Genomic DNA, 57,671 nt, shown 5'->3' with positions numbered 1-57,671 from the left:
GACCTCGTCGTCACCCCCGAGAAGCGGCACGCAACGGTCCAGACAAGCCAATCCGCTTGCCGCCAGACCGCGTTCGTCGGCCTGGGCCAACAGCTCCACCAGGCTCATCACGCCTCCCCTGTATCCCGCTCGACCCCACCCCGGTCATACGGAGCTCGCACTTCCCCTTACTGCGTGCGACGGCCCGGGAGTGTCACAGAGGGACGACCCCGAGCCGGTCGAGCAACCGGAACAGAATGTTTTCAGCCAAGGGGTCCGCCGGTCCAGGCTCTGAGGTCAACACATCGGCCAGCACCCGCGCGTCCGCCGCCCGCCCGGCCTCCGCGGCCCAGGCGACGGCACGCTCGGCGGCGTCCCGCGGTTCGAGGAAGTAGTCCTCGACGGTGAGCCCCCCGCCGTCGCCCAGATACGCGGCCATGGCCCGCCGCGCGAGACACGTGGTCCACGCCCCGCTCTCCGGCCCGGCCGCCTCGACGACCACACAGTCGCTGTCCATGACGTAGCCGAACAGGGCGGGCGCCCCAGTCTCCCGGGCCAGCGCGTTCATGTTCCCGACGTCCCCGGTGCTCCCGGCGTCCCCTTCGGCCTCCGTGCCGGGCGCGCCCGTCGGATACGCCCACACCTGCCAGTCGCCGGCCGCCGTCGCGCACAGCGTCAGGCCCTTGGCCCGGCCCAGCGCGGCCAGCCCGGCGAGGGGCTGCCCGCTCCTGCCCACGACGTAGTACCCCCAGTACCCCATACCGGGAATACACCACACATCTACGGCAGTTCGCTCCCGGAATCGGGCAATCCGCTCAGACGGTGACGGGTTCCGGTTCGCGCGGACCGCTGCGCGCCCGGTCGTCCTGCATGCGGGTGAGCGCGAGGACGAACAGGGCGGCGAACACCGCCGACACGATTTCGAGAGAGTCCGCGAACAGCATCTGCCGGGCGGCCAGCCGGTATTCCGCGATCTCCTCCGCCCTGAGGTACGTCCTGTCCCCGGCCTCCCCCGCGAACAGGCTGAGCAGCCACAGCGTCCACCAGGTGTTGACGAGCGCGTGCGACCGCGGCTTCTCCCACGGGCTGCTCGCGTCCCAGCAGTCGACCGCGATCCGGCGCGGGAACCACAGGTTCACCACCGGCACGAACCAGCCGCCGATCGCCCAGCCCCGCTTCTTCCGGTGCCCGAAGGGGGCGAACACCTCGGCGTTGACCCGCACCCGGTGGAACCAGACGAGGAAGACGACGATGGTGGCAAGGTAGGTGAGCGTCTGGAGGACGCCCGCCAGTGCGACGAGCCCGTCCGCACGGTCGGAGTCGTTCTCCAGGGCCACGCTCCAGTCGCCGCCGGCCAGCCGGTCCGACACGTCGAGGAGCGCGAGGTCAGCCCACACCGCGACCGCGTCGGCGACGGCGACCGCCCCGAGCAGGATCGCCACCGTCCGCCCGAGCGCCACCGGCGACCGCAGCCAGGCGGGGCCGTGGGGCGACTGGATGGGCGGTTCGGTGTACGGGGCGCGCGGATACGCCGGCGGAGCCGCGCTGAGCGGATCGGCAACCGGGCCCGCATCGGTGACCTGGTGCGGACGCGCCGCCTCGCACCGCCGGCACAGCTCGCCGCCCGGTGCCGCCGCGTGGTTCCCGCAGCGCGCGCAGTTCATCGTGAAGCCCCCGTGTGATCGAAACACGCCGACCGCGGTCCTCCCCAGACCCTCACGCTCGGCGATCAGAACACGCGGAACATACGGTTCACCGGCCCCGCCCGTCCACCCGATTCCGCCTCACAGAGGCTTCCGCAGCCAACCGGCCCTCCGGGGCCCGGGGGGAGCTCAGCCCGCCACCACCTCAGCTCACCTTTCCCGCCAGCTCCCGGAACTGCGCCCAGCTCAGCGCGGGCTTCCCCGGATCCCACAGCTTCTGCGACAGCGCCCGCAGCGGCATCCGCACACCCGCGGCGACCTGCGCCTCGGTCTGCCGGTTCGCGAGGTCGCACCAGACGGCGAACGAACCGCCGAGGATCTGGGCGTCGTAGCGGGCCGGGACGGCGGTCGTGCCGCGCAGCACCCGTGGCGTCCAGGACTCGTAGATGCGCTGCCCGGTCGGGTAGAAGAACTGGTTGGGCTCGCCGAGGACGTAGTACAGGTACTCGTCGTTGTAGTTGATCACCTGACGCCCGGCGCTCAGGTACTCCACGGGCGGGCGCGCCCCGATCTCCTTGCCCGTCCAGTACGCGACCTGGATCGACTTGTCCGCCTGGACCGAGCCGCCCCGGAAGAACCCGTCGTTCCAGGCCCGCACGGTCCGGCCGTGGTCGCGCATCACCTTGGCGCGGTCGTTGAGCCAGCCGGTCGCGAGGTCGGCGACGGTCGCGCCGGCGCCGTACTTCTGCCGCGCCGCGGCGGCGAGCTTCGGGTAGGACGCCTCGGGGTCGGACGCCATCAGCGCCCGGTACTCGTCCCCGCCGAGGTGCCAGTACGCGCCCTTGAACAGACCGGCGTACTCGTCGAGCAGCTCGTCCACCACCACCGCCGACCTCGGGTTCGCGATGTCGACGGCCCCGCTCGCGGCCACGCCCTGGGCGTTCCTGAGCTGCAGCGACGGGTTGGCCGCGATCACGGCCCCGAGGTGCCCGGGGGAGTCGATCTCCGGTACGACCTGGATGTGCCGGCTCTTGGCGAGGTCCAGGATCTTCCTCACCTGGGCCTTGCTGAGGTGCTGCGAGGACACCACCTCGGGGTGGCTGGTGGACTCGATCCGGAAGCCCTGGTCGTCGGAGAAGTGCAGCCCGAGCTGGTTGTACTTCAGGTCGCCCAGCTCGCGGATACGGTCCTCGATCCAGCCCGCCGTGAAGTGCTTGCGCGCGATGTCCAGCATGAACCCGCGCTGCGGCTTGGCCGGCTCGTCCCGGACGACGCCCTCCGGTGCCGTACCGCCGCCGCGGACCTCCTGCTTCAGGGTGCGGGTGCCGTAGAAGACCCCGGCCTCGGCGGGTGCGGCGATCCGCACGCGCCGGTTCTTCACGGTCAGCGTGTACGCCTCCGACCTCGGCTCGTCCGCCCCGGTCAGCGCCAGCTCCACGTCCCCGTCCCGGGGCCGCGCCTCCCCCGCGTAGGCGAGCCCCAGCTCCCCGGCGGTCAGCCGCCCCTCGTCGGCCAGCGCGGCGTTCCGTACGACGACCCGGCCCTCGTCGGTGGGCTTCCAGCCGGGGCCACGGGCCGCCTCGTGCTGTCGTACGGCGGGGATGGTCCGCGGTTCCTGGGACAGCGGGTACGAGCGCGAGGGCGACGGGGAGGTGGCCGGGGCCTGCTCGGCGGCGTTCACCGACGACCGTGCCCGCGACGGCTCCGAACCGCCGGACGTACGCGTCCCGTCGCCCGGCCACACGGTGACGGCCACCGCGACCGCGCCGCCCGCCAGGACGGCCCCCGTACCCAGGAGCAACCCTTTCGACGTGATCGCCGTCTTCCTGCGGGGTGCCCTGCGCCGGCCTCGGTTCACGACGCGCCCCCGGTCCCGATCCCGGTTCCGGTCAGCATCCACGACATCTCACGCACCTCTCGCCCGCACTGTCCCCCGCTCTTCGTCCGGCCCTCTCCCGGCCCTGTCCCGACTTCCCGGCTCTCTCGCGAGCCCTGTTCTCGAACCTACGACGTTCCACCGCCCCATCCGTCCACCACAGGTTCCGAAACTCTCCCGTTCGGGTGAATTTCGGGCATCGAACGGACAGCCCATGACCCGCCTCGGTAACGTGGTGGCACCTTTCGCACAACCTGCCCAACCTGCCCAGTCGGCCCCTACGCACCGCCGAGGAACCACGCTGCCTCCGCACCGTCTCCCCCACCTCCCCGGCCAGGTCGCCCTACCGCTGCAGGTCCGCACCCCCGGCCCGTCGGCCCTGGAGTGGTTCAACCACGCCCCCGCCGAGACCGTCCGCCAGGTCCTCCTCACCTGTCTGCGCAGCCTCCGCTGGGCCCACCGCCTCACCGCCCACCGCCCCTACCCCGACCTGGACGCCCTGCTCGCCGCGTCGGACGAGGCGGCGTACGACCTCACGGCGGCCGACCTGGCCGAGGCACTGTCCGGCGAGACCCTCCCGGTCCTGCCCGACGACACCTACGGCGTGGCCCACACCGCCCTGAACGCCGCCCACGCCGCCTACGAGGCCCGCTTCGGCCATGTCTTCGTGATCTCCCAGGCCGCCGCGCGCCCCGACGAACTCCTCGACCGCACCCTGGAGGGCATCCGCTCCCGCCTGGCCAACGACCCGGAGGAGGAACGGGTTGTGGTGGCCGAGGAACTGCGCGGCCTGGCGAAGGAGCGCCTCACCGCCCACCTGACCACCCGAAGGAACCAGGCCCGAGGGCCACGGGTCACCTAGGGGCGCGAGGGCCCGCGACGCTCTTCAGGGGCGCGGGGAGCCGCACACGTCGCGGAAACCACGGGCACGCAGTCCAGGGCCGGGGAACCGCGCGTCTTTCAGGGGCGCGGGGAACCGCGCGACAAGCCTCCACCCACCCGCACCCGGCACCGCACAGACACCCCCACCCTGGATGCCGCCCCCTACTCACCCTTACGTGCACCTTTGTATGCCAGTTTGATCACACCAACCCTCCCGGCTCAATCCAAGTGCAGCGGCATCGCTACCATGGCCGGGGCCGGTGGACCGTACCCGGCCGGGTCAGACCGACAAGCAAGCCGGCCGGCCCCAATCCCCGCTCCCGGAGGGTTCTTCCGTGCCGGCTGGAACGCTGTACCGCGGCCGGGAAGGAATGTGGTCCTGGGTGGCTCATCGAGTCACCGGCGTCCTCATCTTCTTCTTCCTGTTCGTACACGTGCTGGACACCGCTCTCGTCCGTGTCTCCCCCGACGCCTACGACAAGGTCGTGGCCACGTACAAGACGCCGATCGTCGCGCTGCTGGAGTACGGCCTCGTCGCCGCCATCCTCTTCCACGCGCTGAACGGTCTTCGGGTCATCGCCGTCGACTTCTGGTCGAACGGCCCCCGTCACCAGAAGACGATGCTGTGGTCCGTCGTCGGCATCTGGCTGGTGCTGATGATCGGGGCCCTGTACCCCGTTCTCGGCCACGCCGTCCGTGAAGTCTTCGGGAGCTGAGACAGATGTCCGCCACTGAAACCACCGCATCCGGCATCGGCCCCGTCGAGGGCGCCGGGGAGCTGTCGGGCTACAGCCCCGACAACCCTGCCCCCGTCATCGAGCCGCCCCGCAAGCGCACCAAGAAGACCCCGAGGTCCACCCGCGGCAACTTCGAGATGGCCGCATGGCTTTTCATGCGACTGTCCGGCATCGTCCTGGTCGTCCTGGTCATCGGCCACCTGATCATCCAGCTCGTCCTCGACGGCGGCGTCTCCAAGATCGGCTTCGCGTTCGTCGCGGGCCGCTGGGCGTCCCCGTTCTGGCAGACCTGGGACCTGCTGATGCTGTGGCTCGCGATGCTGCACGGCGCGAACGGCCTGCGTACGGTCATCAACGACTACGCGGAGCGCCCGAACACCCGCCTGTGGCTGAAGGGCCTGCTCTACACCGCCACGGTGTTCACCATCCTGCTGGGCACGCTGGTGATCTTCACCTTCGACCCGAACATCCGCTAGGCACGGGGCTGAGGTAACCGATCATGAAGATCCACAAGTACGACACCGTCATCGTCGGCGCCGGCGGCGCCGGTATGCGCGCGGCGATCGAGTCGACGCAGCGCAGCCGTACCGCCGTGCTGACCAAGCTGTACCCCACCCGCTCCCACACGGGCGCCGCGCAGGGCGGCATGGCCGCCGCGCTCGCCAATGTGGAGGAGGACAACTGGGAGTGGCACACCTTCGACACGGTCAAGGGCGGTGACTACCTGGTCGACCAGGACGCCGCCGAGATCCTGGCGAAGGAGGCCATCGACTCCGTCCTCGACCTGGAGAAGATGGGCCTGCCGTTCAACCGGACCCCGAACGGCACGATCGACCAGCGCCGCTTCGGCGGTCACAGCCGCAACCACGGCGAGGCCCCGGTCCGCCGCTCCTGCTACGCGGCCGACCGCACCGGTCACATGATCCTCCAGACGCTGTACCAGAACTGCGTGAAGCACGGCGTGGAGTTCTTCAACGAGTTCTACGTCCTGGACCAGCTGATCACCGAGGTCGACGGCGTCAAGAAGTCCGCCGGTGTCGTGGCCTACGAGCTGGCGACCGGCGAGATCCACGTCTTCCAGGCGAAGTCCGTGATCTACGCGTCCGGCGGCTGCGGCAAGTTCTTCAAGGTGACGTCGAACGCGCACACCCTGACCGGTGACGGCCAGGCGGCCGTGTACCGCCGGGGTCTGCCGCTGGAGGACATGGAGTTCTTCCAGTTCCACCCGACCGGCATCTGGCGCATGGGCATCCTGCTGACGGAGGGCGCCCGCGGTGAGGGCGGCATCCTCCGCAACAAGGACGGCGAGCGCTTCATGGAGAAGTACGCGCCGGTCATGAAGGACCTCGCGTCCCGTGACGTCGTCTCCCGCTCCATCTACACGGAGATCCGCGAGGGCCGCGGCTGCGGTCCCGAGGGCGACCACGTCTACCTCGACCTCACGCACCTCCCGCCGGAGCAGCTGGACGCCAAGCTCCCAGACATCACCGAGTTCGCGCGGACGTACCTCGGCATCGAGCCCTACACGGACCCGATCCCGATCCAGCCGACCGCGCACTACGCCATGGGCGGCATCCCGACGAACGTCGAGGGTGAGGTGCTGATCGACAACACCACCGTCGTCCCGGGCCTGTACGCCGCCGGTGAGGTCGCCTGTGTCTCCGTGCACGGCGCCAACCGTCTCGGCACCAACTCGCTGCTCGACATCAACGTGTTCGGCAAGCGGGCGGGCATCGCGGCCGCCGCCTACGCGCAGACGGCCGACTTCGTCGAGCTGCCGGAGAACCCGGAGTCGCTCGTCGTCGAGCAGATCGAGCGCCTGCGCTCGGCCACCGGCAACGAGCGCGTGGCGGAGCTGCGGCGCGAACTGCAGGAGACCATGGACGCCAACGTCATGGTGTTCCGCACCGAGCAGACGATCAAGACGGCCGTCGAGAAGATCGCCGAGCTGCGGGCGCGGTACAAGAACGTGGCGATCCAGGACAAGGGCCGCCGGTTCAACACCGACCTCCTGGAGGCCATCGAGCTGGGCAACCTGCTCGACCTGGCCGAGGTCATGGCCGTGTCGGCGCTCGCCCGGAAGGAGTCCCGCGGCGGTCACTACCGCGAGGACTACCCCAACCGCGACGACGTCAACTTCATGCGTCACACCATGGCGTACCGCGAGGTCGGCGACGACGGCTCCGAGACCGTCCGCCTCGACTACAAGCCGGTCGTCCAGACCCGCTACCAGCCGATGGAGCGTAAGTACTGATGGCTACCCCTGTTCTGGACAAGGTCGAGGCGGAGTCCGCCGCCTCTCCGTACATCACGGTCACGTTCCGCGTGCGCCGGTTCAACCCCGAGGTCGCGGCCGAGGCGAGCTGGCAGGACTTCGTCCTGGAGATCGACCCCAAGGAGCGCGTCCTCGACGGTCTGCACAAGATCAAGTGGGACGAGGACGGCACCCTCACCTTCCGCCGTTCCTGCGCCCACGGCATCTGTGGGTCGGACGCCATGCGGATCAACGGCAAGAACCGTCTGGCCTGCAAGACGCTGATCAAGGACATCAACCCCGAGAAGCCGATCACGGTCGAGCCCATCAAGGGCCTCACGGTCCTCAAGGACCTGGTCGTGGACATGGAGCCGTTCTTCCAGGCGTACCGGGACGTGATGCCCTTCCTGATCACGAAGGACACCAACGAGCCGACGCGCGAGCGCTTCCAGACCGCCGAGGACCGTGAGCGCTTCGACGACACCACGAAGTGCATCCTCTGCGCCGCGTGCACGTCCTCGTGCCCGGTGTTCTGGAACGACGGCCAGTACTTCGGTCCGGCCGCGATCGTCAACGCCCACCGCTTCATCTTCGACTCGCGTGACGAGGCCGGTGAGCAGCGGCTGGAGATCCTCAACGACCGTGACGGCGTGTGGCGTTGCCGTACGACGTTCAACTGCACGGACGCCTGCCCGCGCGGTATCGAGGTCACCAAGGCGATCCAGGAGGTGAAGCGGGCGCTCATCACGCGCCGCTTCTGATCCGCCGCCGCCACAGCGCATGACGGAGGGCCCGCAGGTTCATTCTGCGGGCCCTCCGTCATACGCAGCCGGTCGTGCACGCACCACACTCGAGGGTGCACGCACCACGCACGAGGGCCTCGTCCCCGCGCGGAGCTCAGAGGGAAGCTCCGGGCGGACGAGGCCCTTCGGTCGATCACCCGAGCGGTGATCCGCAGCGCGATCAGCCGCGCAGGACACGGCCCTGGGCGTCGGTGCGGTCGTTGCTCGTGAGGAACAGGATGCCGTCGATCAGGGACCAGAAGCCCAGACCACCGCAGGTGAGGAGCTGGGCGACGCCCACGCCGACGGAGCCGACGTAGAAGCGGCCGATGCCGAGGGTGCCGAGGAAGAGCTGCAGAACGCCGGCGACGATCTTCGACTTGTCCGAGTACGGGCGCCCCTGCGGGTCGTGGCCGAAGGGAGCGTCAGGGGTGGGGACGGTCATGGAAATACTCCTGGATGTACTGACTCAAACAACCGAAGCGGATTGCTCCGGGGGGAATCGCAGGAGAGAAGGCGCGGCAAAATACCGGCAGCAATCGGGCACGGCAGACACCGGCCAACGAATGAGCACGACGTAGTCCCCCGTCATCCCCCCTGTCGCGGTTGCAGCGTAGTGAGACGCAAGGGACGGACGGGAGGGGATTCAGGCGATCGTTCCGATTCCGTGATCCGATTCCAGCCAACTTGCGACACCTGGGCAACATAAAGCGGGCGTAAGGGATTTACGGGGGTCGGCAGGGGGAAGGCGATGAAGTTCGGCCCGTTCGCGGCAGAGCCGCTCAGCGCACGTTGCGGACGATCGTCCACGTCACCGCGATGCCCAGGATCAGGGCCTGGGTGCGGGGCTTCAGTTCGGGGCGCCAGCGGCGGCCGCGCAGGCCCTCGACGGCCCAGCGGCCGAGCAGGGCGAGCGCGAAGGGCGCGGCGAGCAGCAGGACCCGGTTGTCGTGCCAGGCGGCTTCGAAGCGGCCGTGCATCAGGTCGTAGACCATGCGGGTGCCGCCGCAGGCGGGGCAGAGGAGCCCCGTGACATAGCGGAACGGGCACTGGGGCAGTACGTGGCCGGGCTCGTGCGGGTTGGTGCCGTACAGGTACGCGGCGCCCGCCAGCCCGGCGGCGGCCACCGCGAGGGGGGCCGCCGCCGGATGCCGGAGGGTGCTGAGGCCGCGCTCAGCCACGCAGGACACGCCCGTTGGAGTCGGTGGTGTTGCTGCCGGTGAGCAGGATGATGCCGTCGACCAGCGCCCAGATGCCGAGGCCGCCGCAGGTGAACAGCTGCGCGAGGCCGAGGCCGACGTGGCCGATGTAGAAGCGGCCGACGCCGAAGGAGCCCAGGAACAGCGAGAGGATGCCGGCGACGATCTTCGACTTGTCCGAGTACGGGCGCCCGTAAGGGTCGTAGCCGTACGGGGCGTTGGGGTCGCCGGTGTACGCGCCGCCCGGCGTGGGAGGCACCTGGTAACCGCCCTGCTGGGGGTAACCACCCTGCTGCGGATAGCCGTAGCCGGGCTGGCCCGCGCCCGGCTGCTGGTAACCGCCCGGAGTCCCGTACGGGTCGCCGGCCTGCGGAGCCCCGTACGGGTTGGCGCCCGGCTGGCCGGGGGCCGCGCCCGGGTACCCGTATCCGGGCTGCGGCGGCTGCGGGGGCTGAGCGGGCTGCTGAGGCTGCTCGGTCACGGTACTGACTCCTGCGTGTCGTTTGCTTGAGCGGCTGGAGCGGCTCAATGACTGAATGGCTGAACGGCTGACTATGGGCTGTCCGTCATATTGCAGGAGGGAAGGGCCCGGAGAGAAGTTGTCACCTCGGCCGGACCCTCAGACCGCTCCCGCGTGTGGGCGGAGTCACATCCCGCGGACGCGACCCCCGTGCCCGGGCGAGCAGCATCGCCTTGCTGAGGATGCCATCGAGCATACGGTCGCCCTGGTAGAGGGGACAGCCGGTCTGCGGGGTTCCGTTCCCGCGGGCGACGGTCGGCAGGGGGATCGGTGCGTCCGGATCAGCCCATGTCCCGTGACATCGACCTGTCGTCGTCCCAGGCCATGGGGTCCTGCTCCACGGTCTTCAGCAACTGGTCGAACACGGACCGGTCGTACAGGACCGCGCCGTACATCTCGACGATCCGCCTTCCGTTGATCGCGGCTGTGGGGGTGCCGGGACCGCCCGGGTTCTCGGATCCGCCCGCCCGCTCGTAGGCCTTCTCCGACCTGGTCACGAAGTCGCGGTACCTCATGGTCTTGACGGCGGAGTCGAAGGCCGGGCCGCGCAGCCCGTCCACCTCGTCGGCGAGCTTCAGCAGATAGGCGTCGGTGAAGCCGTCGACCGCCTCCTCCGGCTGGTTCTCGTAGAGGACGGCGTGGTACTCGGCGAACTTGCCCTTCTCCAGCGCGGCGCGCAGTGCGTTGACGGCCTTCTTGGAGCCGCTGCCGCCGAGTCTGTCGTCCAGGAAGGAGGCGAGGGTGTACTCGGTCACGACCGTGCGCCCCAGCGTCCGTTCACGCGCGGCCGGACCGCCGCCGGTCTGCTCGAACTCCTCGCAGTAGGGGCAGCGCGGGTCCTCGTACAGATGAACGGTGACCGGCGCCTCGGGGTCACCCACGCGGATCGTCGTGCCGTCCTCGTCGAGTGCCTCGGGCACGTCCCGCAGTTCCTTGTACGCGACCCTCGGCTCATCCCGGTTGGCGCGCTGCCCGCATCCCGCGACCAACAGCCCCAGCGCGACGGCCACCACGACCGCCGTCCGTCTTCTCCGCCCGTACCCCATCGCGAACACCCCTCCCCGTTGACGAGGGGCCCGGATCCCAGCCGCGCAGTTCCCCTCCAGAATTCGCCCCGCGCCTCGGGATCTCGCCGGGCGGCGTTGGCATGTCCGCGTACTGTACGACGCACCGAGACCCCCTCGCACCGCGAAAAATCCAGCCCTGGGCCGTGCCATCCTTACGTCCCTCAACAAGCCTTTCCCGTAAGCCTGTTCGGCGCGAGAACGAGATCGACCGCCAGCGGCCGGCGCATGGGCGAGCGTCTGTCCGCAAACGCTCGCGAAAACCGGTGAGGCAGCCATCCCGTGCGGGCTCGCCCGGGCGAGCCCGCACACACATCGCAGGAGACACACACCCCGCATGAGACGCATGTTGACGTCCAGGAAGACCCGCCTGGTTCTCGCGACGGCCGTGGCCGTGTCGCTGACCGGCGGACTGCTCACCCTCTCGACCGGCGCCGCGAGTGCCGCCCCCGCCAAGCACGCCGACGACTTCAACGGCGACGGATACCGGGACTACGCGGTCCCCGGCTACGGCGAGTTCACCGTGACGTACGGGACCGCCGCGGGACCCGGCAACAAGACCAGGACGTTCACACAGAACAGTGCCGACGTCCCCGGGAAGGCCGGTGACGCGGGCGGCCTCGGCGATGATTTCGGCAATGATCTCGCCGCCGCCGACCTCAACCGCGACGGCTACGCCGACCTGGCCGTCGCCGACCGCTCCGAGAAGGTGAGCGGGAAGGCCGGCGCGGGCGCGGTCACCATCATGTGGGGCGCCAAGTCCGGTCTCGGCACCAAGGCGACCCGGCTCCCCGTCAAGGCCAAGTACCTCCGCGGCTTCGGGAACGAACTCGAAACCGGAGACTTCGACGGTGACGGCAGGGCGGACCTTGCGGTCGCCGACGGCATCGACACCGTCTCCGTGTACCGGGGCGGCTTCACCCAGGCCGGCAGGACCGGAAAGGTCACCAGGCACACCCGCTCGAACCACTCCCGCACCTTCGAACCCACCGGGCTGGTCGCGGGAAAGGTGACCAAGGACAAGGCCACCGACCTGTACGTCCTCGGCCAGGGCTACCGCAAGGACAAGATGACCCAGGACACCTGGTTGCTGCGTGGTGGCAAAACGGTCAAGTGGAGCAGCAAACTGGTGGTGATCAACAGCAAGGAGCCGGACTACGGCCCGACCGGCGTCATCGCCGACTTCGACAAGGACGGCTACGGAGACCTGGCGGTCAGCGACACGTCGTACAACAAGGGCGCGGGCTCGGTGGTCGTCGTGCGCGGCGGCAAGGGCGGACCGGCCGCCAAGTACCGGATCACCCAGGCAACTTCGGGCGTCGCCACGGCCGCGACGAAGGGTGACGGCTTCGGGTACGAACTCTCCGCCGGCGACACGAACCGCGACGGTCACCCGGACCTCGCGGTCGGCGTCCCCGGCGAGAAGGTCGGCTCAGTGAAGGACGCGGGCGGCTTCCACCTCCTGCACGGCGGCAGGAAGGGCCTGTCCGGCACGGGCTCCCAGTGGTTCAGCCGGGCGACGGCGGGAGTTCTCAAGGACCCCAAGGAGTACGAAGAGTTCGGCTCCGCCCTTCGCCTGCGCGACTTCGACGGCGACGGCGACAAGGACCTCCTCGTCGGCAGCATGAACCGTGAGACGTCCCTGTTCTTCCGGGCGGACGAGTCCGGCATCACGACGGACGGCATGACAGAGCTGAGCCTGAAGCCGGCCTTCCCGCAGTAGCGACAGCTTCGCGAGCGTTGACCGCTTGGCCGGATCGCATCCAACTCCTGTGACGGATGGGGCGGTTGATCACACACTGACCCCATGACCATCCTGAGGAAAGCCGCGGCCGCAGTGTCGGCCGCGGCCGCGATCCTGATCGCGATACCCCCCACAGCCTCGGCGACGCCCGTCCACCACGACCCGTACGGCGGCACGCTCGTCCGGGAGAACTTCAACCGTCTCCCGCTCGGCCCGGTGACCAAGGGCCGGGGCTGGACCACCGACGCGTCGGGCGGCACGCTGACCGTCGTCCCCGGCACGCACGGCCACGGCCGGGAGCTCCGCCTCCGCACCGAGGGCAACGGGCGCGCCTTCATGGTGCTGCCCGACCTCGCCCCGCCCGGCAACAGCCTCTGGGCCCGGATGCGGCTGCGGGTGACCGAGTTCCCCACGGCCCCCGACTGGGCGCACTGGACCCTCGCGGAGGCCTCCGGCACCGACTCCCCCACCCTGGTCCGCCCCCTCGGCGGCCAGTACGCCCCCACCGACAACGGCAACTTCTATGGCGTGGGCTCCGACCTGGGCCCGACGGGCGACTGGACGAACTGGAAGACCTCGGCGCCGGCGGTGGCCGGGAAGTGGCAGTGCGCGGAGTTCCACCTGGACGCCACGGACAACCGCGTCACGGTCTACCTGAACGGTGTGCCCCAGCCCGACCTGACCGTCTCCACGAAGAACCACGGCGGCACGACGGACGACTTCACCTTCCCCACCTTCGACAAACTGAAGCTGGGCTGGCAGCTGTACCAGTCGAACCCGACGCCGTCGACGTTCGAGATGAGGATGGACGACATCGCGGTGACCAGCCGGCGGGTGGGGGGTTGCGGGGCCTGACGGAAGGGATCGAGTACAGCGCTCCTATTTCCGACGCCCGTGAAAATCTCAGTCACCCCTCATAGACTTGCGCCACACACAAACCCTTACTCGCAGCAGTATCGTAAACATTCCACAAATCATCCAAAGATTGCCTCAACCCGTCTAGGTAACCTCCAGGGATTCCTCCGCGAATAATACCGGACAGAACATCCGGCGCTCCTCGCATCACTTCTTCGACACTCACAGAAGAAAAGAAGCGGGCCACCGACTCGACCTCGACGATAGAGAGAAACATACAGACCGTTCCGACTTCGTCATCACCTAGGACGGTCCCGCCGGAGACTGCCATTTCCCCGATTTCACGCGCATTCGCGTGAAGCAACAGCTGCTCAATGACGTCTCCGTCGTCACCCAGATCGCAAAGATCGACAGCAGGATCAGAGCCCATCAGGCGAAAACGGTTGATCACCCGCTCGAACCCGGAGGAAACATCCATTGCGGAAACAGGGAACAGGGAAATGTTCACGGCAACGTCACCTTCTTACAGACGTCAAGGTCAATAGGCTAGCAGGGGGCCGAGGATACCAGGAGCCAAGGGGGAATCTGCCGAACCCCAAGGACTTCGCGACCAGTCATGATTCTCTACATTCACATGCCACCACTCCCTGAAGTCGGACGTGAATTTCTTCAAGGGTTTCTCAACCGTCACTGGCGCGCGAAGAGGAGGAGTGGGAGGGTTGGGATCTTTCCCCTTATCGCGCCTCATTTTCTGCATCCTATAGGTGATCACACCATCACTCTTCACCGACGGGAAAGCATCTATCCACTGATCGGGCTTGAATAGATTGGGCCCCTTGAGTGGAGTCATATCGAAGCCGATTTTCACTTTGAGATTCTTCGTCTCTTCGCTTCCTTCCAATTGCTTCTTCAGACTCTTCACATATTCCTTTACTTCCGCATCACCCTTGACCTCCGCCCCACCACCAGCGTGCTTAACATCCCATACATAGACGGCATCTTCGGTCCAGTACAAGAGATCGGCCCACCCGCCGTTCTTTCTGCCCGGAACGTTTTTGATGTAGTTCTCGGAGTCACGAAATCCGACCGTTTGCTGAAGATCGACAGTTACCTGCCCACCCCCTTTGGGCTGCAGCGTTCGCAGCCACGACTTATACATAATGATCACCGTGTCGTGCGCCTTTGTGTACTTCTCCTTAATGTACTGAGCCCTCTGCTTCTGCTGCTGTTTGGCAATTTGAGCCTCAGCCTTGACGAGGTCCAGCAAGCCAGTCGGGTCGCTGCGCGAAACCGGACTATTGTGGCTATACGCATACCCGTTCATCTGGAGCGGATCAGTCATAACCATGATCGGATCCGCCGAGATGAAGCGGCCCGAGTTCTGGTCGTACTCGCGGGCGCCGATGTGCGTCAGGCCGGTGGCGGTGTCCTCGATGCCGACGCCGATGTAGCCGCGCTTGTTGGGCCACGACGCCGGCTTCGGGCCGCGGAGTTCGCCGTACGGCTTGGCGGCTCGGCGGGTGACCGCCTGGCCGCTCGCCAGGGCCACCGCCGTGTTCGCCGTGCCCAGGTGGTCCGCGAGGAGGGCCGAGAGCTGGTGCCCCGTCGTCGCGCCGCTGGTCGCCGTGCGGGTCACCATCGGGGCGCCGGGCTGGGCGTAGGACCGGGAGGCGCGGGTCACCGCACCGGAACTGCCGGTCGTCACCTCCGTCTCACCCAGGTACAGCGTCGTACCGGACGAGGAGTTCTCCAGGAGGCGGTTGCCGGTGGCGTCGTAGACGTACGTCGTCTTCTTGGTGCCGACCGTGATCGTGTCGAGCTTGTTCTCCGAGGTCCACTTCAGGTCCTGGGCCCCGGCCGGCAGATCACGGAGCTTCGTGTTGCCCACCGCGTCGTACGTGTACGTGCTGCCCTGACCCGCCGGGCTGGACGAGACCGAGGTCATCGTGTGCGGCTGCTTGGACGCGTTGTAGCCGTACGTGAAGGTGACGTTCTTGGTCGCGTCCGCCGGGTCGGCCTCGGTCAGGGTGGCCCGGTTGCCCAGCCAGTCGAAGGTGAAGGACTGGTGGTAGGCGGTGGCGCCCGTGGAGACGGTGTTCGCGGCCGGGGCGGTGGCCGCCAGCGTCGACTTGAGCGAGGCGTCCGGGCTGGACGCGTCACTCGCCGTGTCCGGCGCGTCGGCGACCGGCCCCGACGAGGCCGCGTAGTCCGTGCGCGGACCCCACGTCGTACCGTTCGCCGACTTGCACCCCGTGCCGTTGCCAGTGGGCGTGATGTTCGACGTCCAGGCGTTGGCCAGCTCCCCCATCACGTCGTACGTGAAGCACTGCATGTCCCAGGTGTCACCCGAAGCATCAGACAGCTGACGGGCGTTCGACGTGATGACGCCGGACTTGTCGTACGAGTACGAGCTGTCCGAGATGCGGTGGGGACCGGCGGTCTCGCGGTCCGCGACCGTGCGCTGGAGGCGTCCGGTGTGGGGGTCGACGAAGTTGGTCGTCCACACGCGGCTCGGCTGGGAGCCGGACACCGTGCGCAGGGGTTCACCGTACGGCGAGTAGGTGACGTCGGACGTGTACCAGGCGAGACCCGAGGTCGACTCGGTGAGGCCGTCGCTGTTGTAGCGGGTGACGACCTTCTCCTGGGCCAGGCCGCCCACCGAGGGCAGTGTGACCGTCTGCGGCTTTCCGGTCTGCGTGTATGTGTACTTGTACGGGTACGTGCCCGCGACGCCCGTCGTCATGGTGTTGGCGGGGATCACCGTCTCGGTGCCCGTCGGCCGGTACTCGGTGTCGTAGCCCGTGACGCGGCTGATGTAGTCACCGTTCGCGGTGTGCCTGGTGGAGGCGACCGGCTGGCCGAGGGCCCCCGACAGGGAGTCGTACGTGAACGACTTGACGGGAACGCTCGTCTCGGAGCCCTCACGGACGAACCTGACCCGGCCCAGCTCGTCGTACTCCGTGTACGTCGTCCGCTTCTCGGCGTCCGTGACCTTGTACGGCCGGTCGGCCTCGTCGTACCACGTGTCCGTCTTGCCGACGTCCGGGTCGGTCGTGGAGGTGACCCGGCCCCGGGCGTCGTACGTGTACGTCCACTCGTTGCCGGCAGGGTCGGTGACGCTGGTGCGCAGGCCTCGGTCGTCGTACCCGTAGGTCGTCGTGCGTCCGGCGCTCGTGCTGTCGTCCTTGTGGTGGACGATGGAAGTGACCCGGCCGAGCGCGTCCGTGACGGTCCGGACGCGCGGCGACGTCGAGCCGGCCGGGTCCACGGAGGTGAACGTGTCGCCGTACTCCGACCTGGCCGTGTACACCTTCTTCTCGTCGTGGAACGTCGACTGACTGACCGGCCTTTCCAGACCGTCGTAGAGGTGCTTGATCCGGCTCGGGACGAGCGACTTCGACCTGGGCGAGAAGAGTTCGGCGGCCGGCTCGTTCTTCGCGAGGTAGGCGCTGGTCTGCTCGTCGGCCAGGCCGTGGTCGTTGTAGGTGGTGTCCGTGACGACGCGGCCGGGGCCGTGCGCCTCTGACTGCGTCTGGACCTGGCGCATCAGGCCGTCGTAGATCGTCACCTGGCGGCTGTACGTGCCGTCGTCCTTGAGCGACCTGGTCGTGATGGCGGCGGGCCGCGACTCCTTCGAGGTGGCGATCGCCGGCTGGTACTCGATCTCGACGTTCGGTGACTTGGAGCCCGAGGAGCGGGACGGCGACCAGCCCTTCACGAAACGGCCGAGGGCGTCGTACTCGCTACGGGTGACCCGGCCGTTGGCGTCCTTGACCGTCAGCGCCAGGCTGCGGCCCGGATCGAAGGTCGTGGTGACCGCGTGGCCCTTGGCGTTGATCGCCTCCACCGAGGTGACGGGACCACCGGTGTCGCCCGGGGTGTACCGCATCTCCGTCGTGCCTGCGCCCGGCTTGGCGACGGTACGGACCCGGCCCAGCGGGTCGTACGTCGTCTTCGTGACGACCGAGTACGAGGTTCCGGCACCGTTCACCCCTGCCGCGGCCGTGACCAGACCCTTCGTCGGGGCATCACCGTAGGACTGGTTGTCGTAGGTGGTGCGGCTCGCGCTGATCAGCTGCTTGGCGGGGTCGGCACTGTCGTGATCCGCGCAGGTGGTGCCCGTGGTGCGCTGCTGCTTGGGCAGGCCGATGAGCCAGGCCGACGTGTTGTGCACGTACGACGTCCTGGTGCAGATCTGATCGGAGAACGCCTCGCCGGAGCCGTCCGGCTTGACCACCGCCGTCTCGACCTGGACCGGAATGCCGTAGGTGTCGTCGACGGTCGTCAGGGTCCGGACGGCCCGCCAGCTGTCACCGACCTTCTGGATCTCGTCCGTACGCTTCACACCACTGCGATGGGCCAGGAGCGGATCCATGTCCGCACCGTCCTCGGCCTCACGGAACCGGGACGCGGTCTGCTTCGACCAGGGGTAGGTCAGGGTGCGCTTCTTCGGCGTGCCCTTGTCCGAGTCGAGGTAGGTGAGACTCTCCGCCGCCATGCCCGCGTACTGCGGCTCGTCGTCGGTGACGAGCGTGTACGTGCCCGTGGAGTCCTTGACCTCGCCGCCGACGCCCTGGAAGTAGCGTGTCTCGGAGTAGGACTGCGCCTGCGGCGCTCCCGCGGAGGTGGTGGTCCTGCTGCCCTTGGTGACCGCCACCTGGCGGTAACCGCGCCAGACGCTGTGCGTACGCAGGGACGGCCGGGTGAACTCGTCGTCGGTCTTCGCCCAGGCGGGGTCCGTGTAGTCGTACTGGGTGTAGATCAGTTTTCCCCGCGAGGTGACCTTGTCGTTCTCGGTCACGGAGTGCACGACGTACTTGTTGAACCACGACTTCGCGGGCTTCTTCTCGTCGCCGTCCGGCGACCAGCGGACCGGGTAGCAGGTGCCGTTGTTCTTGCCCTTGTCCTCCGACGGCTCGCTCGCGCAGCCACCCTTGTACTCGACCTCGATGTCACCGCCGTGCTCGGTGGCCACTGTGCCGATGCGGGGGCGGGTGAAGGGCGGACGCTGGTCCTTCGGGCCGCTCGACACCAGGTTGGGGAGCTGGCGGTCCCTCAGGCGCCCCTTCAGTTCCGAGGAGGAGCCGACCGTGTACTCGCCGAAGCTGACGCCGTCCTTGTGCTGGAGCGTGCCGGTGGTGTCGCCCGGGGCGAAGCCGCGACGGGTGATCGAGTTCAGCCAGAGTCCGGGGGACGTGTAGTACCAGTCCTCGGGGAAGGACTGGTGGAGTTCGTAGGTGTCCACCTTGCCCAGGCCGGTCTGGCCGGCGCGGGCCGCCTTCGTCGTCACCGAGTCCAGGCGCATCTGCGACCAGAAGGAGGGGAAGGCCGGGCAGAGCTTCGACGTCGACTTGCAGTTGAGGTTGCCGGGGGTGTCCCACCAGGGGCGGTACGCACCCGGGTCGGAGGTCTTGGCGAAGTTCGCCGCGTCGCAGGCCGTCGCCGACTTCAGGCAGCGCTGTGCCACACCGAACTCGACGGTCGCGGAGGGCTTGGTCAGGTCCGCGTGCATGCCGTACTCGATGGTCTTCGGGTAGGCGAAACGGTCGTACTGCTCGGGGGACTTGAACTTCTTCTTCACCGCGTAGTGGTTCGTCTCCTGCTTCCAGGTGACGACCAGGGTGTTGCCATGTACGTCGACGACCTTGTCCAGGCCCCAGCGCCAGGCCTGCTTCTTGCCGGTACCGCAGCGGGAGTCGGCGAAGGCCGTGGCGTGGCAGGGCTCACCGGGGTGGTTGCCGAAGACGGGGACCGTGGAGACGGAGTCGGTGTCGGCGTGACCGCCGCCGACCTGGTTGAGCCCGTAGTAGTACTTCGTGCCGTCCGTGGTCGTGACGATCCAGTACTCGCCGTTGTTGTCGCCGTTGGTGCCGCCGACGCGGTGCTCGACGCGGGTGCCGTCGTCGCTCTCGGGGCGGTAGATCTCGGTGTCTTTCTCGGGGTCGCTGCCGGAGGCGGCGTCCCGCACCAGTTCCGTCGTCTTGCCGCCCAGGGACATCACGGCGTTGTGCGACACCCAGCACAGGTCGGACGTCTTGTCCTTCTTGGCGGTGTTGTTGGCGGTGCCGGACTTCATCTTCTTGCGGTCGTCCTGGCAGGCGCGGTAACGGCGCTCGATGTGACCGGCGTCGTAGTCCCAGCCCTCGCCGATCCAGGAGGACTGGGGAGAGGCGACGGCTGTACGGCCGTCCACGGTCTGGGAGTTGTAGCTGAACTCGACGTTGGGGGCAGGGCCCGCGGGGGCGGCCGGGACCGTCAGCGGATACGACCAGGTGAACGCACCGGACGAACCGCCGGCCGACCACTTGCCGCTGGAGGCCAGCGGTGTGGCCTTGAACGTGCCGCCGGCACCGCCGCCGGAGTCGACCGCCCCGACGACGGCCGTGTCACCGGTCGCGGCGACCGGAGTGACCCCGGTGGCCGACGTGACTCCGGTGGCCGACGTGACTCCGGTGGCCGACGTGACTCCGGTGGCCGACGTGCGGTAGGACGCCTGGGCGATCGACGGTCCGCCGGGCGGGGTCGTCCGTGCCGAGGCGGGCGTGACGGTTCCGTCCGCCGCCGTGTCGACCGTGGCGGTGATCGACTGGGTGCTGATGTCATTCGTGGTCTCCAGTTCCTCGTACTCCTGGCATGCCTCGTCGTCGGGCGTGGTCAGGTAGCACTCGGGGAACTGGACGAAGCGCAGGCGCGAGGCCCAGTCGGCGCCGTAGAGGTTCTTGAACTTCGCGTAGTCGAGCTTGACCGCGATCGGCACGGAGCCGGTGGCGGGAGCCTGGACCTTCACGACGGTGCCGTCGACGCCCTGCGACACGGCGGCCGCGCGGTCGTAGAGCTGGACCTGCCAGGTGCCGGTGGGTGCGGCCTGGTCCGGAGCCTGCCCGAGACTGACGGGGAGACTTCCGGCAGGGGTCATGCCGACCTGTCGCGCGGTCGCGGCCGTCCGCGCCGATGCGGGACCGGTGCTCGCGGCCGAGCCGAAGTCGACCGGCTCCGTGCCGGCCACCGGTGTGACGACCGTGCCTGTCGGGGCCTGCTGCCGGTCCGGCGGGACGTCGACCTTCAGCGTCTCCAGGTCGGGTTCGGCGACCGCTCCGGCGACGATCTCGTCCTCGCCGAGGGTCTCCAGCTTGACGGTCTCGCGGCCCTTCTCGGCCGCGGCCGGGTCGGGCGGCAGCGCGAACGACTGCGCGGGCAGCAGACCCACGAGCAGCGCCGCCCCGAGCGTGGGCACGACGGCCGCGCGCACCCGGCGCAGCCGACGCGAGCGGACAGGCAAGAAGCGACCGAACACGGCGAGGTCCCCCCGGACCATTCGAGGCGGGGCCGGGAATGGACCACGCGTGATGGCGTATCAGATGGGCAGATTCTGTGTCGGCTCTGTGGAGTTCCGCTAGATCGACCCAGAGGATGTGATGATCGCCACGGCGCGTAATGCAAGGTAACGGTCAGTGAAGTTTATTCTGCATTTACCTGTGCTTTGCCGGAAGCAGTGACTCGTCTGCGATCAACCGCGCAGTTCATGAGGACTTGCCGCAAACACCCATGAAATCAAGGCGGTTAGCTGCCGTTCTGCAGCACTTTGCCCCAAGAGGGGCCGTCACCGCAGCAGTTGCCGACGATCACGCCCAACACTCTTTACGGTTCCCGCTGTTACTCGACTCATTCGACGCCCTCCCTTTGCGATGGGTGACGACAGCGCTCTCGTGAGCCATCATCGGCTGGCCCGGCCGAGCCCTGTCCCGCGCCGGTTCCACAGGGGGAAGGGGAATTCGCCCGATGACGCGCAAGGAGCGCAACGGGCGCCGCGTGCCCGGCGGACGGACCACCGCCGTCGTACTCACCGCGGCGCTCGCTGCCACCGGCATCACTTTCATCGGCCTCGGCCTGGACCAGCCGGGTCCGCACGGCAGGTCGGGTGGCGACCGCAGGGCGAAGCCGGTCACGGACGCCGCCGCGCTCGCGCGGGCCGCGAAGACCGGGAAGCCCGTCGAGGTCACGGCGCTGCGAACGGCACGGTCCACCACCTGGGCGCGGCCCGACGGCAGGATGGCCAAGAAGCTCTACTCCTCCCCGGTCCGGGCCAAGGTGGGCGGCGAGTGGAAGGACATCGACTACGACCTCCGCCGCACGGGGAACGGCTGGGAGCCGAAGGCCACCAACACCAGGATGGTGTTCTCGGCCGGCTCCGAGGCGACACGTGACGGCGAGGAGCGTGCCTCCCGATCCACCGCGCACCGGGTCTCCCTGCTCAAGGGCCTCACGACAGTCACCGCCGCCGACGCAAGCACCCTCGTCACCCTCACCGTCGACGGCCACGACATCCACCTCACCTGGCCCGGCGCGGTACCCGCACCGATCGTCGACGGCTCGCGCGCCCTGTACCCGGAGATCTTCCCGGGTGCCGATCTGGTGCTGACGGCCGACGACGACGGCTTCGCGCAGTTGCTGGTCCTGAAGAACAGGCAGGCCGCGGCGGACCCGCGCGCCCAGCAGCTCACCTACGGCATCACCTCGGCGGACCTGTCGTTCCGGCTGAACCCGATCACCGGCGTCCTCGCCGCCGAGGACGCGGACGGTGAAGAGGTCGCGCTGTCGCCGACGCCGCTGATGTGGGACAGCAGCGGCGCCCCGGCGGTCACCGACGGTTCGGTCGGCGCCTCCGCGCAGCCCACCGACCCGGAGAGCCCCGACGCCGACGACTCGTCGACCCCGACACCGGGCGACGACGCGAGCGCCACCGAGGAAGAACTCGTCGAGACGGACGAGCAGGTCGACCCGGACCCCGAGGAGCTCCCAGTGGGCACCGACGACCCCGCGCCCACTCCGTCGGACTCACCGCCTCCCTCCGCACCGGCCGAGCCGACGCCCGAGCCCTCGCAGTCCGGCTCGGCGGCCACCCTCAGCCTGCCCGGTCTCGACGGCCCCTCCCCCGACTCCCGCGGCGAGCTGGTCGAGACCGACCTGTCCGGAGGGAACTGGCTCCTCACTCCCGACCAGGACTTCCTCCGCGACCCGGCCACCACGTACCCGGTCTTCGTCGACCCGTCGGTCAAGAAGCACGTCCAGAACTGGACCACCGCGTACAGCCGGCACCCCAACGCCACGTTCTACAACGGCAAGGGCTTCAACAAGGGTGGTACGCACGAGGCCCGGGTCGGCTTCGAGTCGGACACCTGGGGCACCTCGCGCTCGTACTTCAACATCGACTTCGACAAGGACCTCAAGGGCACGAAGATCGTGTCGGCGAAGCTGTACATGCTGGAGACGTACTCCTGGTCGTGCAGCGCCCGCTCGATGAGCGTGCATCTCACCGGCAAGGTCAACGGACGGACCAACTGGAGGAACGCGCCCAGGCTGCACGACGGCAACAAGATCACCACCAAGAGCTTCGCGCACGGCTACAAGTCCGGTTGCCGGGACGCCTGGGAAGGCTTCAACGTGCGTACGGCCGCCCAGAAGAAGGCCGACGACGGCCGGGACACCATCACGTTCGGGATGCGCGCCCGCGACGAGCACTCGCAGTACGCGTGGAAGAAATTCCAGGCCAACGGGGAGAACCCGCCCGTGCTCGAACTCGTCTACAACCGCAAGCCCGCCGCTCCCACCTCCCTCGACCTCGGCCCCGACGCCAAATGCACCACCACTCAGCCGTACGTCCGGATGGGATCGGGAAGTCTGACCTTCACCGCCAAGGCCTCCGACAGGGACAAGAATCTCGACTACTTCGACTTCGACCTGTGGCCGCACGGCAAATGGGCGAAGACGGGCGACCTTCTCGGCAAGACCGGCAAAGTGAACGCGCGCGACGACGACAAGGGCACCGCGCTGGAGACGACCGACGAGTTCCCCACCAGCAAACTGACCAACGGCACCCTCTACTCCTGGCGGGTGCGGGCCCGGGACGACGCGGGATCGTTCTCACGGTTCTCCCCGGCCAAGACGCCGTGCCGCTTTGTCCTCGACACCACCGCACCGAAGCTGCCCAAGGTCGGTTCCACCGACTTCCCCAACGCCGACACCGACGAGAACGGTTTCGGCAGCGGCGCCGACGACTCGAAGTGGAGCACGAAGAAGTTCGGCACGGCGGGCACCTTCACCGTGCGCGCCCTCAACACGGACGTCGTGCGGTACGAGTACGGCTTCAACTCGCCCAGCTACCCCTTCCATCTGGACCGGAAGGCCGGCACCTCGACCTCCGTCAGCGCCACGCTGACCAATGCCAAGCCGCCCACCGCCGGGCCCAACGTGCTGTACGTGCGGACCGTGGACGGCGCCGGCAACGTGTCACAGCCGACGAAGTACTTCTTCTACGTCTCCCCGCGCGACCAGGCCGACTCACCCGGCGACTTCACCGGGGACAAGCTCCCGGACCTGATGACCGTCACCGAAGCCGGCAACCTGTCCCTCTACCCCTCCCAGGCCACCAACGACCTCGCCAAGGGCTCCGGTGACCTGGACTACTCGATGGCCGGCGCCTACCGGGCCAACCCCGACAAGGATCCGAACGGCGACGACCTGCCTCCGTACGCCGGCGCGCCCTCCGGGCACTTCAAGGGCGCTCTGATCACCCACAACGGGGACATCTACGGCGGTGACGGCCTCCAGGACCTGGTGGTGCGCGTCGGCGGCAGGCTGTGGGTGTATCCCGGCGACGGCTACGGCGCCGTCAACATCGACAAGCGCGTGGAGATCCTGCTTCCCGAGGGGGCTCCCAGCCCTGCCTCGCTGACGCAGATCGTCTCCACGGGCGACGCCACCGGCGACGGCCGTACCGACTTCTTCGCCACCGCGGGCGACGAACTCTGGGCTCTCACCGGTTACCACGGGGCCACCATCGACCAGGCGACCCGGCTGTCGGCCTCCGCCTGGACCGAGCGCGACATCGTGACCGTCCTGGACATCACCGGGGACGGCGTGACGGACCTGGTGTACCGCGCGGACGTCCACTCCCAGCTCATGCTCCGCAAGGGCAAGGCGGCGAGCGGCGGCGGCACCGACCTGGACTCCCTGTCGTCCGGCGCCGACTCCTCCGGCGGCACCGATCTCGAGTACGGCTCCGCCGGCTGGTCCGAGGCGAACATCCCGCTGCTCATCGGAACGCCGGATGCCAACGGGGACGGCATCCCCGACATCTGGACCGTGCGTTCCGACGGCTCGGTCCGCTTCTACGCCGGCGGCAAGACGGTCCTGTCGGGCTCGGGTACGGAGATCATCGCGCCCGCGAGCTACTGGAAGACCCGGATCGCCATCGGCTGACCGGAGCGAGCGTGGGACGGGGGCCGGTCGCGGGAAGCCGCGGTCGGCCCCCATCGCCATACCCAGGCCACCGTCCCCCGACCGCGCAGGCGCGTGCTGTCGCTCCCGCCGTCGTCCCGGCCGACGCTCTAATCTGACGACATGTCAGACAAAGAGTCACATGCGTCACATCTGTCACACGAGTCGCACGAGTCGTACGACCTGCTCGGTTTCGACAACGTCCTCCTCCCCGTCGGCGACCTCGGCCAGGCCGTCTCCTTCTACGAGCGAGCCGGCTTCGACGTGGGCTTCCGGCTGGACGAGGCCGGGGTCGCGGGGCTGAAGGTGGGCAAGGAGACGCCCGGGCTGCTGCTGCGGGTGGAGGAGGAGCTGCCGCAGCGGCCGCCCGTGTGGGCCTCCGCGCGAGTGTGGCTGGAGGTGCCCGACGCACGGGCCGCCGCACGGGCCCTCGCGGCGGCGGGCGTGCCGCCGCTCGACGCCCCGTTCTCCGTCGCCACCGGATGGACCGTCGAGTTCGCGGATCCCTGGGGGAACGTCATCGGGCTCACGGACTACAGCAAACGGCCGGAGCTGGCCCGCACCCCATGACCGGCCCGCACCGCATGACCGGCCCGCACTCCATGACCGCTTGAACGTGTTCAAAAAGAGGTCTACAGTCTCTCCCAGGACGCTTTGAACGCGTTCAAGAATGTTGCTGAGGGGTGGGGACATGGATCTCACGGTCGTCGCGTATGTCGTCTATTCGCTGGTCAGCGTGGGGCTGACGGTATGGGTCGCGCGGACGTTGAGCAGGAACGGGCGGATCTTCCTCTCGGACGTACTGCGAGGGAACGAGACGCTCGCGGACGCGGTGAACCATCTGCTGGTGGTCGGGTTCTATCTCGTGAACCTGGGCTTCGTGGCGCTGTACCTGAACGCCGACGGCGCCATCACCACTCCGCGCGAGGTGTTCGAGGAGGTGTCGGCGAAGCTCGGCGTGGTGCTGCTCGTGCTCGGGGCGCTGCACCTGGGGAACGTGTTCGTGCTGAACAAGTTCCGGCGGCGGGGCGTCATGGAACGGGAGCAGCTGCCGCCGGTCCCACCGCAGGGCTGGGTGGCTCCGACAGGCGCTCCGACAGGCGCTCCGACGGGGCACGCGTGAGCGCCGCGGCCGGGCCGGCCGCCGTGGACCGGGGCGCCGAGGGCGTCCCGGTCCACGGGCTCACCGTGCTGTACGACGCCGGGTGCGGGCTGTGCGCCTTCCTGCGGGAGTGGCTGGGCAGGCAGCGGCAGTTGGTTCCGCTGACGTTCGTGGCGGCGGGTTCGCAGGAGGCGCGGCGGCTGTTCCCGGCGCTCGATCACGGGGAGACGCTGGAGGAGATCACGATCGTGGGGGACGGCGGGCAGGTGTACCGGGGGTCCGCGGCCTGGATCGTGTGTCTGTGGGCGCTGCGCGAGCACCGGCCGCTCGCACACCGGCTGAGCACCCCGACGGGCGCCCGGCTCGCGCGCACCGCCGTCCTCACCGCCGCGAAGTGGCGGGGCGCCCACCGGCAGCCCGGCTCGGGCTGCGGGAGCGGCGGGGCCGAGCTGACGGGATGGGCGTACGACCGGAGGTACGGGTGGGTGTACCGGCCTCCCGGTGACTGTGACACCGGTACCTGCCCGACTCGTTAGGCTCTGCCTGTGCCCGCAGCGAACGACAGTCCCAGCCCAGAGCCCATTGACGACAAGCTCGCCGCGGGGCCCGGCGGCCCCGGGGACGGTACGGAACAAACCGGCCCCAAGGGCTCCGCCAAGTCCGAGCAGACCCGCGCGCTGATCCTGGAGACCGCGCTACGGCTGTTCCAGGAGCGCGGGTACGACAAGACGACGATGCGGGCCATCGCGAAGGAGGCGGGGGTCTCCGTCGGGAACGCCTACTACTACTTCGCCGGCAAGGAGCACCTGATCCAGGGGTTCTACGACCGGATCGGCGCCGAGCACCTGGTGGCGGTGCGGCCCGTGCTGGAGCGGGAGAAGGATCTGGAGGCGCGGATCGCCGGGGTGCTGAAGGCGTGGCTGGACGTGGCGGAGCCGTACCACGAGTTCGCGGCGCAGTTCTTCAAGAACGCGGCCGATCCGCAGAGCCCGCTGAGCCCCTTCTCCCCCGAGTCGGAGGGGCCGCGCGAGGAGTCCATCGCCATCCACCGCGAGGTGCTCGCCGGGTCCAGGGCCAAGGTCCCGGACGAACTCCGTGGGATTCTGCCCGAGTTGATGTGGCTCTCGCTCATGGGACTCGTCCTGTACTGGGTCTTCGACCGGAGCGAGGGGCGCGCCCGCAGCTACCGGCTCGCCGAGCGCGGCGCCCGGCTGACGACCCGGGGGGTCTCCCTCGCCCGGTTCCGCGCTCTGCGCCCTCTGGTCCGCGAGGTCCACGAGCTGTTCACGGACTTCCTGCCCGGCATGACGAAGGTTCCGCCGGGTCCCGGAGCGGCGGACCGGCAGGACTGATCACGGCCTGACGGAGGAGGAGGCCGCGGTCCGGGATCGCAGGACGATCAGCCACCCACCACCGGCCACCACCACCCGCCACCGGCCACTGGTGATCAGCCACCGTCGTTCAGCAACGCGCGGCCGACGACCGGCGACGCCCGACGGGCAAACCGGCAACGCGGACGGGCGTCCGGCGATGGCTGAAAAGCGACGGTCACTCCGTCGTGTCCTCGGGGGAACGCGGGAAGGGTGCGGTCAACCCACCAAGGCCCAGACCGTCTTCCCGTGCCGCCCCCGGCTCCACACCCCCCACGCCGCCGCGAGGTGATCCACCAGCCTCAGCCCCCGCCCCGTCTCCTCCCACTCCCCGACCTCCTTGAGCCGGGGCACGGCCGTCCCCTCGTCGGACACCTCGATGAAGCAGGTCCCGTCCGCCAGCGCGGTCACGGCGACCTCGAACTCCCGCTCCAGCAGGGGGCCATGGCGTACGACGTTGCTGGCGAGCTCGGAGACGACGAGCACGATGTCGTCCAGGGCCGGGGAACCCTCCCCGTGCCCCCAGTCGACCAGGTGTTCTCGCACCCGTCGCCGGACGAGGCCCAGGGACGCCGGATGGCGGGGCAGCCGGAAGGAGTCGCGTCTCAGCACGTTCGCTCCTCACCCCGAACCCGCCCCCGACACAGAAGATGCGCGGCGCGGGTGCGCCGTGTCACTCCCGCACACCCCCGGCCCACGAGTTCACGTCACCTGTCACGAGGCGTCCGTCATATCCATTCCAGCCGCCACAGCCGGAACACCCCGGTCCCGTCCGACAGATACTGCGCCCCGCCGACGTCCTCGCTGCTGAGCACGTACTCCTTGCGCTGCCACAGCGGGATCATCGGCACGTCCTGGGCCACGACCTCCTGCAGCTCCTTGAAGTCGGACACGGCCCGGCCGCGGTCCGCGTAGCGCTGGCTGTCCTTGATGAGGCGGTCGGCTCGCTCGCTGGCGTAACCGTTGCTCAGCGAGTTGCCGCTGCCGACGAGCGGCCCGCCGAAGGTGTCGGGGTCGGGATAGTCGGCCACCCAGCCCACCCCGTACGCGTCCAGCTTGCCCTCGGCGTACCGCTTCTGGAAGTCGGTCCACTCGTACGCCTTGGTCGTCACGTAGAACAGCCCGCTCGCCTCCAGCTGCTCCTTCAGTTCGGCGGCCTCGGCGGCGCCCGAGCCCCGGCCCTCGGCGTAGCCGTAGGTGAAGCGCACCGGCATGCTGACGTTCGCCTCGTCGAGGAGGCGGCGGGCCCGCTGCGGGTCGGGCTGGGGGTTGGCGTCGAAGAACGAGGTGGTGTGGCCCGTGATGCCGGCCGGGATCAGCGAGTAGAGCGGGTCGGTGGTGCCCCGGTAGACGTCCGCGACCAGCTTCTCGCGGTTGATCAGCGCGGCCATCGCCTGCCGTACCCGGCGGTCGTGCAGGGGCGAGTCCGCCCGCACGTCGAGCACGAGGTTGCGGGTCTCGGTGCTGTCGGCCTCGGTGACCCGCTGGTCGGGATCGCTGGGGGACAGCGCGGCGAGCGTCTCCGACGGCAGCGTGCGGGTCACGACGTCGACGCGGCGCGCCTTCCACGCCTTCTGCAGCGCGGCCGAGTCCCGGTAGTAGCGCATGAGGACGGGGCTGCCGGCGGTCCGGGCGACGCCCCGGTAGGCGCGGTTGGGCGCGAGGCGGGCCTGCTCGGCGCTGATCGAGACCAGCGAGTAGGGGCCGGTGCCGTCGACGCCGGCTTCCGTGCGCAGCCGGTTCGTCGGGTACTTCGTGCTGTCGACGATGGACCCGGCGCCGGTGGCCACCTTGAACGGGAAGGTGGCGTCCGGCGAGGAGAGGCGGAAGTCGACGGTCAGTCCGTTCGCGGTGACCGACCGCAGGGTGTCGAGCAGTGTGGCCGGGCCGACCTCCGCGTTGATGCGCTTGACCCGGTCGAAGGAGTACTTGACGTCCTTGCCGGTGACCTCACGACCGCTGGGGAACCTCAGGTCGGGGCGCAGGGTGCAGCGGTAGACCATGAAGGCGTTGCCGAGGAACTCGCAGCTCCGGGCGGCGTCCGGAACCGGTACGGCGCCACCCGGTGCGAAGGTCAGCAGCGACTGGAACACACTGCTGTACATGGCCCAGGATCCGGCGTCGTAGGCGCCGGCCGGGTCGAGCGAGGTGACGGTGTCGGTCGTGCCGACGGTGATCGTCGTGCTCTCGTCCAGCTGCGCCGGCAGTAACTGCCAGCCGCCGATCGCCGCGATCGCCAGCACCAGCAGCGACGCGAGAATCCGCAAGCGAACCGACCGCATCGGCGCCCCTCCCAAGGACCCCACCCGGCCCACTACGCACAGTGGTTCCGCGGTGGCGCGGATCACCTAACCACAGTCGGCCGTGTTGGCGGAAGGCAGGTTTTGTTGAGTTGAGAAAGAACTTAGTAAGTGCATTGCCCATGCGTTTTCGAAACTCTTCGGGACAGGTGGGGAAAGGCTCCTGACGCCCCGTCACGCCTGCTTCGACGCCAATTGCACCACCGTGATGTCCGATGGTGCCCCGACCCGTACCGGCGGCCCCCACGCGCCCGCGCCCCGGCTCACGTAGAGCTGGGTGTCGCCGTAGCGCTCCAGGCCGGCGAGGGTGGGATTGGCCGCCTGGGCGACGTACGTCATCGGCCACAGCTGCCCTCCGTGCGTGTGACCGGAGAGCTGGAGGTCGACCCCGTGGTCGACGGCGTCGTGGATCTGGACGGGCTGGTGCGCCAGGAGCACGACGGCCCGCGAGGTGTCCCGGTCGCCGAGCGCCTTGGCGAAATCGGGCCCCTGGCCCTCGTCCTCGCCCGCGATGTCGTTCACTCCGGCGAGATCGAGATACGGCAGCTCGCGGCGGGCGTTCTCCAGCGGGGTGAGGCCCAGTCGGCGCACCTCCTCGACCCACTGTGCGGCCCCGGAGATGTACTCGTGGTTGCCCGTGACGAAGTAGCTGCCGTGCCGTGCCTTCAGACCGGCGAGGGGGGCCGCCGCCGGGCCGAGGTCGGCCACGTCACCGTCGACCAGGTCGCCCACCACCGCGATCAGGTCGGGCTGCGTCGAGTTGATGGTGTCGACGACCTTCTGCGCGAAGCCCCGGCCCAGCATCGGCGAGAGGTGGATGTCACTGACCACCGCGATCCGGAACCCGTGGGCCGCGCGCGGCAGTTTCGCCAGCGGCACGGTGACCCGCTTGAGCTTGGGGCCGCGCACGACCCCGTACGTGCCGTAGCCGACCGTGCCGACGGCCGCGGCGGCGACGGCGCCGCCGACGACCCGGGAGACGAAGAGGCGGCGGGACGGGTCGGCGGGGGCCGTGGGTTCCGTCCCGGCGGGCGGGGCGGGGCGGCCGGGATCGGCGGGCGTGGAGGCCGTGGTGTGCGTCTTGCCGGTGGGCGGCACGGCCGTGGTCGTCGTGGCGTGCGTGGGCGCGGGCGCGGACTCCGTGGCCTCCGCGGGCTGCGCCCCCGCCGGCACCGGCTGGGGCTCGGGCTCGCGCTCCGACGGCTCGGGCCGCTGCGCGGGCGCCGGGGCGCGACGCGCCACCAGACGGCTCACCAGCGGCCGTACCAGCTCCCCCGCCAGCAGGCCCAGCAGCAGGTACAGGGAGAGGGCGAGCCACATGAAGCCCGGCCAGGTCAGCGTTTGCTGCAGCCAGAAGGGGGCGTGGGCATGCTCGGCCGCGAACCCCGCGAACATCAGCACCGGTCCGACGACGAACACCACCGTGCCCACCCGTCTGGCGAGGCCCGGCCCCCGGGTCGTGTCACGCACCAGGCGGCGCCAGGCGTACCAGTGCAGCGCCCCGAAGGCGCTCAGCACCAGCAGGGCGACCAGGACGAAAACAATGATCATCACGTCGTACTCCCGGTCACGCGGTCCGGCGAAGGGCGCGCACTCCACGCAACCCGATGACCCCGATGGCCGTCCCAAGAGCAAGGGAGACGACGGCGAGCGTCAGATGCACCCAGAAGTACGCCGTCGGATCGCCCGCGTCGTCGAACGCGAGCCCGCTGCCGTCCTTCCACAGGTTTTTGATGAAAGTGATCCAGATGACCCAGCTCCACACCCCGAAGGCGAGCAGGAACCAGGAGAGGGGGCGGCTGAGCTTCATGCGTTCAGTATCGCCGCCGGCCGCAGGCTCTTCGCGCCGGGGTGCGAGCGGGGGCGCGAGTCGGAGAGAGCGAGCCACGGCGTGCTGCGGTGGGATTTACCGGTCGGAGCCATGTACTTTCTCGATCGTGCCCGCCTCCCAGAAGACCGCCAGGCGCCCCCTGATGGTCACCTCAGCCACCCTGCTGTCCCTTTCCCTCACCTCGCTGACACTGACGGCCGCCCCGGCCTTCGCGGCGAAGCCGTCACCGAGTTCGAGCACCTCGCCGTCCGCGACTCCCCCGGCGACCATGTCGACCGTCGGCGGCGAGCTCTTGGGCAGGCCGGGCACCCAGGTTGCCCTCGGCAGCGACGCGCCGGTGCTGCCCAAGGGCATCAGCGCCCGGTCCTGGATCGTCGCGGACGCCGATTCGGGCGAGGTGCTGGCCGCGCACAACGCGCACTGGCGGCTGGCCCCCGCGAGCACCCTGAAGATGCTGTTCGCGGACACCCTGTTGCCGAAGTTCAGCAGGAACGACAAGCACAAGGTCGTCCCCTCCGATCTGGCGGGCGTCGGCGCGGGCTCCAGCATGGTCGGCATAAAGGAGAACGAGACGTACACCGTCAACGATCTCTGGCTCGGTGTCTTCCTTCGCTCCGGCAATGACGCGGTCCATGTCCTGTCGGCCATGAACGGCGGTGTGAAGCAGACCGTCGCGGACATGAACGCGCACGCCGAGGAGCTCCAGGCCCTCGACACGCACGCCGTCAGCCCGGACGGCTACGACGCCAAGGGGCAGGTGTCGTCCGCGTACGACCTGACCCTGATCGCCATGTCGGGGCTGCGCAAGGAGGACTTCCGGAAGTACTGCTCCACGGTGCGGGCGAAGTTCCCGGGCGAGACGAAGAAGGGGAAGAACGGCAAGAAGAGCCGGTCGTCCTTCGAGATCCAGAACACCAACCGACTGCTCACCGGGGACAGCGGTCTCGACTCCTACCAGGGCATCGCGGGTGTGAAGAACGGCAACACCACGAACGCGGGTGCGACGTTCACCGGGGTCGCCCAGCGGGGCGAACGGGCCCTCCTCGTCACCGTCATGCATCCGGAGAAGAACGAGCACAACCAGGTCTACAAGGAGACCGCGAGCCTTCTCGACTGGGGGTTCAAGGCGGCGGGCAAGGTGACGCCGGTGGGGGAGCTGGTGTCGCCGAAGAACGCGGAGACCTCCGGCGGGAGTGCCGAGCCGAGTGCCCAGCCGGGGGCCACGGCGTCGGCGTCGGCGACCGCCCCCGGCGGGGCGGGCGGCAAGTCCGTGGCGGCGAGTGCCTCCGGCAGGGGCGGCGGCGTCGGAGTCGCGCTCGGGATCATGGGTGGTGTGCTGGTGCTGCTGGCCGGTGCCGTGTTCCTGGTGAATCGCAAGTGGCCCCTGCGCGGACGGAAGTAGGGCGGGCGGGGCGCGGGGCGCGACCGCTCCGGTGACGGCGAGAGGAGCGAGCGCCGACCGCCCCCGCGCCCCTCAGTCCTGCGGCACCGGTGCTTCCTTGCCGTTCTCCGCCGTCCAGGCCGCGCAGTACAGCAGGAGCTTGGTGGTGAAGTTGATCCAGAGGAGCAGGGCGATGGGCACGCCGAAGGCGCCGTACATGCTCTTCGAGGCGATGCCCTGCATATAGCCGCTGAGCAGCAGCTTCAGGAGTTCGAAGCCCACGGCTCCTATGAGGGCGGCCACGACGAGACGGCGGCGGGGCGGGTGGACGCCGGGGAGCAGGGTGAGGACGTAGAGGAGGAGCAGGAAGTCGGCGAGGACGGCGACGGCGAACGCGGCGACGCGCAGGAGGATGCCGCCCCAGCCGTCGCGGTCGATGCCGAGCTGGTCGGCGAATCGCCCGACGGCCCAGGACGCGGCGGTGGAGGCGGCCAGGGAGACGAGGACCGCGCCGCCGAGACCGACCAGGACCCCCGTGTCCTTGGTCTTGGCGAGGACGGGGTTCTCGTCGGGGTCCGGCTTCTCCCAGACCGCGCGCAGACAGCCGCGCATCTCGCCGACCCAGCCGATGCCGGTGAACAGCAGCAGCGCGCCGGCGATGACCCCGACCGTGCCGGCGTTCTCGACGAGGCCGGCGATGTCGAGCTGGTCGGAGATGCCGGGCACCTGCTCGGCGAGCCGGTCCTCCAGGTCCTGCTGCCTGTCCTTGCCGAGGGTCGCGGCGGCGATGGCGGCGACCACGGTCAGCAGCGGGAACAGGGCCAGGAAGCTGATGAAGGTCATCGCCGCGGCCAGCCGGGTCCACTTCACCCGGTCCAGCCGCTCGTACGACCGCCACGCGTGCGTGGTCATCAGACGCTCCGCCAGGGGGCCGACCCCGGGAAGCTTTTTCAGCCAGTCCATGATCCGAACTCTGCCCCACTCGTCGCCGACCGATGCCGGGTACCCCCGTACCGGCCCGCTCAGCCGCTCCGGCCCTCACCACCCGGCGCGGTCGCGGGGGCGGCCGACGTCACCAGTCCGCCACCGCCAGCCCGTACATCGTGAGCCAGACCGCCGCGATGAGGGTGAGGGCGCGGTCGTGCAGGACGACGTCCTCGGGCTCGCCCGCCGTGCCCCGGTCGGCGAAGACGGCGTAGCGCAGGACGGCCAGGACGAAGGCGACCATGGACAGCTGACGCCAGGGCAGGACTCCGGCGGACGGGACGCCGCCCTCCTCCATGGCCCACAGGCAGTAGCCGAGCACGGCGACCCCGGCTGCCAACTGCCAGACGAACCGCAGGTATCCGGTCGTGTACTCGGTGAGCAGCGCCCGGGTGGCGCCGGGCCGGTCGGCCATCTGCACGGCCTCCGAGTAGCGCTTGGCCGCGACCATGAACAGCGCGCCGAACCCGGTGGTGATCAGGAACCAGCGCGACAGCGGGATGTCCAGCGCCGGCCCGCCGGCCATCGCCCGCATCAGGAACCCGGTCGTGACGACCGCCAGATCGACGACCAGGACGTGCTTGAGGCTGAGGCAGTAGGCGAGTTGGAGGACGAGGTACGCGGCCAGCAGCGCGCAGGTGTACGGCGAGCAGAGCCATGCGGCGGCCAGGGGCGCGAGGACGGCCAGGGCGCCGCCGACGCCGTACGCGAGCGGTACGGGCACCTGCCCGGCGGCGACCGGGCGGTGGCGCTTGACCGGGTGCGCGCGGTCGGCCTCGACGTCCCGGGCGTCGTTCACCAGGTACACGGCGGCGGCGCAGGCCGTGAAGAGGACGAAGACGAGCGGGAGCCGGGTGAGCGCACGTGGGGTGAGCAGTTCCCCGGCGGCCGCGGGCGCCGCGACGACCAGGATGTTCTTGATCCATTGGCGGGGGCGGGCCGTGCGCAGGAGCCCGAGGGCGAGACCTGCCCTCGGGGGCGCCTGCCCCGGCGTGGTCCGCCGGTCCAGGAGAACGGTGCGCTCAGCCACGGCCGTTCACCACCCAGCGTGCGCCCAGCCGTGCGGTGAGCACCCCGAGGGCCACGCCCGCCGCCACGTCCGACGGGTAGTGCACACCGGCCACCAGCCGGGAGAGGCACATCGCGGCGGCGAGCGGGGCCGTGGCGGCCAGCACGAGGCGGGCCCCGGGGGCCCCGTGGGCGACGACGGCGACCGCCGCCGCCGCCGAACTGGCGTGCGAGCTGGGGAAGGAGTGCTGTCCGGCCGTGCGCACCAGGGGCCGGACCCGCGCGGGGCGCGGCCGCCGTACGACTCTCTTGACCCCCATGCTGGCCAGGTGCGCCCCGGCGGTCAGTGCCGTGCCGCGCAGCCACACACCGCGCCGCTCCCGGTCGACGGCGGCGCCCGCCAGCCCGCCCGCGAGCCAGAGCAGTCCGTGTTCACCGGCCTGGGACAGTCCGCGCGCAACGGCCGCGACGCGCGGGTCCGCGCCCCGGGCGTGCAGCCCGGAGAGCAACCGCCGGTCCAGGCCGCGCACGCCGTCGACGACGTCAACTTCATCCATGTGATGCCACTCTTCTAGGTGGCAGTCCCGGAGCTGCGGCAATCTAGAACGACATCCCATTAATCACCCATTTCGGTGAGGCGGCAGAGCGGCCGGGCCGACGCGCCCGGTTCCTCCGCGTCCACGGCGATACGGTCGCGGGCATGCCAGCCGACGCCGCCGCAACCCCTCCGGCTCCCCCGGCCCCCGGCCCCGGCCGCACCGAGCCCGTCACGGGCTGGGGCCGCACCGCCCCGACCGCCGCCCGTCTGGTCCGCCCGCGGACGTACGACGAGGCCGCGGCCGCCGTACGGGCGTGCGGGGCGCGCGGGGGGATCGCCCGAGGGCTGGGCCGGGCGTACGGGGACGCGGCGCAGAACGCGGGCGGGACCGTCCTCGACATGACCGGACTCGACCGGGTCCGCGCCGTCGACGCGGACGGCGGCACGGTCCTGTGCGACGCGGGCGTCTCGCTGCACCGGCTGATGGAGGTGCTTCTCCCCCTGGGCTGGTTCGTGCCGGTGACCCCCGGGACCCGCCAGGTGACCGTGGGCGGCGCCGTCGCGGCCGACATCCACGGCAAGAACCACCACGTCTCGGGGTCGTTCGCCCGGCATGTCCTGTCCCTCGAACTGCTGACGGCGGACGGTGAGATCCGCACGGCCGTCCCCGGCACCCCCCTCTTCGACGCCACGGCCGGCGGCATGGGCCTGACCGGCGTCATCCTCACCGCGACCGTACGGCTCCTGCCCGTCGAGACGTCCTGGATGTCCGTCGACACCGAACGCGCCGGCGACCTCGACGACCTCCTCTCCCGCCTGACGGCCGGCGACCGCCACCACCGCTACTCCGTCGCCTGGATCGACCTGCTCGCCAGGGGCGCGTCGACGGGGCGCGCGGTCCTCACCCGCGGCGACCACGCGCCCCTGGAAGCGCTGGAGCGGCCGAACCGGCCGTCCACGCGCGCGCGTGCGGGGCTGCTGTCGTCCCCGCGCGCGCGTACCGGGCTTCTCTCCGGCAGGGGCGCCCTCCGCCGGGACGCGTCCACCGCCGGTCCGCTGGAATTCCGGCCCCGCCGACTGCCGGCGGCCCCCGCCCACGTTCCGGAAGGACTCCTCGGCCGTACGGCCGTGAGCCTGTTCAACGAACTCTGGTACCGCAGGGCCCCGCACTCCCGCACCGGCGAACTCCAGCGCATCTCCACCTTCTTCCACCCCCTCGACGGGGTCCCGCACTGGAACCGGATCTACGGCAGGTCCGGCTTCGTGCAGTACCAGTTCGTCGTCGGACACGGCCGCGAGGAGGCCCTGCGCCGGATCGTGCGCCGGATCTCCGCGCGCCGCTGCTCCTCCTTCCTCGCCGTGCTGAAGCGGTTCGGCGAGGGTGACCCCGGCTGGCTGTCCTTCCCGATGCCCGGCTGGACCCTCGCCCTGGACATCCCGGCGGGCCTGCCCGGCCTCGGCACCTTCCTGGACACGCTCGACGAGGAGGTCGCGGCCGCCGGCGGCCGCGTCTACCTGGCCAAGGACGCCCGCATGCGTCCCGAACTGCTGGCCGCCATGTACCCCCGGCTGCCCGAGTTCCGCGCCCTGCGGCGGGAGTTGGACCCGGGCGGCGTCTTCGTCTCGGACCTGGCCCGCCGCCTGGGCCTGTGAGCGCCCAGGACGCCATGGAACCCCCTGTCCCCCACACACCCAGGAGCTGTCATGAAGGACGCCTTCGGCACCCCCCAGTCCCTGCTGATCCTCGGCGGCACGTCGGACATCGCGCTCGCCACGGCCCGCCGGCTGATCGCCCGCCGCACCCGCACGGTGTGGCTGGCGGGACGCCCCTCCCAGGACCTGGAGAACGCGGCCGCCCACCTGCGCGGCCTCGGCGCGCAGACGCACACCGTCACCTTCGACGCACTCGACCCCGAGTCCCACGAGGCGGTCCTCGGCAAGGTCTTCGCCGAGGGCGACATCGACATGGTCCTCCTCGCCTTCGGCGTACTCGGTGACCAGGCCAACGACGAGCGCGACCCGGTGGCGGCCGCGCGTGTCGCCCAGACCAACTACACGGGTGCCGTGTCGTCCGCGCTGGTGTGCGGGCGGGCGCTCCAGGCGCAGGGCCACGGCTCCCTGGTCGTCCTGTCGTCCGTCGCCGCCGAGCGCGCCCGCCGCTCCAACTTCATCTACGGCTCCAGCAAGGCCGGCCTGGACACCTTCACCCAGGGCCTCGGCGACGCCCTGCACGGCACCGGCGCCCACGTCATGCTCGTGCGCCCCGGCTTCGTCCGTACGAGCATGACGGCGGGCCGCCCGGATTCCCCTCTCGCGACGACCCCGGAAGCGGTCGCCGCGGCCATCGAACTGGGCCTGCGCCGACGCTCGGAAACGGTCTGGGTCCCGGGTTCGCTGCGCTTGGTGATGACGGCCCTGAGGCACGTACCGCGGGCGGTCTTCCGCCGCCTGCCGCTGTAGCCGTAGAGCCGTAGAGCCGTAGAGCTGAGTAACCGTAGAGCCGTAGTCGGTAGAGCTGGGGCTTTCGGAGCTCCGGATCGGGAGCGCCCCGCCGGGGGCGCGGGGAACGGAGCGAGCGACCCCCCACCCGCCCGCAGCCGCCAGGAACCCTGACTCCCGAGCTAGGAGGCGCCCGGTCCTCCGAGCGGCAGCGTCACCGTGTCGCCCACCGGCGCCCCCGCCTGCGGCGGCACGACGGACCCGCCGAACGCGAACTCCCGCAGCTTGCGCCAGACCCCGTCGGAGCCCTGCTCGTAGAGCGCGAACCCGGTGCAGGGCCACTGCGCCTCGTACCCGGCGAGCTCCTCGAACGCCCGGTCCATCGCCTCCTCGGCGATGCCGTGCGCCACGGTGACGTGCGGGTGGTACGGGAAGTTCAGCTCGCGCGCCACCGGCCCCGAGGCGTCCCGGACCTGCTTCTGCAGCCAGGTGCAGGCTTCGGCTCCCTCGGCGATCCGCACGAACACGACGGGCGACAGCGGCCGGAACGTACCCGTGCCGGACAGCCGCATCGGGAAGGGCCGGCCTGCCGCCGCGACCTCGGTGAGATGCGTCTCGATCGCCGGCACCCTGCTGCCGTCGACCTCGGTCGGCGGCAGCAGGGTGACATGCGTGGGGATGCCGTGAGCCGCGGCGTCGCCGAAGCCCGCGCGCAGCTGCTGGAGCTGGCTGCCGTGGGGCTCCGGGACCGCGATCGACACACCGATCGTTACGGTCCCCACGTCGTCTCCTGTCGTCGTGTTCAAGCGGGTTGTCGTGTTCCTGCGGGGCGCACTCCGTCGCACCGGCTATCGACTGTACGGCCACGGCGGTGTTCCGGGCAGGCGCAGCGGGAGTGATGTGCGGCGCTGTCGGTGGTGCGACGGGTGGTGCGGTCGGCGCTCGGGGGCCGAGGTCGTGCGGCTCAGTGCTTGGCGGGCAGGAAGCCGACCTTGTCGTACGCCTGGGCGAGCGTCTCCGCCGCGACGGCGCGCGCCTTCTCGGCTCCCTTGGCCAGGATCGAGTCGAGCGTCTCCGGGTCGTCCAGATACTGCTGGGTGCGCTCCCGGAAAGGCGTCACGAACTCGACCATGACCTCGGCGAGGTCCGTCTTGAGCGCACCGTAGCCCTTTCCGGCGTACTTCTGCTCAAGTTCCGCGATACCCGCCCCGGTGAGGGTCGAGTAGATGGTGAGCAGGTTGCTGACACCCGGCTTCTCGGCGGCGTCGTAGCGGATCACCGTGTCGGTGTCGGTGACCGCGCTCTTGACCTTCTTGGCGGTGGCCTTCGGGTCGTCGAGCAGGTTGATCAGCCCCTTGGGGGTCGACGCCGACTTGCTCATCTTGATCGCCGGGTCCTGAAGGTCGTAGATCTTCGCCGTCTCCTTCAGGATGTACGGCTTCGGGATCGTGAACGTCCCGCCGAAGCGGCCGTTGAAGCGCTCGGCGAGGTCACGGGTGAGCTCGATGTGCTGACGCTGGTCCTCGCCGACCGGCACCTCGTTCGCCTGGTACAGCAGGATGTCCGCGACCTGGAGGATCGGGTACGTGAAGAGGCCGACGCTCGCACGGTCGGCGCCCTGCTTGGCGGACTTGTCCTTGAACTGGGTCATGCGGGAGGCCTCGCCGAAGCCGGTCAGGCAGTTCATGACCCACGCGAGCTGGGCGTGCTCGGGCACGTGGCTCTGCACGAAGAGGGTGCAGCGCTCCGGGTCGAGACCGGCGGCGAGCAGCTGCGCGACGGCGAGCCGGGTGTTGGCGCGCAGGTCCGCGGGGTCCTGCGCGATGGTGATCGCGTGCAGGTCGACGACCATGTAGAACGCGTCGTGGGACTCCTGCAGGGCCACCCACTGGCGGACGGCGCCGAGGTAGTTGCCGAGGTGGAACGAGCCGGCGGTGGGCTGGATGCCGGAGAGCACGCGGGGTCGGTCAGAGGCCATGCTCCCCATTCTCTCAGGTGTCCGGGGCCGTTCCGGAACCGACCGGAAACAGATGTGACACGGGTGGGAACCGATCCGGTCCGGGCGGTGTACCCATGATGTGAGAACGCGGGAGGGGGGCCGCATCGTCGATGAGGCCGCGGTGATCGCACGCGTACGCGCCGGGGAGCCGGAGGCGTACGCGGAGCTGGTGCGCGCCCATACGGGCATCGCGCTGCGGGCGGCCCGGGCGCTCGGCGCCGGTGCGGACGCGGAGGATGTGGTGCAGCAGGCGTTCTTCAAGGCGTACTGCTCACTGGGCCGCTTCCGGGACGGCTCCGGGTTTCGGCCGTGGCTGCTGTCGATCGTGGCCAATGAGACGAGGAACACAGTGCGGACAGCGGGGCGCCAGCGGTCCCTGGCCGACCGCGAGGCGACGTTCGCCGAGGCCGAGCCGTTGATACCGGCCTCGGCCGACCCCGCGGTCGCGGCTCTGGCGATAGAGCGGCGTGTGGCGCTGCTGGGCGCCCTGGAGAAGCTGAGCGAGGAACACCGGCTGGTCGTCACGTACCGCTATCTGCTGGAGATGGACGAGCCGGAGACGGCGGCGGCCCTCGGCTGGCCCCGGGGCACGGTGAAGTCCCGTCTGAGCCGGGCACTGCGCAGGCTGGGCCGTCTGCTGCCGGAGTTCGAGCCGGGCGAGGCCCTGGGACAGGCGGGAGGGGGTGAGGGACGTGGGTGAGCCGGACCGGCCGTCCGGGAGCGGGGGCCCGGGGCGGGAGCGTGAGGGCGGCGGCACGGGGAGCGAGGGGCGTGATGTCCGGCTGCCCGAGGAGTTGCGGGCGCTCGGCAGGGGGCTGGACCGGCCGGGGGCCGACGGGGACGAGACCATGGTCGAGCGGGTGCTGCGGCAGATCATCGCCGAGCAGGTGCCGACCCCGGTGGCCGAGCCGCCGGGCGCCGGTGAGCGGCTGCGGGCGGTGCGCCGGTGGGCCGGGGCGCGTCGGCGGGCGCTGACGGCCGCCCTGTGCGGGCTGCTCACGGTGCTCGTCCTCACCCCTCCGGTACGGGCGGCTGTGGCCGACTGGTTCGGCTTCGGCGGGGTCGAGGTGCGGTACGACCCGTCGGCGACGCCCGCGCCGGGGGTGGGGACGCCAGGCTGCCCCGACCCGGTCCCGCTCGCCGAGGCGGGGCGGCGGGCGGGGTTCGCACCTCTCGTGCCGGATGCGCTGGGCGACCCGGACGCGGTGTCCGTGACGCGTGCGCCGAAGGGCCGCTTCGTGATCAGCCTCTGCTGGCAGGAGCAGGGACACACGGTCCGGCTCGACGAGTACGCGGCCCGGCTGGCACCGGGGTACGGCAAGACCGTGGCGGGTGAGCGGGCCGTCGAGTGGGTGCAGCTGGGCGGGGGCGCCTACGACGCCCTGTGGTTCCCGGACCCGCACCTCCTGCGTTTCTGGATGACCTCCGAGGACGGCTCCCGCTTCACGCGCTCCGAGCGCACGGCGGGGCCCACCCTGCTGTGGGTCCACGGCGGCGCGTACACGCTGCGGCTGGAGGGCGTGGCGTCGAAGGACCGGGCGCGGAAGATCGCGGAGTCGCTGGACTGACCGGTCCCGTCGAGGCTGGACAGATCGGTCCCGTCGAAGTGGGAACCCCGGCGGTTCGAGCGGTGTACCAGAAGTGACACCGCGCGTGCGGAGGGACCGCACCGGGATCGATCGGGGGTGTCGGATGCGTGGACCGCGACGACTGGCGGCGGTGACGGGAGCGTTACTGGCCGCTCTGGCCCTGCTCGTGCTGGGGGCGCCGCCCGCGGCGGCGGGCGGCCCGACCAGCGTGGGGGGGGTGCGGGGGGGTTTCGGGCCCGATCGGCCCGGGCCGGTGGGGGGGGCCCCCCCGGGGGGGGGGGGGGCCCCCACCCGCGTGGGGGGGGTATCACACCCCCCCCCCACGACGGCTTCGCTCTACGGCATGGGGAAGCGGTACGACCTCTTGGTGCGGCTCCTGGTGCCGGTCGGCTCGGCACTCGACGGGAACCGGGAGAAGGCTCCGGACTGGGGACCGGAGGACACCTGGGGAGAGCAGGTCGGCGACATGGTCACCGTGATGTGGCTGAGCCATGAAAGGCCCTGGCGGGTGGACCGGCTGTATCTGTCGGCTCCCGACACCAAGGACGTCTGGATCCACACGGACGTGGAGACGGCGGAGGACACCGCCGCGTCGGGCGACGGTGTCTGGCACAAGGCGAAGGAGTCGGAGGAACTGCGCGCGCTGCTGCGAGGTCTCGGGGTCCTGGGCGAGACCTCCGGCGCCGCGGGGCTGGGCGCGGCCTCGGCCGAGGAGCTCACCGGGGTCGGGGCCGACCCCGGCGAGACGGCCGCCGGCGCACGGGCCGCGGCGGACGCACCCGATCCGGCCGAGCAGGCCCGCTGGGCGATACCCGCCCTGGCCCTGGGGCTGGTCGTCGGCTCCGGGGGAGCCACGCTCCTGCTGCGCCGCGTGGCGGCCCGGCACGGGTCCGGACCGCCGCGAGGGCCCCGTCAGGAGCTGCTGGACGCCTGACGGGCCTGCGGCAGGGTCAGCCGAGGTCGATCTCCGGGTACAGCGGGAAGCCGGCGACGAGGTCGGTGGCGCGGCGGGAGATCTCGTCGGCGACCTTCGCGTCGAGGACGTGCTGGGCCTTGGAGGGGGCGCCCGACTTGGTGGTGCCCGACTCCGTGGTGGTCAGGACGCGGTCGATGAGGCCGGCGACCTCGTCCATCTCGGCGGTGCCCAGACCACGTGTGGTCAGCGCGGGCGTGCCGATGCGGATGCCGGAGGTGTACCAGGCGCCGTTCGGGTCGGCCGGGATGGCGTTGCGGTTGGTGACGATGCCGGAGTCGAGCAGCGCGGCCTCGGCCTGGCGGCCGGTGAGACCGTAGGAGGTGGCGACGTCGATCAGGTTGAGGTGGTTGTCGGTGCCGCCGGTGACCAGGGTGGCGCCCCGGCGCGTCAGGCCCTCGGCGAGGGCGCGGGAGTTGTCGACGATGCGCTGCGCGTAGTCCTGGAAGGCGGGCTGCCGGGCCTCGGCGAGGGCGACGGCCTTGGCGGCCATGACGTGCGGGAGGGGGCCGCCGAGGACCATCGGGCAACCGCGGTCGACCTGGTCCTTGAGGGAGTCGTCGCACAGGACCATGCCACCGCGCGGGCCGCGCAGGGACTTGTGGGTGGTCGTGGTGACGATCTGGGCGTGCGGTACCGGGTCGAAGTCGCCGGTGAGGACCTTGCCGGCGACGAGGCCCGCGAAGTGCGCCATGTCCACCATCAGCGTGGCGCCGACCTCGTCGGCGATCTCACGCATGATCCGGAAGTTCACGAGGCGGGGGTAGGCGGAGTAGCCGGCGACGATGATCAGCGGCTTGAAGTCCCGGGCGGTGGCGCGCAGGGCCTCGTAGTCGATGAGGCCCGTGGCGGGGTCGGTGCCGTAGGAGCGCTGGTCGAACATCTTGCCGGAGATGTTGGGGCGGAAGCCGTGGGTGAGGTGGCCGCCGGCGTCCAGGGACATACCGAGCATGCGCTGGTTGCCGAAGGCCTGGCGGAGTTCGGCCCAGTCGGCCTCGGAGAGGTCGTTGACCTGGCGGGCGCCGGTCTTCTCCAGGAAGGGAGCCTCGACTCGGTCGGCAAGGACGGACCAGAAGGCGACGAGGTTGGCGTCGATGCCGGAGTGCGGCTGGACGTAGGCGTGGCGGGCGCCGAAGAGTTCCCTGGCGTGCTCGGCGGCGAGGGACTCGACGGTGTCGACGTTGCGGCAGCCGGCGTAGAAGCGGCGGCCGACGGTGCCCTCGGCGTACTTGTCACTGAACCAGTTGCCCATGGCCAGGAGGGTGGCCGGGGAGGCGTAGTTCTCGGAGGCGATCAGCTTGAGCATCTCGCGCTGGTCGCTGACCTCCTGGCCGATGGCGTCGGCCACGCGCGGCTCGACGGCGCGGATCACATCGAGGGCGGCACGGAAGGCGGTGGACTCGTGGGAGAGGGGCTCGGCTGACATGGGGACCTCCGGACGTTGCGTTCAGCGTTCACGGTACGGCCCAGGCGCACGGCACTCATCTTTCCCGGGCCGCTCCCCGATGGTCCGTCCCATCCCAGCGCGCCAGTCACGGCCCGCCGGTCACCCTATCGGGCGCCGTGGACGCCCGGGCCCGGGCGTCCACCATACGAACGACGGCGGGAGGCGGAGGAGAACGCGGACGTCAGAGGATCACGTGGGGCAGAAAACGGGCGTACTCGTCGGTGACCAGTCCCGAGGACTCACGGATGCCGAGGCCCGCCGACTCGTCCTCGACGACCCAGGCGCCGAGGACGACATGGTTGCCGTCGAAGTCCGGGAGGGGTGCCAACTCCTGGTAGCAGCAGGGCTCGTCGCGGAGGGCGGGGGCGGTGCCCGCCGGGTGGACGGTGACGCCGGCTCCCTCGCGGCCCAGGAGGGGTTTGGCGACGTAGCCGGTGGTGACGGCCAGTTCGCGGGGGCCGTCGAGATAGGCGGGGAGGAGGTTCGGATGGCCGGGGTACAGCTCCCAGAGGACGGCGAGGAGGGCCTTGTTGCTGAGGAGCATCTTCCAGGCGGGTTCGATCCACATCGTGGTCCCGGTGCCACCGCCGTTGTCGAGGGTGGCGAGGACGTGGGGGGCGAAGCGGTCGGTGGTGAGCCACTCCCAGGGGTAGAGCTTGAAGATGCTGCGGATGAAGCGGAGCTTCTTGTCGACGAAACGGTCCGCGAGGCGGTCCCAGCCGATGTCCTCCATGGAGATCCAGTCGGTGTCCAGGCCGGCCTGTTCGGCGGTCTCCTTCAGATAGGCGACCGTCATCAGGTCCTCGCCCAGTTCGTCGCCGGCGGAGTGCGCGAAGTACAGGGGGCTGCCCGGCGGGAGGAGGCGGGACTGCTTCTTCCAGGCGTCGACGAGGCGTTCGTGGAGGGAGTTCCACTGGTCGGCGCCCGGGAAGCGCTCCTCCATCCAGAACCACTGGGGGCCGGCCGCCTCGACGAGCGAGGTCGGGGTGTCGGCGTTGTACTCCAGCAGCTTGGCGGGACCGGTCCCGTCGTGGCGGAGGTCGAAGCGGCCGTACACGGAGGGCAGTTCGGCCCGGCGACGCCATGCCTCGGCGACGAGGCCGACGAGGCGGGGATCGGTGATGCCGAGGTCGGCGAAGCGGTCGTGCTCGACGATGTGGGCGGCCGCCGCCAGGCACATGGCGTGCAGTTCCTCGACGACCCCCTCCAGTGCCTCGACCTCGGGGAGCGAGAAGACGTAGTAGGCGCTCTCGTCCCAGTACGGGCGCAGGGAGTCGTCGGGGTAGCGGGTCAGCGGGTAGATGAGCCCCTGTTCCTCGACGGTCTCCTGCCAGCCGGGCCGGGGTGCGATGGTGCGGCGTTCCATGGTTCTGTCCCGTCCGCCGGGTCAGCCGCCGCTGGAGCCGGAGCCGTCGCCGTCTCCCGAGCAGCCGAAGCCGTCCCGGTCGACGGCCTCGCTGCGGCTGAAGGTGCCGTCCTCGGCCCGGCCGCCGCTGACGTCCGCGTCGTAGTACCAGGCGGCGTCGGCCGAACCGGCCTGCTTCCGGTTGCCGCTGCTGTTGCTCTTGCTGTTCTTGCTGTTCTTGCCGTACGACGACGAGCCGGAGCCCGTGTTGCAGTTCCTGTCCGCGATGATCTTGTAGCCGTTGGCGTAGTCGTAGCTGTCGCGGTCCACGCAACGGCGGTCCGGATCGGATCCGCAGGAGGTCAGGGCCGCCGCGACGACCCCCATCCCCCCGAGTACGACCGTGCTGGACCGCAGCCGCCTGCGCTGCTCTCCCATGTGTGCTCCCCCGTCGGGCCGGTGGCCCCTGCTGTGTCGCGGCCGGTCGGCGATGCGGTGCGCGTGACCAGCCACTGCCTTATGTGCGCTTTATCGGCGCTCAGACTAGTGATCGGATCGCCGGAGGGGCCAACCGGGACCGGCTCCGGTCGCGGCTGCGGGGAGGACTCCCGCTCCGCGCCCGGGGAGTCGGACCCGGTCGCGGCCTGCGCGCCGGGCCCGGCACCACCGGACGGCCGATCCCGCGCACCTGACAGCCCCGGCCGCGCCCCCACAACGGCCGTCCCGGTGGCGCTGGACGATGGCCCTGGCCGTGGCCCGCCGAGGGACCCCGCTCGGCCCGGCGTCGCGCGGGGTCGGTCCGGGGTCGGCGGAGGCTCGTGCTCAGCCCCGTACACAGGTCGCGCCCGTCGGGCAGAGGGACGTGGTCACCATGGTGACCGGTTCGCGGAGTTCGTCGAGGGGGGTCGGCTCGGGGGCGCTGAGGCGGACTCCGTAGATCTTGTCGTCGGCCGTGCGGAAGCGGTGGTCGATGACCTGACGGGGGCCCAGATCGCCCTCGCCGTCGAAGCGGTAGACGACCTCGGAGTAGCTGTCGTCGTCGGCCGCCGAGCGGTCGAGGGCGCGATAGCCGGGGAGGCGGGCGAAACCGTAGTTCTCGTTCTCCGCCAGGTCCATGGACTCGGCGGGGCTCCCCTCGCTGACCAGGAAGAGCTGGAGGACCCGGGTGCCGTCCGGGGAGTCGTAGGTCACGACGGTGGGTTTGTCCGTGGGGGTCTTCGCGGTGCGTTTCCAGCCGGAGGGGACCTCGACGGTGAAGCCGGCCGGATCGTCGGAGCGGACATAGCCGGGGGTGCCGCCCGGGTCGGAGTCCGCTGCCGACTGCTTCGGTGTGGCCGAGGCGGTGCCCCCGTCGTCCTGCGGGCCCGCGGCCGGGACGGAGGGCGGAGCCGACGGGGAACTGCTCGCGGAGGTCGCCCGGGTCGGGCCGTCGTCGTCCCGGGACAGGGTCCACACCCCGAAGCCGACACCACCACCGAGGAGCGCCGCGAGGACGACCGCGACGGCCACACGGGGCCCCGGGCCGCCGTGCCCGGGGTCGTCGTCCACCCAGCGTCCTTGGTGCGGATCCCACCTCGTCATGCTGCCCCCTGGGTCGTGTCGTTCACCTTCGCGTCGTCGCCCGCAGGGCGGCCGCACGGCGTCAGGTGCGTGCTCTCGACGTGCCGGGCGGAGGACCACGTACGGACGGATGTGACGGGGCCGTTGCCCGGCGCGGCGAGCGTGTGCACGGCGTCGCGAGGCGGACGGGAAGGTGACGACCGGGCCTGGCCGCCGACGTTCTCACGACATGCGCGCACCGACGATAGCGGCGTACACGCCGAACAGGCCCCGTCTCGGCCGAAACCGGGACAGGGCCTGCCAGAGCACGCTATAAGACGTCGGCTCAGATGAGGCCGAGCGCGCGAACCGCCTCACGCTCCTCCGCCAGCTCCTGGACCGAGGCGTCGATACGGGCGCGGGAGAAGTCGTTGATCTCCAGGCCCTGGACGATCTCGTACTTGCCGTCCTTGACAGTGACGGGGAAGGAGGAGATGAGGCCCTCGGCCACGCCGTAGGAACCGTCGGACGGGATGCCCATGGAGGCCCAGTCGCCCTCGGCGGTGCCGTTGACCCAGGTGTGGATGTGGTCGATGGCGGCATTGGCGGCGGACGCGGCCGACGAGGCTCCGCGGGCCTCGATGATGGCGGCGCCGCGCTTGGCGACGGTCGGGATGAAGTCCTCGGCGAGCCACTTCTCGTCGTTGACGACCTCGGCGGCGTTCTTGCCGGCGACCGTGGCGTGGAAGATGTCCGGGTACTGGGTCGCCGAGTGGTTGCCCCAGATCGTGAGCCGCTGGATCTCGGAGACCGGGACGCCGGTCTTCTTCGACAGCTGGGTCAGCGCGCGGTTGTGGTCCAGGCGGGTCATCGCGGTGAAGCGCTCCGCCGGGACGTCCGGCGCGGCGGCCTGGGCGATGAGGGCGTTGGTGTTGGCCGGGTTGCCGACGACGAGGACCTTGATGTCGTCCGCGGCGTTGTCGTTGATGGCCTTGCCCTGCGGCTTGAAGATGCCGCCGTTGGCCTCCAGCAGGTCACCGCGCTCCATGCCCTTGGTGCGGGGGCGGGCGCCCACGAGCAGACCGACGTTGGCGCCGTCGAAGGCGACGTTGGGGTCGTCCGTGATGTCGATGCCCTGGAGGAGCGGGAAGGCGCAGTCGTCGAGCTCCATGGCGGTGCCCTCGGCGGCCTTGAGCGCCGGGGTGATCTCCAGCAGGCGGAGCTTGACCGGCACGTCCGCGCCGAGCAGCTGGCCGGAGGCGATGCGGAAGAGCAGGGCGTAACCGATCTGGCCGGCCGCGCCGGTGACGGTGACGTTCACGGGAGTGCGGGTCATGGCGTTCTCCGTATGACAGCTGGCGGTGGGGCGTCCCTGCCCCTGTGGGACGTACTGCGTACTACGTACTGACGTACAAATGATCGATCTCTTGGCATCAAGAGAGATCGGTGGTCAGGCTATCGCGCATCCGGGATCCCGGACGGCCGGGGTTCGTGTGGCCCAGCCCACAGGGCCTTGCGTGTCGGCGCACACGGAGAGGGTGGCACGAAAAGGCGGCCGCCGGTCCGGGGGGAGGGACCGGGCGACCGCCTTTGTGGGGGCGCCGGGCCAGGAGGGATGGGGGGATCCTCTCCCGGACGCACCGGACTCCCGTGGGGGTACTGTCCACATGCCCCGGAGTTCGGCGCGCATTCCCTTTATTCCGCAACTACTTCTACGGACGGAGCGACTACGGGGCGTCACGCCCCCGGCGGCGGGTGGACCTTCCGTCACGCCGCCCCGTGCGGCCCGAGGGGGAGGGGCGCGCAGATCCCCCTCGACTCACCGTCTCCACCACCTCGCGCCGCCCTCCGTTCCCGCGACCGGGCCGGCTCCTCCGCCCCGCTACCCCGTGCAGCCCTTCTGGCCCGACGCCAGCGTCGCGCAGGCCGTGGCCTCGCCCGCGTCCTTCACGTTGATCATCAGCGTGTAGGCGATGTTGTCGCCGGCCGCCTCGATGGCGGCGCTCTGCCTGGTCATGCCCGCCGCGACCTGGACCTCGTCGCCCTGGGCGGCACCGGTGATACGGGCCCAGGCGGCCTGACAGGTCCTGCTGTAACGGACCTCGACCCGCGCTGTGCCCACCGTGGCCTCATCGGCGGTCCGCACGAGGTCGCCGATGCATCCCATGGTCTCCGGATCCTTGCCCTCGCAGTCCTTGCCGCTGCACTTCACTCCGGCCGGGAGGTCGGGGTTCGTACCGGTCGAGGTAGCCGCAGAGCTGGGCGGCTTGCCCTCCGCCTGGTCCTTCCCGTCACCGTTGGTGAGGAAGTAGGCCCCCGCGATCAGGACGAGCCCTCCGACGGCTCCCGCGAGGAACATGGGCATGCGCCGCTTCGGCCGGGCATCGCCGCCCTCGGACCGGCCCCCGCCCGGCGGCGGCCCGAACACACCGGACGGCGCCGAGGCACCGCCGGAGACCTGGGCACCGGCACCGGCGACCTGTGCACCGCCCGTACCGCGCAGCGAGGACGCCGACGACACCGGGGCCGACCCCAGGTCCGACCCCAGGTCCGAGCCCGAGGCAGCGTAGTCCGACGAGGACCGCCCCCCGGCCAGGCCCGCCCGCGACGCGGCCGAGGACGAGGGTGAGGGCGACGAGGTGGACGGTGAGGACGTCGAGGGTGTGGTGCCCCAGCTGATGCGTGACGCGCCCGCGGAGGCCGCTCCCCCGCCGTACGGCGGGCGCGAGGCACGGTCGCCGGCCGAGGAGCGCGGCTGCACCGGCACCGACGGCACGACGCCCGCCGGGCCCGCGACGCCCGGCGTCGCGGTCGCGCTCCGGCCGCCCCTGCCGTTCCCGCCGCTCTTGACGGTGGACTGGCCACCCGTCTCGCCCAGGGCGGCACGCGCCTGGGAGATACGGATCGCCTCCATGGTCATGTCGTGGCGCATCTCCGAGCGGCTCCAGGCGCGCTCGGCCAGCTCCCACATGGTGGCCAGGTGGACGGGATCGGTGCCGGTCACCTCGGCCAGCGCGACGATCGCCCCTTTCGGCGCGAGCAGTCTTCCGTTGAGATAGCGCTCCCAGGACGTCTTGCTGTAGCCCGTGCGGTCGGCCACCGCTGCGATGCTCAGTCCACCGCGGTCGACGAGCCGGCGCAGCTGACCCGCGAACTCCCTGACCTGTGGATCGAGTTCATCGGGCAAGGCCCTCCAACGAGGCATTTCTTCCCCCCTCTTCCCCCCGTACGGATCTCCGTACGACTCTGAACTTTCCCCCCGTGCCCGCTGTTCGCGCGCCGTGCATGGTGCCCTCGCTGAATCCTGGTCCGGGACCTGGTCCGGGGCCTCTTCACGCCCCGTTCTGGCCTACCCACTGGGATGCGCCCGTCCGGGATCTCAGTTCCCAGGAAAGGGGCGCGCAGGAGCATTTCGGGCAGGAGCGCGCGCCGCGCGCGCCCCCCCGCACCGTCAGCGATCCAGTGTCCCACCGGCCACCCGGATTTCCGGGCGGAATCACAGGACTGCACACGAGACCTCCCGGACCACCTCAAATGCTCACATCAGTCCTGTTCTTGAACGCTCAGGGGCCGAATTCTTGAACGTGTGCGTCAGTGATCGCGCCCCGCGCCCCCGCTTCCTTCCGAGTGCGTCTGCGTCGCCGGGTGCGGACACCTCGGCGGAATGGTCACTTCCGTGCCACAGCGGGCTGACAGGTGTTGAACGGAGCGTTCGCCGCGCGGGAACGTGGAGCGCGACGGCGGTCCGTCCTTACTCGGGGGAGGGGACGGACCGCCGTCGTCCGCACACGGGCACGGGGGTTCGGTGCACGGGAGTTTGGTGCGCGGAATTCCGAGAAGGGGCGGAGCCCCTCAGCCCGCCTCGTCGCCCACCGTGAAGTGCAGGGTGTCCTTGAGGAACGGGATCTCCAGCAGCGGCCTGGGCTGGGCCATCAGCGCGAGGAGCACGATGGCGGTACCCAGGAAGATGTACGTGGCCATGTCCGTGAAGCGGGAGCGGACGGCGAGCATGCCGACATCCCGGACGGCCCAGCGCAGCACCGCGCCGCCGAGCAGCGCGGCCCCGATCAGGATCGTGCCGGCCCTGAACGCGTCCAGCGCGGTGAGCAGCAGCCCGAGCGCCACGGTGGACAGCACGGCGAGGATCGGCCACTGGCGCACGGGAGCGGGCGCCTCGCGGGGCGCCGCCCGGCCACCGCCCTCGGGCCGCGCGGTGTCCTTGGTGAACATCGGGAACCGCCGGGTGCCCCGAACGGGCTTCCCGTCGGCGTCGGGAACGCTGATGTGATCACGAACCTCGATCTCATCCACGGCCCCGGCAGGCCCGGCCGTCCCGGTCGCCTCGGCCGTCCCGGTCGCCTCCGCTGTTCCTGCCGTCCCGGTCGTCCTCGCGGTCTTCGCCATGTGCACCCTCTCCGGTGCCGCAGCCCCGTCTGTCGTCGTCCCGGACCGGCCCGCGGTCCTCGGTCCGTCCGCCGTGTCCCCGGACCCACCGTCGGCCGAAGCCCGGGGCCGTTCGGCCTTGCCTGACGACACGGCCGCCGTCTCCGAAGCTCGCGCCGCGTCCGAAGCTCGCGCCGCTCCCGGCGTCCCGGCCGCCGCCGAGGCCCGGGAGACCCGGGAGGTCCGGGGAGCGTCCGCCCGCGCCGGACTCACCGACTCCTCCGCCCCACCGGACGCCTCCGCCCCACCGGACGCCTCCGACATTACGGCCGGTGGACGCGGCGGACGTACGCCCGCCGTCTCCGCAGCTCCCGTCGCCTTCGCCGCTTCCGCCCCGCCCCCTGAACGCCCGTCCGGCGCGCCCGAAGCCGACGGTTCCGCCGGCCCCTCGGTCGTTCCCGGGCGTGGCCGCCTCGCGGACGCCCCCGGCTTCCCCGACGCCCCGGAGGTCTCCGCCGCTCCGGGCGCGCCGGACGCCCCCGCCCCCCGCGGCTCCCCGGAAACGCCCTCGGCCCCGCCGTCAGCCGGCACTGCGCTCCGCCGCCTCCACCACGTTGACGAGCAGTTGTGCGCGGGTCATCGGGCCGACGCCGCCGGGGTTGGGGGAGATCCAGCCGGCGACCTCCGCGACACCCGGGTGGACATCGCCGACGATCTTGCCCTCGGCGGAGCGGGAGACGCCGACGTCGAGGACGGCGGCGCCCGGCTTCACGTCCTCGGGCCGGATCAGGTGGGCGGAACCGGCGGCGGCGACGATGATGTCCGCCTTCCGCAGGTGCGCGGCCAGGTCACGCGTGCCGGTGTGGCACTGGGTCACCGTGGCGTTCTCGCTGCGCCGGGTGAGCAGCAGCGGCATCGGACGCCCGATCGTCACCCCACGCCCGACGACCACGACCTCGGCGCCCTTGATCTCGACGCCGTACTGGCGGAGGAGGGTGAGGACGCCGTTCGGGGTGCAGGGCAGCGGGGCGGGCTCGTTGAGGACGAGGCGCCCGAGGTTCATCGGGTGCAGACCGTCCGCGTCCTTGTCGGGGTCCATCAGTTCGAGGATGCGGTTCTCGTCGATGCCCTTGGGCAGCGGGAGCTGGACGATGTAACCGGTGCAGGCGGGATCCTCGTTGAGTTCCCGGACCACCGCCTCGATCTCCTCCTGGGTCGCGGTCGCGGGCAGTTCACGCTGGATGGACGCGATGCCGACCTGCGCGCAGTCGCGGTGCTTGCCGGCGACGTACTTCTGGCTGCCGGGGTCTTCACCGACCAGGATCGTGCCGAGTCCGGGCGTGACGCCCTTCTCCTTCAGCACCGCCACGCGGGCGGTCAGATCGGACTTGATCGCGGCTGCGGTGGCCTTGCCATCGAGAATCTGGGCGCTCATGGCCCCAATCTTCGCGGATGACCGGCGCCGGGTTCCAATCCGGTCATCCGACGGACGCCCTCCGCCCGCTTCCGGACGCGGGACGGACCGTGCATGACAGACCCGTCAGGCGCTCCCTCGGCCACCTCGGCGGTTGCTTGGGCGGTTGTTCGGGAGGTTACGCGGGCGGTTGCTCGGGCACCCGGGTCGACAAGATCGGATGTGTTGCACTTGCACAACACCCGCTGAATCTCCCTGGACATCCGAGCGGGCATATAAAACGATTGGGACACAGTGCCGCGGGCACTGCCGGGGGGCGTGACCATTTCAAAAGATCCAGGGCATTCCTCCGAACCGTGCCGCGCGTCCCCGCACCAGGCAACGGAGGAAACCCCGCATGAGCTTCGGCGACCCGAACAACCCGTACGGCCAGCCCCAGCAGCAGCCGCCCGCCCAGGGTTACGGCTACCCGCAGCAGACCCCGCCCCAGCAGCCGGGCTACGGCTACCCGACCGCCCCGCCGGTCTCCCAGGGGTACGGCGGCTACCCGAACGCACCCGAGACCATGCCCAGCACGGTGAACGCGGCCCGCATCATGCTGTGGGTGATCGTCGGCCTCCAGGTGGTCGGCGTCCTGCTCTACGCCATCGCCGCGATCGCGGTGTCCGCGGCGAGCGACAGCGCCGAGGACCCGGCCCTCGCCGAGGCACTCGGCAACATCCCCACCGGCCAGATGGTGGCGATCGCCATCTTCGCGGCGGCCTGGCTCGGCTACGCGGTCACGATGGCCGTGAAGTTCAAGTCCGGCGGCAACGGTGTACGCGTGGCCACCCTGGTCTTCGGCATCATCACCGCGATCCTCGGCATCTTCCCGTTCCTGCTGATCGGCCTGGTCCACCTGGTGCTGGGCATCCTGATCGCGGTCTTCGTCGGCAACGCCAACGGCAAGGCGTGGTTCAACCGCCCGCGCTACTGAGCACGGCCGGGCGCCGGACGAGCACTGAGCACACTCGAAGGGCCGTGCCTCCCGAACTCGGGGGCACGGCCCTCGGTGCGTCTCCTTGCGGTACGTCGCCCTGCCGTGGGCCTTCTCCCGGTGTGCCACGCCGCGGTGTCACAGCGGGCAGAAGCCACCGCCCGCCGGCGACACGCGGCTCACCGCGTGGTCGTAGTCCTGCGTCTGGCCGGGCCCGAGCGGATAGCTCAGGCTGCCGCCGACGCAGTAGGGCGTGTTCGTGGCGTTGACGACCGCGGTGACCCGCAGGGCGGGGCTGTACGCGGCCCGGTCCCCCTCTCTCACCATGACCGGCTGGGAGCCGAGCAGCGGCTGGAGACACACGTACCCGCGGAGACAGGACACCACCGCCTCCTCCCCGGCGCCGCTCGCGGCCGCCGCGCCGCTCGTCCCCGTACCGAGCGCGACGGCGAGCACCGCGCCGACGGCCGCCGCCCGGCGTGACCGACCCGATCTGTTGCGCATGACCGACCCCCTGAGTCCCTGTCGATGGAACGGACCCCTCGACCCTCGCAGCGGAACGCCCGCCTCTGCACCGGGGTATCGGCCATTCCGCGACCTTCCGCCCCGGGCGCACGTTCCGCGGGGGCCCGGGACGCGGGCTCCCGCCCCGGGCGGACACGGCGAAGGGCCCGCCGGTGTGCCCGGCGGACCCTTCGTCCTACGACTCGTGGAGCGGCTCAGTGGAAGAAGTGCCGCGTCCCCGTGAAGTACATCGTCACGCCCGCCTTCCGCGCGGCCTCGACGACCAGCTCGTCACGGACCGAACCACCGGGCTGCACCACGGCCTTGACGCCGGCCGCGGTCAGGATCTCCAGCCCGTCCGGGAAGGGGAAGAACGCGTCGGAGGCGGCGTACGCGCCCCGCGCGCGCTCGGCACCGGCGCGCTCGACCGCGAGCTTGGCGGAGTCCACGCGGTTGACCTGCCCCATCCCGACACCCACCGAGGCGCCGTCCTTGGCCAGCAGGATCGCGTTGGACTTCACCGCGCGACAGGCCCTCCAGGCGAACGCCAGCTCGGCCAGTTCGTCGGCGGAGAGGGCGTCGCCGGTGGCGAGGGTCCAGTGGGCGGGGTCGTCACCGTCGGCCTGGAGCCGGTCGGTCACCTGCAGCAGCGCGCCGCCGTCGACGGGCTTGACCTCGACCGGGGCGGCGGGCGCGCCCGGTGCCTTCAGCACCCGGATGTTCTTCTTCTTCGCGAGGGCCTCCAGCGCGCCGTCCTCGTAGTCGGGCGCGACGATCACCTCGGTGAAGATCTCGGCGACCTGCTCGGCCATCTCCTTGGAGACCGGCCGGTTGACCGCGATCACCCCGCCGAACGCCGACAGCGGGTCGCAGGCGTGCGCCTTGCGGTGCGCCTCCGCGACGTCCGCGCCGACCGCGATCCCGCACGGGTTCGCGTGCTTGATGATCGCGACGGCGGGCGCGTCGTGGTCGTACGCGGCACGGCGCGCGGCGTCCGTGTCCGTGTAGTTGTTGTACGACATCTCCTTGCCGTGCAGCTGCTCGGCCTCGGCGAGGCCGCCGGTCCCGGAGACGTACAGCGCGGCCGGCTGGTGCGGGTTCTCGCCGTAGCGCAGGGTGTGCGCGCGCTCCCAGGTGGCCCCGAGGAAGTCGGGGAACTGCGAGTCGTCGACCGGCGCGTACGAGGACGCGAACCAGGAGGCCACGGCGACGTCGTACGCGGCCGTGTGCTGGAACGCCTCGGCGGCGAGCCGCTTGCGGGTGGTCAGGTCGAAACCGCCGTGCTGGACGGCCGCGAGCACGTCGGCGTACCGGGCGGGGCTGGTGACGACCGCGACGGAGGGGTGGTTCTTGGCGGCGGCGCGGACCATCGAGGGGCCGCCGATGTCGATCTGCTCGACGCACTCGTCGGGGGTGGCGCCGGAGGCGACCGTCTCCCGGAACGGGTAGAGGTTGACGACGACGAGGTCGAACGGCTCGACGCCCAGCTCGGCGAGCTGGTTCCGGTGGTCCTCCAGGCGCAGGTCGGCGAGGATACCGGCGTGCACCTTGGGGTGGAGGGTCTTGACCCGGCCGTCCAGGCACTCGGGGAAGCCGGTCAGCTCCTCGACCTTGGTGACGGGGACACCGGCGGCGGCGATACGCCCGGCGGTGGACCCGGTGGAGACGAGTTCGACGCCCGCCTCGTGCAGGCCGCGCGCGAGGTCTTCGAGGCCCGTCTTGTCGTAGACGCTGACGAGCGCGCGTCGGATGACCCGCTGGTCGCCCGCGCCGTTCCGGCCGCTCTGGCCGCTCTCGGCCGTGACAGTGCTGTCGGCGGTCACTGGATAACTACCTTTCGTCCCTCAATGCGATAGCCGTTGCGGGCGAGCCGCCCCACGACATCGACGAGCAGCCTTCGCTCGACTTCCTTGATGCGCTCGTGCAGAGCGCTCTCGTCGTCCTCGTCACGGACCTCCACCACGCCCTGCGCGATGATCGGTCCGGTGTCGACGCCGTCGTCGACGAAGTGGACGGTGCAGCCGGTGACCCGGGCGCCGTACGCGAGCGCGTCGCGGACCCCGTGGGCCCCCGGGAAACTGGGGAGGAGCGCCGGGTGGGTGTTGACGAACCGCCCACCGAACCGCGCCAGGAAACGCTTCCCCACGATCTTCATGAACCCGGCGGAGACGACGAGGTCCGGCTCGTACGCGGCGACGGCGTCGGCGAGCGCCGCGTCCCACTCGTCACGCGTCGCGTGGTCCTTGACCCGGCACACGAAGGTCGGCAGCCCGGCGCGCTCGGCGCGGGCGAGGCCCTCGATGCCACCGCGGTCGGCTCCGACGGCCACGATCTCGGCGCCGTAGGCCTCGACGCCGGCCGTGGCGATGGCGTCCAGCAGCGCCTGGAGGTTGGTGCCGGATCCGGAGACCAGCACGACGAGGCGCTTGGCCACGGGCTTGGCGGCCACGGTGGGGCCCTTTCTACGGGTTCTGCGGGGAACGTTCACGTCTGCCGACCGTGCACTTGTACCTTCGTACGAATGCTTCGGGTCCCCCGATACGGGGAAGTCTACGAAGCGGCCGACCGTCAGCAACGATACCGGCACACCGGACGGCCCCCGTGGGACGGGGGCGCGGCCGGGAGGTAGCGTCTGCCTGGAGTGGGCTCGGGAACGCGGTCGGTGTGTGGGGCGTTCAAGGAGTGACAGCTCATGCGCTACCAGTAGATTTCACCGCCGAGATCACCACTGGACACGACAGGGATCACGACCGGGCACCACCGGGACCACGACCGGACTCACCCGCCGGGTCCGGCGACCCAACGCCGGACAGCGGCTCCGGGTCCACCACCCCAGGCACCCGCCGGGCACCACCGGGCACACCACCGATGTCACGCCGTAACCACCAAGGGGAAGACGCACTCCTGATGCCGGACCGCAGTTTCCGCCTTTCTTCGCTCCTGCTGCGCGAGCGGAGTTCCTCGCCCACGCCTCCGCGCGAGAGCGAGGACACCCACGAGCAGTCCGGGCAGCCCGGGCGGGGCCAGGGCGCAGGCGCTTCGGACGACAACCCGTTCGCGCCGCCGCCCGAGGGCACGCCCGACCGGCCCTGGCAGCCGCGCCGGCCGGACGGCCGGGACGCCGACGACGGCTCGGGACGCGGTGGCGGCCACGCGCCGTGGGGCGGTCAGTGGAGCGACCGGCAGCCCGGCCGCTCGTCCGGCGGTCCCTTCGGGCAGCGGCCCGGCGGCCAGGGCGGGCCCGGCCAGGGCCCCGAGGGCGGTCCGGGCAGGGGACTGCGCTGGGACCCGACGGACCCCGCCCAGCGGCGCGCGCGGTACTCGCTGCTGTGCGGCATGTGGGCCTTCTTCTTCGCCCTCTTCGCCTGGCCCTACGTCGCCCTGCTGCTCGGCTCCCTTGCCGTGTACTGGGCCGTCAGCTCCCTGCGCGCCAAGCCCGGCAACCCGGACCCGGACCGGCCGGCGACCCCCGAGCCGAGCGGCCGGCCGCAGAGGACGGCGGCCATCAGCGGCCTGGTCACCTCCACGATCGCCCTCGCCATCGTCGCCGTCACCTTCTCGGCCCAGTTCGTGTACCGGGACTACTACACCTGCGTCAACGACTCCCTCACCACCACCTCCGCCCAGTCCTGCAAGGACCTTCTGCCGGAGGGCCTGGTGCGGGAGGTGCTGGGCGCGCAGTGACCGCGCGTCCCGGGCAGACAGGGTGAAGGCGCGCCGCCGGTGGTGACCGGCGG

General features: G+C 70.6%; 50 protein-coding genes and 1 riboswitch (1 of these 51 running past the window's edge). Of the genes, 20 read left to right on the top strand and 30 right to left on the bottom strand.

Annotated features, from left to right (window positions below; translation table 11 throughout):
* From ACFU5F_RS15260 to ACFU5F_RS15245, 4 genes are all read right to left on the bottom strand, one after another.
* Positions 1-108, bottom strand: partial view of a hypothetical protein gene (locus ACFU5F_RS15260; RefSeq protein WP_383886996.1) — the beginning only. It extends 486 nt beyond the left edge of the window; 108 of the gene's 594 nt are visible here — the first part of the coding sequence; it begins with the start codon at positions 106-108; its stop codon lies off the left edge, out of view.
* Positions 109-193: 85 nt separating this feature from the next.
* Entirely contained in the window at positions 194-739 is a 546-nt protein-coding gene (locus ACFU5F_RS15255; RefSeq protein WP_383886994.1) for a hypothetical protein, read from the bottom strand.
* 55 nt (positions 740-794) lie between these two features.
* Positions 795-1,670 carry a DUF4328 domain-containing protein gene (locus tag ACFU5F_RS15250; RefSeq protein ID WP_383886992.1) on the bottom strand — a complete coding sequence of 292 codons (876 nt, stop codon included), beginning with the start codon at positions 1,668-1,670 and terminating at the stop codon, positions 795-797.
* A gap of 157 nt (positions 1,671-1,827) precedes the next feature.
* Positions 1,828-3,423: a glycoside hydrolase family 20 protein gene (locus ACFU5F_RS15245; protein WP_383886990.1), complete on the bottom strand. Its 1,596-nt coding sequence runs from the start codon at positions 3,421-3,423 to the stop codon at positions 1,828-1,830.
* 289 nt (positions 3,424-3,712) lie between these two features.
* On the opposite strand from ACFU5F_RS15245, the gene ACFU5F_RS15240 reads away from it, so the two are divergent.
* The 5 genes from ACFU5F_RS15240 (at position 3,713) to ACFU5F_RS15220 (ending at position 8,132) form a co-directional block, all read left to right on the top strand.
* Entirely contained in the window at positions 3,713-4,360 is a 648-nt protein-coding gene (locus ACFU5F_RS15240) for a 2-oxo-4-hydroxy-4-carboxy-5-ureidoimidazoline decarboxylase (protein ID WP_383886988.1), read from the top strand.
* A 355-nt stretch (positions 4,361-4,715) separates the two neighbouring features.
* Positions 4,716-5,096: a succinate dehydrogenase, cytochrome b556 subunit gene (gene sdhC, locus ACFU5F_RS15235; protein ID WP_078531457.1), complete on the top strand. Its 381-nt coding sequence runs from the start codon at positions 4,716-4,718 to the stop codon at positions 5,094-5,096.
* A 5-nt stretch (positions 5,097-5,101) separates the two neighbouring features.
* Positions 5,102-5,593, top strand: coding sequence for a succinate dehydrogenase hydrophobic membrane anchor subunit (locus tag ACFU5F_RS15230; protein ID WP_275456446.1), 492 nt, complete (start codon positions 5,102-5,104; stop codon positions 5,591-5,593).
* 23 nt (positions 5,594-5,616) lie between these two features.
* Entirely contained in the window at positions 5,617-7,371 is a 1,755-nt protein-coding gene (sdhA, locus tag ACFU5F_RS15225) for a succinate dehydrogenase flavoprotein subunit (protein ID WP_059078954.1), read from the top strand.
* Positions 7,371-8,132, top strand: coding sequence for a succinate dehydrogenase iron-sulfur subunit (locus ACFU5F_RS15220; protein WP_037694414.1), 762 nt, complete (start codon positions 7,371-7,373; stop codon positions 8,130-8,132). The genes sdhA and ACFU5F_RS15220 overlap by 1 nt, the downstream gene beginning before the upstream one ends.
* Positions 8,133-8,334: 202 nt before the next feature.
* Here the strand turns inward: ACFU5F_RS15220 and ACFU5F_RS15215 are convergent, their stop codons facing one another.
* The 4 genes from ACFU5F_RS15215 to ACFU5F_RS15200 form a co-directional block, all read right to left on the bottom strand.
* Positions 8,335-8,598, bottom strand: coding sequence for a TM2 domain-containing protein (locus tag ACFU5F_RS15215; protein WP_013001272.1), 264 nt, complete (start codon positions 8,596-8,598; stop codon positions 8,335-8,337).
* 337 nt (positions 8,599-8,935) lie between these two features.
* Entirely contained in the window at positions 8,936-9,334 is a 399-nt protein-coding gene (locus tag ACFU5F_RS15210; RefSeq protein WP_383886985.1) for a DUF2752 domain-containing protein, read from the bottom strand.
* The gene (locus tag ACFU5F_RS15205) at positions 9,327-9,833 is read right to left on the bottom strand and encodes a TM2 domain-containing protein (RefSeq protein ID WP_383886983.1); all 507 of its coding nucleotides are present in this window, start codon (positions 9,831-9,833) and stop codon (positions 9,327-9,329) included. Before ACFU5F_RS15205 ends, ACFU5F_RS15210 begins: the two co-directional genes overlap by 8 nt.
* A 320-nt stretch (positions 9,834-10,153) precedes the next feature.
* Positions 10,154-10,918, bottom strand: a complete 765-nt coding sequence (locus ACFU5F_RS15200; RefSeq protein WP_383886981.1) for a DsbA family protein — start codon at positions 10,916-10,918, stop codon at positions 10,154-10,156.
* A gap of 355 nt (positions 10,919-11,273) precedes the next feature.
* Between ACFU5F_RS15200 and ACFU5F_RS15195 the strand changes: the two genes are divergently transcribed.
* Entirely contained in the window at positions 11,274-12,659 is a 1,386-nt protein-coding gene (locus tag ACFU5F_RS15195) for an FG-GAP and VCBS repeat-containing protein (RefSeq protein WP_383886979.1), read from the top strand.
* Between the two features lie 84 nt (positions 12,660-12,743).
* A complete protein-coding gene (locus ACFU5F_RS15190) occupies positions 12,744-13,535 on the top strand; it encodes a hypothetical protein (protein ID WP_383886977.1) in 792 nt (263 codons plus the stop codon).
* A gap of 52 nt (positions 13,536-13,587) precedes the next feature.
* Here the strand turns inward: ACFU5F_RS15190 and ACFU5F_RS15185 are convergent, their stop codons facing one another.
* Both ACFU5F_RS15185 and ACFU5F_RS15180 read right to left on the bottom strand, forming a co-directional pair.
* On the bottom strand, positions 13,588-14,043 hold the full coding sequence (locus tag ACFU5F_RS15185; RefSeq protein WP_383886975.1) for a hypothetical protein: 456 nt from the start codon (positions 14,041-14,043) through the stop codon (positions 13,588-13,590).
* 30 nt (positions 14,044-14,073) lie between these two features.
* Positions 14,074-20,829 (bottom strand): RHS repeat domain-containing protein, encoded by a 6,756-nt coding sequence (locus tag ACFU5F_RS15180; protein WP_383886974.1) that lies wholly within the window; start codon positions 20,827-20,829, stop codon positions 14,074-14,076.
* A gap of 485 nt (positions 20,830-21,314) precedes the next feature.
* Between ACFU5F_RS15180 and ACFU5F_RS15175 the strand changes: the two genes are divergently transcribed.
* The 5 genes from ACFU5F_RS15175 (at position 21,315) to ACFU5F_RS15155 (ending at position 27,266) form a co-directional block, all read left to right on the top strand.
* Positions 21,315-24,794 carry a DNRLRE domain-containing protein gene (locus tag ACFU5F_RS15175; RefSeq protein ID WP_383886972.1) on the top strand — a complete coding sequence of 1,160 codons (3,480 nt, stop codon included), beginning with the start codon at positions 21,315-21,317 and terminating at the stop codon, positions 24,792-24,794.
* A gap of 141 nt (positions 24,795-24,935) precedes the next feature.
* Positions 24,936-25,382 (top strand): VOC family protein, encoded by a 447-nt coding sequence (locus ACFU5F_RS15170; protein WP_383886970.1) that lies wholly within the window; start codon positions 24,936-24,938, stop codon positions 25,380-25,382.
* A gap of 121 nt (positions 25,383-25,503) precedes the next feature.
* Positions 25,504-25,935, top strand: a complete 432-nt coding sequence (locus ACFU5F_RS15165; RefSeq protein ID WP_383886968.1) for a hypothetical protein — start codon at positions 25,504-25,506, stop codon at positions 25,933-25,935.
* Positions 25,932-26,450: a thiol-disulfide oxidoreductase DCC family protein gene (locus tag ACFU5F_RS15160; protein ID WP_383886966.1), complete on the top strand. Its 519-nt coding sequence runs from the start codon at positions 25,932-25,934 to the stop codon at positions 26,448-26,450. Before ACFU5F_RS15165 ends, ACFU5F_RS15160 begins: the two co-directional genes overlap by 4 nt.
* Before the next feature lie 9 nt (positions 26,451-26,459).
* Positions 26,460-27,266, top strand: a complete 807-nt coding sequence (locus tag ACFU5F_RS15155; protein WP_383886965.1) for a TetR family transcriptional regulator — start codon at positions 26,460-26,462, stop codon at positions 27,264-27,266.
* Positions 27,267-27,503: 237 nt separating this feature from the next.
* Here ACFU5F_RS15155 and ACFU5F_RS15150 read toward each other — a convergent pair whose 3' ends face one another.
* From ACFU5F_RS15150 to ACFU5F_RS15135, 4 genes are all read right to left on the bottom strand, one after another.
* The gene (locus ACFU5F_RS15150; protein WP_383886963.1) at positions 27,504-27,896 is read right to left on the bottom strand and encodes an ATP-binding protein; all 393 of its coding nucleotides are present in this window, start codon (positions 27,894-27,896) and stop codon (positions 27,504-27,506) included.
* Between the two features lie 116 nt (positions 27,897-28,012).
* On the bottom strand, positions 28,013-29,566 hold the full coding sequence (locus ACFU5F_RS15145; RefSeq protein WP_383886961.1) for an ABC transporter substrate-binding protein: 1,554 nt from the start codon (positions 29,564-29,566) through the stop codon (positions 28,013-28,015).
* Positions 29,567-29,758: 192 nt separating this feature from the next.
* Positions 29,759-31,135 (bottom strand): metallophosphoesterase, encoded by a 1,377-nt coding sequence (locus tag ACFU5F_RS15140; RefSeq protein WP_383886959.1) that lies wholly within the window; start codon positions 31,133-31,135, stop codon positions 29,759-29,761.
* Positions 31,136-31,151: 16 nt separating this feature from the next.
* Complete coding sequence (locus ACFU5F_RS15135; RefSeq protein ID WP_383886957.1) at positions 31,152-31,394, bottom strand: SCO4848 family membrane protein; 243 nt, start codon at positions 31,392-31,394, stop codon at positions 31,152-31,154.
* Positions 31,395-31,521: 127 nt separating this feature from the next.
* On the opposite strand from ACFU5F_RS15135, the gene ACFU5F_RS15130 reads away from it, so the two are divergent.
* Positions 31,522-32,817, top strand: a complete 1,296-nt coding sequence (locus tag ACFU5F_RS15130) for a D-alanyl-D-alanine carboxypeptidase family protein (RefSeq protein WP_383886955.1) — start codon at positions 31,522-31,524, stop codon at positions 32,815-32,817.
* A gap of 72 nt (positions 32,818-32,889) precedes the next feature.
* Here ACFU5F_RS15130 and ACFU5F_RS15125 read toward each other — a convergent pair whose 3' ends face one another.
* The 3 genes from ACFU5F_RS15125 to ACFU5F_RS15115 all read right to left on the bottom strand — a co-directional run bounded on the left by ACFU5F_RS15125 (position 32,890) and on the right by ACFU5F_RS15115 (position 35,345).
* The gene (locus tag ACFU5F_RS15125; protein WP_383886954.1) at positions 32,890-33,759 is read right to left on the bottom strand and encodes a YihY/virulence factor BrkB family protein; all 870 of its coding nucleotides are present in this window, start codon (positions 33,757-33,759) and stop codon (positions 32,890-32,892) included.
* 109 nt (positions 33,760-33,868) lie between these two features.
* Positions 33,869-34,810, bottom strand: coding sequence for a decaprenyl-phosphate phosphoribosyltransferase (locus ACFU5F_RS15120; protein WP_383886952.1), 942 nt, complete (start codon positions 34,808-34,810; stop codon positions 33,869-33,871).
* The gene (locus ACFU5F_RS15115; RefSeq protein ID WP_383886950.1) at positions 34,803-35,345 is read right to left on the bottom strand and encodes a phosphatase PAP2 family protein; all 543 of its coding nucleotides are present in this window, start codon (positions 35,343-35,345) and stop codon (positions 34,803-34,805) included. Before ACFU5F_RS15115 ends, ACFU5F_RS15120 begins: the two co-directional genes overlap by 8 nt.
* A 143-nt stretch (positions 35,346-35,488) precedes the next feature.
* Between ACFU5F_RS15115 and ACFU5F_RS15110 the strand changes: the two genes are divergently transcribed.
* Positions 35,489-36,979, top strand: coding sequence for an FAD-binding protein (locus ACFU5F_RS15110; protein ID WP_383886948.1), 1,491 nt, complete (start codon positions 35,489-35,491; stop codon positions 36,977-36,979).
* Positions 36,980-37,030: 51 nt separating this feature from the next.
* Entirely contained in the window at positions 37,031-37,786 is a 756-nt protein-coding gene (locus tag ACFU5F_RS15105) for a decaprenylphospho-beta-D-erythro-pentofuranosid-2-ulose 2-reductase (protein WP_383886946.1), read from the top strand.
* Between the two features lie 161 nt (positions 37,787-37,947).
* Here the strand turns inward: ACFU5F_RS15105 and ACFU5F_RS15100 are convergent, their stop codons facing one another.
* Both ACFU5F_RS15100 and trpS read right to left on the bottom strand, forming a co-directional pair.
* Positions 37,948-38,547 carry a 2'-5' RNA ligase family protein gene (locus ACFU5F_RS15100; protein WP_383886945.1) on the bottom strand — a complete coding sequence of 200 codons (600 nt, stop codon included), beginning with the start codon at positions 38,545-38,547 and terminating at the stop codon, positions 37,948-37,950.
* A gap of 182 nt (positions 38,548-38,729) precedes the next feature.
* Positions 38,730-39,743 (bottom strand): tryptophan--tRNA ligase, encoded by a 1,014-nt coding sequence (gene trpS / locus ACFU5F_RS15095; protein ID WP_383886943.1) that lies wholly within the window; start codon positions 39,741-39,743, stop codon positions 38,730-38,732.
* Positions 39,744-39,843: 100 nt separating this feature from the next.
* Here trpS and ACFU5F_RS15090 point away from each other — a divergent pair, with 100 nt between their 5' ends.
* The 3 genes from ACFU5F_RS15090 to ACFU5F_RS15080 all read left to right on the top strand — a co-directional run bounded on the left by ACFU5F_RS15090 (position 39,844) and on the right by ACFU5F_RS15080 (position 42,287).
* Entirely contained in the window at positions 39,844-40,464 is a 621-nt protein-coding gene (locus ACFU5F_RS15090; RefSeq protein ID WP_383886941.1) for an RNA polymerase sigma factor, read from the top strand.
* A complete protein-coding gene (locus ACFU5F_RS15085; protein ID WP_383886939.1) occupies positions 40,457-41,332 on the top strand; it encodes a hypothetical protein in 876 nt (291 codons plus the stop codon). The genes ACFU5F_RS15090 and ACFU5F_RS15085 overlap by 8 nt, the downstream gene beginning before the upstream one ends.
* 364 nt (positions 41,333-41,696) lie before the next feature.
* Complete coding sequence (locus ACFU5F_RS15080) at positions 41,697-42,287, top strand: hypothetical protein (protein ID WP_383886937.1); 591 nt, start codon at positions 41,697-41,699, stop codon at positions 42,285-42,287.
* A 16-nt stretch (positions 42,288-42,303) separates the two neighbouring features.
* On the opposite strand, the gene ACFU5F_RS15075 is transcribed toward ACFU5F_RS15080, so the two are convergent.
* The 8 genes from ACFU5F_RS15075 to ACFU5F_RS15040 form a co-directional block, all read right to left on the bottom strand.
* A complete protein-coding gene (locus tag ACFU5F_RS15075) occupies positions 42,304-43,752 on the bottom strand; it encodes a glycine hydroxymethyltransferase (RefSeq protein WP_383886935.1) in 1,449 nt (482 codons plus the stop codon).
* A gap of 31 nt (positions 43,753-43,783) precedes the next feature.
* Positions 43,784-43,872, bottom strand: a riboswitch (ZMP/ZTP riboswitch).
* A gap of 82 nt (positions 43,873-43,954) precedes the next feature.
* On the bottom strand, positions 43,955-45,139 hold the full coding sequence (locus ACFU5F_RS15070) for a glutathionylspermidine synthase family protein (protein ID WP_383886933.1): 1,185 nt from the start codon (positions 45,137-45,139) through the stop codon (positions 43,955-43,957).
* 21 nt (positions 45,140-45,160) lie between these two features.
* Positions 45,161-45,556, bottom strand: coding sequence for a hypothetical protein (locus ACFU5F_RS15065; RefSeq protein WP_383886931.1), 396 nt, complete (start codon positions 45,554-45,556; stop codon positions 45,161-45,163).
* A 384-nt stretch (positions 45,557-45,940) separates the two neighbouring features.
* Positions 45,941-46,666: a hypothetical protein gene (locus tag ACFU5F_RS15060; protein WP_383886929.1), complete on the bottom strand. Its 726-nt coding sequence runs from the start codon at positions 46,664-46,666 to the stop codon at positions 45,941-45,943.
* Positions 46,667-47,003: 337 nt separating this feature from the next.
* Entirely contained in the window at positions 47,004-47,993 is a 990-nt protein-coding gene (locus tag ACFU5F_RS15055) for a malate dehydrogenase (RefSeq protein WP_383886927.1), read from the bottom strand.
* 546 nt (positions 47,994-48,539) lie between these two features.
* A complete protein-coding gene (locus tag ACFU5F_RS15050; protein WP_383886925.1) occupies positions 48,540-49,862 on the bottom strand; it encodes a DUF2690 domain-containing protein in 1,323 nt (440 codons plus the stop codon).
* A gap of 647 nt (positions 49,863-50,509) precedes the next feature.
* Positions 50,510-51,061, bottom strand: a complete 552-nt coding sequence (locus tag ACFU5F_RS15045) for a DUF3017 domain-containing protein (RefSeq protein ID WP_383886923.1) — start codon at positions 51,059-51,061, stop codon at positions 50,510-50,512.
* A gap of 559 nt (positions 51,062-51,620) precedes the next feature.
* On the bottom strand, positions 51,621-52,475 hold the full coding sequence (locus tag ACFU5F_RS15040; protein WP_318812646.1) for a bifunctional methylenetetrahydrofolate dehydrogenase/methenyltetrahydrofolate cyclohydrolase: 855 nt from the start codon (positions 52,473-52,475) through the stop codon (positions 51,621-51,623).
* 376 nt (positions 52,476-52,851) lie between these two features.
* Here ACFU5F_RS15040 and ACFU5F_RS15035 point away from each other — a divergent pair, with 376 nt between their 5' ends.
* Positions 52,852-53,430: a hypothetical protein gene (locus ACFU5F_RS15035; RefSeq protein ID WP_383886921.1), complete on the top strand. Its 579-nt coding sequence runs from the start codon at positions 52,852-52,854 to the stop codon at positions 53,428-53,430.
* A 138-nt stretch (positions 53,431-53,568) separates the two neighbouring features.
* On the opposite strand, the gene ACFU5F_RS15030 is transcribed toward ACFU5F_RS15035, so the two are convergent.
* From ACFU5F_RS15030 to purN, 3 genes are all read right to left on the bottom strand, one after another.
* Complete coding sequence (locus ACFU5F_RS15030) at positions 53,569-53,934, bottom strand: hypothetical protein (protein ID WP_383886919.1); 366 nt, start codon at positions 53,932-53,934, stop codon at positions 53,569-53,571.
* Between the two features lie 215 nt (positions 53,935-54,149).
* On the bottom strand, positions 54,150-55,757 hold the full coding sequence (gene purH, locus ACFU5F_RS15025) for a bifunctional phosphoribosylaminoimidazolecarboxamide formyltransferase/IMP cyclohydrolase (RefSeq protein ID WP_383886917.1): 1,608 nt from the start codon (positions 55,755-55,757) through the stop codon (positions 54,150-54,152).
* Positions 55,754-56,383, bottom strand: a complete 630-nt coding sequence (purN, locus tag ACFU5F_RS15020) for a phosphoribosylglycinamide formyltransferase (protein WP_059078984.1) — start codon at positions 56,381-56,383, stop codon at positions 55,754-55,756. The genes purH and purN overlap by 4 nt, the downstream gene beginning before the upstream one ends.
* 458 nt (positions 56,384-56,841) lie before the next feature.
* Here purN and ACFU5F_RS15015 point away from each other — a divergent pair, with 458 nt between their 5' ends.
* Entirely contained in the window at positions 56,842-57,618 is a 777-nt protein-coding gene (locus ACFU5F_RS15015) for a hypothetical protein (RefSeq protein ID WP_383886915.1), read from the top strand.
* The last annotated feature ends 53 nt before the right edge of the window (positions 57,619-57,671 follow it).

The sequence above is a fragment of the Streptomyces sp. NPDC057438 genome, assembly GCF_042802995.1.
Lineage (GTDB): Bacteria > Actinomycetota > Actinomycetes > Streptomycetales > Streptomycetaceae > Streptomyces.
The sequence above is the reverse complement of the archived record's forward strand: the minus strand, read 5'-3'. Positions and strand labels throughout refer to the sequence as shown.

Coding starts and splice junctions, on each gene's coding strand:
- ACFU5F_RS15050 (WP_383886925.1), bottom strand. CDS start 49,862: ATGCCTCGTTGGAGGGCCTTGCCCGATGAACTCGATCCACAGGTCAGG.
- ACFU5F_RS15045 (WP_383886923.1), bottom strand. CDS start 51,061: ATGGCGAAGACCGCGAGGACGACCGGGACGGCAGGAACAGCGGAGGCG.
- ACFU5F_RS15175 (WP_383886972.1), top strand. CDS start 21,315: ATGACGCGCAAGGAGCGCAACGGGCGCCGCGTGCCCGGCGGACGGACC.
- ACFU5F_RS15105 (WP_383886946.1), top strand. CDS start 37,031: ATGAAGGACGCCTTCGGCACCCCCCAGTCCCTGCTGATCCTCGGCGGC.
- ACFU5F_RS15140 (WP_383886959.1), bottom strand. CDS start 31,135: ATGATCATTGTTTTCGTCCTGGTCGCCCTGCTGGTGCTGAGCGCCTTC.
- ACFU5F_RS15195 (WP_383886979.1), top strand. CDS start 11,274: ATGAGACGCATGTTGACGTCCAGGAAGACCCGCCTGGTTCTCGCGACG.
- ACFU5F_RS15080 (WP_383886937.1), top strand. CDS start 41,697: ATGGGGAAGCGGTACGACCTCTTGGTGCGGCTCCTGGTGCCGGTCGGC.
- ACFU5F_RS15255 (WP_383886994.1), bottom strand. CDS start 739: ATGGGGTACTGGGGGTACTACGTCGTGGGCAGGAGCGGGCAGCCCCTC.
- trpS (WP_383886943.1), bottom strand. CDS start 39,743: ATGGCCTCTGACCGACCCCGCGTGCTCTCCGGCATCCAGCCCACCGCC.
- ACFU5F_RS15055 (WP_383886927.1), bottom strand. CDS start 47,993: ATGACCCGCACTCCCGTGAACGTCACCGTCACCGGCGCGGCCGGCCAG.
- ACFU5F_RS15220 (WP_037694414.1), top strand. CDS start 7,371: ATGGCTACCCCTGTTCTGGACAAGGTCGAGGCGGAGTCCGCCGCCTCT.
- sdhA (WP_059078954.1), top strand. CDS start 5,617: ATGAAGATCCACAAGTACGACACCGTCATCGTCGGCGCCGGCGGCGCC.
- ACFU5F_RS15170 (WP_383886970.1), top strand. CDS start 24,936: ATGTCAGACAAAGAGTCACATGCGTCACATCTGTCACACGAGTCGCAC.
- ACFU5F_RS15215 (WP_013001272.1), bottom strand. CDS start 8,598: ATGACCGTCCCCACCCCTGACGCTCCCTTCGGCCACGACCCGCAGGGG.
- ACFU5F_RS15165 (WP_383886968.1), top strand. CDS start 25,504: ATGGATCTCACGGTCGTCGCGTATGTCGTCTATTCGCTGGTCAGCGTG.
- ACFU5F_RS15240 (WP_383886988.1), top strand. CDS start 3,713: ATGACCCGCCTCGGTAACGTGGTGGCACCTTTCGCACAACCTGCCCAA.
- ACFU5F_RS15135 (WP_383886957.1), bottom strand. CDS start 31,394: ATGAAGCTCAGCCGCCCCCTCTCCTGGTTCCTGCTCGCCTTCGGGGTG.
- ACFU5F_RS15015 (WP_383886915.1), top strand. CDS start 56,842: ATGCCGGACCGCAGTTTCCGCCTTTCTTCGCTCCTGCTGCGCGAGCGG.
- ACFU5F_RS15115 (WP_383886950.1), bottom strand. CDS start 35,345: ATGGATGAAGTTGACGTCGTCGACGGCGTGCGCGGCCTGGACCGGCGG.
- ACFU5F_RS15030 (WP_383886919.1), bottom strand. CDS start 53,934: ATGCGCAACAGATCGGGTCGGTCACGCCGGGCGGCGGCCGTCGGCGCG.
- ACFU5F_RS15040 (WP_318812646.1), bottom strand. CDS start 52,475: ATGAGCGCCCAGATTCTCGATGGCAAGGCCACCGCAGCCGCGATCAAG.
- ACFU5F_RS15125 (WP_383886954.1), bottom strand. CDS start 33,759: ATGGACTGGCTGAAAAAGCTTCCCGGGGTCGGCCCCCTGGCGGAGCGT.
- ACFU5F_RS15190 (WP_383886977.1), top strand. CDS start 12,744: ATGACCATCCTGAGGAAAGCCGCGGCCGCAGTGTCGGCCGCGGCCGCG.
- ACFU5F_RS15230 (WP_275456446.1), top strand. CDS start 5,102: ATGTCCGCCACTGAAACCACCGCATCCGGCATCGGCCCCGTCGAGGGC.
- ACFU5F_RS15065 (WP_383886931.1), bottom strand. CDS start 45,556: ATGGGAGAGCAGCGCAGGCGGCTGCGGTCCAGCACGGTCGTACTCGGG.
- ACFU5F_RS15035 (WP_383886921.1), top strand. CDS start 52,852: ATGAGCTTCGGCGACCCGAACAACCCGTACGGCCAGCCCCAGCAGCAG.
- ACFU5F_RS15075 (WP_383886935.1), bottom strand. CDS start 43,752: ATGTCAGCCGAGCCCCTCTCCCACGAGTCCACCGCCTTCCGTGCCGCC.
- ACFU5F_RS15070 (WP_383886933.1), bottom strand. CDS start 45,139: ATGGAACGCCGCACCATCGCACCCCGGCCCGGCTGGCAGGAGACCGTC.
- ACFU5F_RS15200 (WP_383886981.1), bottom strand. CDS start 10,918: ATGGGGTACGGGCGGAGAAGACGGACGGCGGTCGTGGTGGCCGTCGCG.
- ACFU5F_RS15145 (WP_383886961.1), bottom strand. CDS start 29,566: ATGCGGTCGGTTCGCTTGCGGATTCTCGCGTCGCTGCTGGTGCTGGCG.
- ACFU5F_RS15110 (WP_383886948.1), top strand. CDS start 35,489: ATGCCAGCCGACGCCGCCGCAACCCCTCCGGCTCCCCCGGCCCCCGGC.